General features: G+C 64.7%; 49 protein-coding genes (2 of these 49 cut by a window edge). 21 read left to right on the top strand and 28 right to left on the bottom strand.

The window, feature by feature from the left end; all coding sequences use genetic code 11:
* On the top strand, window positions 1-511 hold the 3' portion of the coding sequence (locus FR728_RS04680) for a DMT family transporter (RefSeq protein WP_149891447.1). 401 nt of this gene lie to the left of the window's left edge; 511 of the gene's 912 nt are visible here — the last part of the coding sequence; the start codon falls outside the window, past its left edge; it ends in the stop codon at window positions 509-511.
* 23 nt (window positions 512-534) lie between these two features.
* Here FR728_RS04680 and FR728_RS04675 read toward each other — a convergent pair whose 3' ends face one another.
* On the bottom strand, window positions 535-978 hold the full coding sequence (locus FR728_RS04675) for an Lrp/AsnC family transcriptional regulator (protein WP_149891446.1): 444 nt from the start codon (window positions 976-978) through the stop codon (window positions 535-537).
* Between the two features lie 136 nt (window positions 979-1114).
* Between FR728_RS04675 and FR728_RS04670 the strand changes: the two genes are divergently transcribed.
* Entirely contained in the window at window positions 1115-2056 is a 942-nt protein-coding gene (locus FR728_RS04670) for a DMT family transporter (RefSeq protein ID WP_149891445.1), read from the top strand.
* Window positions 2057-2239: 183 nt separating this feature from the next.
* Here the strand turns inward: FR728_RS04670 and FR728_RS04665 are convergent, their stop codons facing one another.
* Genes FR728_RS04665 through dgcN form a run of 3 tightly spaced genes read right to left on the bottom strand, consistent with a single transcriptional unit; the run spans window position 2240 to window position 5103 of the window.
* The gene (locus FR728_RS04665) at window positions 2240-3094 is read right to left on the bottom strand and encodes a D-amino-acid transaminase (RefSeq protein ID WP_149891444.1); all 855 of its coding nucleotides are present in this window, start codon (window positions 3092-3094) and stop codon (window positions 2240-2242) included.
* Window positions 3095-3110: 16 nt separating this feature from the next.
* The gene (gene dgcA / locus FR728_RS04660; protein ID WP_149891443.1) at window positions 3111-4097 is read right to left on the bottom strand and encodes an N-acetyl-D-Glu racemase DgcA; all 987 of its coding nucleotides are present in this window, start codon (window positions 4095-4097) and stop codon (window positions 3111-3113) included.
* 4 nt (window positions 4098-4101) lie between these two features.
* Window positions 4102-5103 (bottom strand): N-acetyltransferase DgcN, encoded by a 1002-nt coding sequence (gene dgcN, locus FR728_RS04655; protein WP_149891442.1) that lies wholly within the window; start codon window positions 5101-5103, stop codon window positions 4102-4104.
* 174 nt (window positions 5104-5277) lie between these two features.
* Here dgcN and FR728_RS04650 point away from each other — a divergent pair, with 174 nt between their 5' ends.
* Window positions 5278-6180 (top strand): LysR substrate-binding domain-containing protein, encoded by a 903-nt coding sequence (locus FR728_RS04650; RefSeq protein WP_188318793.1) that lies wholly within the window; start codon window positions 5278-5280, stop codon window positions 6178-6180.
* Between the two features lie 83 nt (window positions 6181-6263).
* On the opposite strand, the gene FR728_RS04645 is transcribed toward FR728_RS04650, so the two are convergent.
* The 6 genes from FR728_RS04645 to FR728_RS04620 form a co-directional block, all read right to left on the bottom strand.
* Entirely contained in the window at window positions 6264-7949 is a 1686-nt protein-coding gene (locus FR728_RS04645) for a methyl-accepting chemotaxis protein (RefSeq protein WP_149891440.1), read from the bottom strand.
* Between the two features lie 204 nt (window positions 7950-8153).
* Window positions 8154-8807 (bottom strand): aspartate/glutamate racemase family protein, encoded by a 654-nt coding sequence (locus tag FR728_RS04640; RefSeq protein ID WP_149891439.1) that lies wholly within the window; start codon window positions 8805-8807, stop codon window positions 8154-8156.
* Between the two features lie 26 nt (window positions 8808-8833).
* Window positions 8834-9673: an ABC transporter permease gene (locus FR728_RS04635; protein ID WP_149891438.1), complete on the bottom strand. Its 840-nt coding sequence runs from the start codon at window positions 9671-9673 to the stop codon at window positions 8834-8836.
* Complete coding sequence (locus tag FR728_RS04630; RefSeq protein WP_149891437.1) at window positions 9673-10551, bottom strand: ABC transporter permease; 879 nt, start codon at window positions 10549-10551, stop codon at window positions 9673-9675. The genes FR728_RS04635 and FR728_RS04630 overlap by 1 nt, the downstream gene beginning before the upstream one ends.
* A gap of 146 nt (window positions 10552-10697) precedes the next feature.
* Window positions 10698-11990: an ABC transporter substrate-binding protein gene (locus FR728_RS04625; protein ID WP_149891436.1), complete on the bottom strand. Its 1293-nt coding sequence runs from the start codon at window positions 11988-11990 to the stop codon at window positions 10698-10700.
* Between the two features lie 83 nt (window positions 11991-12073).
* Window positions 12074-13072 carry an ABC transporter ATP-binding protein gene (locus tag FR728_RS04620; RefSeq protein ID WP_149891435.1) on the bottom strand — a complete coding sequence of 333 codons (999 nt, stop codon included), beginning with the start codon at window positions 13070-13072 and terminating at the stop codon, window positions 12074-12076.
* A 252-nt stretch (window positions 13073-13324) separates the two neighbouring features.
* On the opposite strand from FR728_RS04620, the gene FR728_RS04615 reads away from it, so the two are divergent.
* Window positions 13325-14059 carry a GntR family transcriptional regulator gene (locus FR728_RS04615; RefSeq protein ID WP_149891434.1) on the top strand — a complete coding sequence of 245 codons (735 nt, stop codon included), beginning with the start codon at window positions 13325-13327 and terminating at the stop codon, window positions 14057-14059.
* A 227-nt stretch (window positions 14060-14286) separates the two neighbouring features.
* Here the strand turns inward: FR728_RS04615 and FR728_RS04610 are convergent, their stop codons facing one another.
* The 7 genes from FR728_RS04610 to FR728_RS04580 form a co-directional block, all read right to left on the bottom strand.
* Window positions 14287-16443, bottom strand: a complete 2157-nt coding sequence (locus tag FR728_RS04610; protein WP_149891433.1) for a TonB-dependent receptor domain-containing protein — start codon at window positions 16441-16443, stop codon at window positions 14287-14289.
* A gap of 363 nt (window positions 16444-16806) precedes the next feature.
* Window positions 16807-16923, bottom strand: a complete 117-nt coding sequence (cydX, locus tag FR728_RS04605) for a cytochrome bd-I oxidase subunit CydX (protein WP_149891432.1) — start codon at window positions 16921-16923, stop codon at window positions 16807-16809.
* A gap of 12 nt (window positions 16924-16935) precedes the next feature.
* A complete protein-coding gene (gene cydB, locus FR728_RS04600) occupies window positions 16936-18093 on the bottom strand; it encodes a cytochrome d ubiquinol oxidase subunit II (RefSeq protein WP_149891431.1) in 1158 nt (385 codons plus the stop codon).
* Between the two features lie 4 nt (window positions 18094-18097).
* Window positions 18098-19693, bottom strand: a complete 1596-nt coding sequence (locus FR728_RS04595) for a cytochrome ubiquinol oxidase subunit I (protein WP_149891430.1) — start codon at window positions 19691-19693, stop codon at window positions 18098-18100.
* 190 nt (window positions 19694-19883) lie between these two features.
* Window positions 19884-21602: a thiol reductant ABC exporter subunit CydC gene (gene cydC / locus FR728_RS04590; RefSeq protein WP_149891429.1), complete on the bottom strand. Its 1719-nt coding sequence runs from the start codon at window positions 21600-21602 to the stop codon at window positions 19884-19886.
* Entirely contained in the window at window positions 21602-23596 is a 1995-nt protein-coding gene (cydD, locus tag FR728_RS04585) for a thiol reductant ABC exporter subunit CydD (protein WP_208998653.1), read from the bottom strand. Before cydD ends, cydC begins: the two co-directional genes overlap by 1 nt.
* 698 nt (window positions 23597-24294) lie before the next feature.
* Window positions 24295-25794, bottom strand: coding sequence for a CoA-acylating methylmalonate-semialdehyde dehydrogenase (locus FR728_RS04580; RefSeq protein WP_149891428.1), 1500 nt, complete (start codon window positions 25792-25794; stop codon window positions 24295-24297).
* 222 nt (window positions 25795-26016) lie between these two features.
* On the opposite strand from FR728_RS04580, the gene FR728_RS04575 reads away from it, so the two are divergent.
* Window positions 26017-26910: a LysR family transcriptional regulator gene (locus FR728_RS04575; protein WP_149891427.1), complete on the top strand. Its 894-nt coding sequence runs from the start codon at window positions 26017-26019 to the stop codon at window positions 26908-26910.
* A gap of 4 nt (window positions 26911-26914) precedes the next feature.
* Here FR728_RS04575 and FR728_RS04570 read toward each other — a convergent pair whose 3' ends face one another.
* Window positions 26915-27742 carry a DUF6030 family protein gene (locus FR728_RS04570; RefSeq protein WP_149891426.1) on the bottom strand — a complete coding sequence of 276 codons (828 nt, stop codon included), beginning with the start codon at window positions 27740-27742 and terminating at the stop codon, window positions 26915-26917.
* A gap of 395 nt (window positions 27743-28137) precedes the next feature.
* On the opposite strand from FR728_RS04570, the gene FR728_RS04565 reads away from it, so the two are divergent.
* From FR728_RS04565 to FR728_RS04550, 4 genes are all read left to right on the top strand, one after another.
* Window positions 28138-29070 (top strand): ROK family protein, encoded by a 933-nt coding sequence (locus FR728_RS04565; RefSeq protein WP_149891425.1) that lies wholly within the window; start codon window positions 28138-28140, stop codon window positions 29068-29070.
* 97 nt (window positions 29071-29167) lie between these two features.
* On the top strand, window positions 29168-30097 hold the full coding sequence (locus tag FR728_RS04560) for a glycosyltransferase family 2 protein (protein ID WP_149891424.1): 930 nt from the start codon (window positions 29168-29170) through the stop codon (window positions 30095-30097).
* A 182-nt stretch (window positions 30098-30279) separates the two neighbouring features.
* The gene (locus FR728_RS04555) at window positions 30280-30666 is read left to right on the top strand and encodes an FKBP-type peptidyl-prolyl cis-trans isomerase (RefSeq protein WP_149891423.1); all 387 of its coding nucleotides are present in this window, start codon (window positions 30280-30282) and stop codon (window positions 30664-30666) included.
* Window positions 30667-30880: 214 nt separating this feature from the next.
* A complete protein-coding gene (locus FR728_RS04550) occupies window positions 30881-31126 on the top strand; it encodes a hypothetical protein (RefSeq protein WP_149891422.1) in 246 nt (81 codons plus the stop codon).
* Between the two features lie 37 nt (window positions 31127-31163).
* Here FR728_RS04550 and sthA read toward each other — a convergent pair whose 3' ends face one another.
* Complete coding sequence (sthA, locus tag FR728_RS04545) at window positions 31164-32567, bottom strand: Si-specific NAD(P)(+) transhydrogenase (protein ID WP_244304379.1); 1404 nt, start codon at window positions 32565-32567, stop codon at window positions 31164-31166.
* A 338-nt stretch (window positions 32568-32905) separates the two neighbouring features.
* Here sthA and FR728_RS04540 point away from each other — a divergent pair, with 338 nt between their 5' ends.
* Together FR728_RS04540 and FR728_RS04535 are read left to right on the top strand one after the other, a co-directional pair.
* Window positions 32906-33460: a putative pterin-binding protein gene (locus FR728_RS04540; RefSeq protein ID WP_188318792.1), complete on the top strand. Its 555-nt coding sequence runs from the start codon at window positions 32906-32908 to the stop codon at window positions 33458-33460.
* Between the two features lie 4 nt (window positions 33461-33464).
* Window positions 33465-35411, top strand: coding sequence for a putative bifunctional diguanylate cyclase/phosphodiesterase (locus tag FR728_RS04535; RefSeq protein ID WP_188318791.1), 1947 nt, complete (start codon window positions 33465-33467; stop codon window positions 35409-35411).
* 6 nt (window positions 35412-35417) lie between these two features.
* On the opposite strand, the gene FR728_RS04530 is transcribed toward FR728_RS04535, so the two are convergent.
* On the bottom strand, window positions 35418-36449 hold the full coding sequence (locus FR728_RS04530; protein ID WP_149891418.1) for an LLM class flavin-dependent oxidoreductase: 1032 nt from the start codon (window positions 36447-36449) through the stop codon (window positions 35418-35420).
* Window positions 36450-36680: 231 nt separating this feature from the next.
* Complete coding sequence (locus FR728_RS04525) at window positions 36681-37535, bottom strand: hypothetical protein (RefSeq protein ID WP_149891417.1); 855 nt, start codon at window positions 37533-37535, stop codon at window positions 36681-36683.
* A 376-nt stretch (window positions 37536-37911) separates the two neighbouring features.
* Here FR728_RS04525 and FR728_RS04520 point away from each other — a divergent pair, with 376 nt between their 5' ends.
* The 5 genes from FR728_RS04520 (at window position 37912) to FR728_RS04500 (ending at window position 43348) form a co-directional block, all read left to right on the top strand.
* The gene (locus tag FR728_RS04520; RefSeq protein ID WP_149891416.1) at window positions 37912-40089 is read left to right on the top strand and encodes an anthranilate synthase component I; all 2178 of its coding nucleotides are present in this window, start codon (window positions 37912-37914) and stop codon (window positions 40087-40089) included.
* Window positions 40090-40635: 546 nt separating this feature from the next.
* Window positions 40636-41226 carry a PRC-barrel domain-containing protein gene (locus tag FR728_RS04515; protein ID WP_149891415.1) on the top strand — a complete coding sequence of 197 codons (591 nt, stop codon included), beginning with the start codon at window positions 40636-40638 and terminating at the stop codon, window positions 41224-41226.
* Window positions 41227-41427: 201 nt separating this feature from the next.
* Window positions 41428-41877 carry a PRC-barrel domain-containing protein gene (locus tag FR728_RS04510; protein WP_188318790.1) on the top strand — a complete coding sequence of 150 codons (450 nt, stop codon included), beginning with the start codon at window positions 41428-41430 and terminating at the stop codon, window positions 41875-41877.
* Between the two features lie 177 nt (window positions 41878-42054).
* Window positions 42055-42957, top strand: coding sequence for a hypothetical protein (locus FR728_RS04505; RefSeq protein ID WP_149891413.1), 903 nt, complete (start codon window positions 42055-42057; stop codon window positions 42955-42957).
* 163 nt (window positions 42958-43120) lie between these two features.
* Complete coding sequence (locus tag FR728_RS04500; RefSeq protein ID WP_149891412.1) at window positions 43121-43348, top strand: hypothetical protein; 228 nt, start codon at window positions 43121-43123, stop codon at window positions 43346-43348.
* A 120-nt stretch (window positions 43349-43468) separates the two neighbouring features.
* Here the strand turns inward: FR728_RS04500 and FR728_RS04495 are convergent, their stop codons facing one another.
* Together FR728_RS04495 and FR728_RS04490 are read right to left on the bottom strand one after the other, a co-directional pair.
* On the bottom strand, window positions 43469-44110 hold the full coding sequence (locus FR728_RS04495; protein WP_280115325.1) for a 5'-methylthioadenosine/S-adenosylhomocysteine nucleosidase: 642 nt from the start codon (window positions 44108-44110) through the stop codon (window positions 43469-43471).
* 190 nt (window positions 44111-44300) lie between these two features.
* Window positions 44301-45398 carry an alpha/beta hydrolase family protein gene (locus FR728_RS04490; protein ID WP_208998652.1) on the bottom strand — a complete coding sequence of 366 codons (1098 nt, stop codon included), beginning with the start codon at window positions 45396-45398 and terminating at the stop codon, window positions 44301-44303.
* A 190-nt stretch (window positions 45399-45588) separates the two neighbouring features.
* On the opposite strand from FR728_RS04490, the gene FR728_RS04485 reads away from it, so the two are divergent.
* A complete protein-coding gene (locus tag FR728_RS04485; protein ID WP_208998651.1) occupies window positions 45589-46713 on the top strand; it encodes an AraC family transcriptional regulator in 1125 nt (374 codons plus the stop codon).
* On the opposite strand, the gene FR728_RS04480 is transcribed toward FR728_RS04485, so the two are convergent.
* Together FR728_RS04480 and ilvD are read right to left on the bottom strand one after the other, a co-directional pair.
* Window positions 46710-47780, bottom strand: coding sequence for a metal-dependent hydrolase (locus tag FR728_RS04480; protein WP_149891410.1), 1071 nt, complete (start codon window positions 47778-47780; stop codon window positions 46710-46712). The two genes, FR728_RS04485 and FR728_RS04480, sit on opposite strands and share 4 nt — an antisense overlap.
* 82 nt (window positions 47781-47862) lie before the next feature.
* Entirely contained in the window at window positions 47863-49707 is a 1845-nt protein-coding gene (ilvD, locus tag FR728_RS04475) for a dihydroxy-acid dehydratase (RefSeq protein ID WP_149891409.1), read from the bottom strand.
* Between the two features lie 347 nt (window positions 49708-50054).
* Here ilvD and FR728_RS04470 point away from each other — a divergent pair, with 347 nt between their 5' ends.
* Window positions 50055-51290, top strand: coding sequence for a GGDEF domain-containing protein (locus FR728_RS04470; RefSeq protein WP_149891408.1), 1236 nt, complete (start codon window positions 50055-50057; stop codon window positions 51288-51290).
* 98 nt (window positions 51291-51388) lie between these two features.
* Window positions 51389-52567, top strand: coding sequence for a GGDEF domain-containing protein (locus tag FR728_RS04465; RefSeq protein WP_149891407.1), 1179 nt, complete (start codon window positions 51389-51391; stop codon window positions 52565-52567).
* Window positions 52568-52703: 136 nt separating this feature from the next.
* Here FR728_RS04465 and FR728_RS04460 read toward each other — a convergent pair whose 3' ends face one another.
* Both FR728_RS04460 and FR728_RS04455 read right to left on the bottom strand, forming a co-directional pair.
* On the bottom strand, window positions 52704-53807 hold the full coding sequence (locus FR728_RS04460) for an alkene reductase (protein WP_149891406.1): 1104 nt from the start codon (window positions 53805-53807) through the stop codon (window positions 52704-52706).
* Between the two features lie 190 nt (window positions 53808-53997).
* Complete coding sequence (locus FR728_RS04455) at window positions 53998-54612, bottom strand: TetR/AcrR family transcriptional regulator (protein ID WP_149891405.1); 615 nt, start codon at window positions 54610-54612, stop codon at window positions 53998-54000.
* Window positions 54613-54757: 145 nt separating this feature from the next.
* Between FR728_RS04455 and FR728_RS04450 the strand changes: the two genes are divergently transcribed.
* Window positions 54758-55768 (top strand): LLM class flavin-dependent oxidoreductase, encoded by a 1011-nt coding sequence (locus FR728_RS04450; RefSeq protein ID WP_149891404.1) that lies wholly within the window; start codon window positions 54758-54760, stop codon window positions 55766-55768.
* A 24-nt stretch (window positions 55769-55792) separates the two neighbouring features.
* On the opposite strand, the gene FR728_RS04445 is transcribed toward FR728_RS04450, so the two are convergent.
* Complete coding sequence (locus FR728_RS04445) at window positions 55793-56278, bottom strand: hypothetical protein (protein ID WP_149891403.1); 486 nt, start codon at window positions 56276-56278, stop codon at window positions 55793-55795.
* Between the two features lie 222 nt (window positions 56279-56500).
* On the opposite strand from FR728_RS04445, the gene FR728_RS04440 reads away from it, so the two are divergent.
* A protein-coding gene (locus FR728_RS04440) for an ABC transporter substrate-binding protein (protein WP_149891402.1) crosses the window boundary here: on the top strand, window positions 56501-57671 show its 5' portion. 5 nt of this gene lie beyond the right edge of the window; the window shows 1171 of its 1176 coding nt (coding positions 1-1171); the start codon lies at window positions 56501-56503; the stop codon falls past the right edge of the window.

Here is a 57671-nt window from a genome sequence, read left to right as displayed (position 1 = left end):
GGTACTCGTCGGCTTCGGCGGGGTGCTGATCGTCGTGCAGCCGGGAACGGACGCCTTCCAGACAGCCGCGCTCTATCCGCTGGCCACCGCCTTCCTCTATGCGCTGATGATGATCAGTTCCCGCTGGCTCGATGCGCGCGAAAGCGTGTGGACGCTCACCCTCTATCTGGTGGGTTCCGGCGCGCTCATCAGCGCCGTTCTGGTCCCCTTCTTCTGGGTGCCGATCCGCGCCGAGGATCTCTGGCTCTTTGCCGGCATTGCCGCTGCCGGAACGGTGGGGGCAACGCTGATCACCCAGGCCTTCCGCATCGCGCCGGCAGCGGTGGTCGCGCCCTTCGACTACACGTCCCTGATCTGGGCGGTGCTGCTGGGCTATGTCCTCTGGGGCGAGGTGCCGGACCATGCCACCTATCTGGGGGCGAGCGTGATCGTCGCCAGCGGGCTCTACATTGTCTACCGGGAGTGGCTCCATTCGCGCAGCACCAAGGCCGTGAGCCGCCTGCAAGGGTGACCCGGCCCCGGATCAGGGCCTGATTACGGACCCACGGGCGGCAGCCTACGGCGGATCGGCTGGGCCTTGACCACGGCGGTGCTCGTCTCGGCCTTTTCCGAAACCCGGTCGAGCAGCGTGTCCAGCTCCTCCATGGAGCGCACGTGCAGGCGGGCGTAGAAACAGTCGTCGCCGGTGACCTTGTCGCATTCGACGATCTGCGGAATGTCCTGCAGCAGCTTCTGCACCACATGCAGGGTGCCCGGCATGGGCCGCACGCGGACGATGGCCTGGAAGAGATAGCCGAGCGCCGAGGGGTCCACATCCACCGTGAAGCCGCGGATGACGCCCCCCTCCTCCAGCCGGCGCAGGCGATCGGAAACGCTGGGGGCGGAAAGCCCGACGCGGGATGCCAGTTCCTTCAGGGAAAGCCGGGCATCCTCGAGCAGCGCCTCCAGCAGCTTGCAGTCAATCTCGTCTATTTTCATTTCAAAGGCCTTTTTCCAAAATCAGCCTTCACCATGAAGGAAAATTTCGGATATCGCAAATTTCCGTCGATGGAATCCGCTTGATTGACCTGTGATGCTTCCGGTCATTCGAACGCTCATCACAAGGACCATCGACATGACCACTTCCCCAAGCCTCCCTTCAACCCGATCCGGGCATCGCAGCGGCGCGCTCCAGATGACGGGCGCCATGCTCATCTCCGGCACCATCGGCTATTTCGTCCTGCTGAGCGGTCAGGGGCCGTTCCAGGTCGTCTTCTGGCGCTGCGCCTTTGGCATCGCCGCACTTCTTCCCATCGCCTGGGCCTTCGGCCTGCTGAAGCCGGGCATTCTCACCCTGCGCCAGGCAGGATGGGCGGCGGTCGGCGGTGTGGCCATCGTGCTGAACTGGGTGGCGCTGTTTTCCGCCTATGACAAGGCGGGCATCGGCATCACGACCGTGGTCTACAACACGCAGCCCTTCCTGCTGGTCGGACTGGGCATGATCTTCCTGCGGGAACGGCCGGGTGCGACGAAGCTCGGCTGGCTGGGCCTTGCCTTTCTCGGCATCGTAGCGATCATCGGCGAGGCGCCGCAGGGTGACTATCTGACGGGCGACTATACGCTCGGCGTGGCCCTGTCCCTCGTTGCCGCCGCCCTTTATGCGGTGGCAGCCCTGATCGCCAAGAAGCTGACCGGCGTTCCGCCGCAAGTGATCGCGCTGATCCAGGTCACCGTCGGGCTGGTGCTGCTGTCGCCGGCGCTCCTCGCCGCCCCCCTGCCCGCCTCCGCCCAGGGCTGGGGAAGCCTTGCCGCCCTCGGGCTGCTGCACACCGGCTTCATGTATGTGCTGCTCTACAGCGCGATCCAGAAGCTGCCGACGCCGACCACGGCCGCCCTGTCCTACATCTATCCGCTGGCCGCGCTTGCCATCGACACGCTGGTGCTGGGGATCGAGCTTCAGCCGCAGCAATTTGCCGGAGCGGCCATGGTGCTTGTCGCGGCCGCCGGATCCAGCTTCGGCTGGGGCCAGGGTCTCTTCCGGCGCAAGCAGCCGCAAACCCTGGATGCGGCGGAGTGAGAAGTATGAGGCTGACGCCAGCGCAAAAGGGATGACACGTCCGGTGTCGCGCGGTCGGGATCAGGTCCCGGCGCAAGGCCGGGACGGCACCCTGTTCCGATCCCCAAACAAGCGAAAACGCCCGGTCCGTTGCTGCGGACCGGGCGTTTCCATTCATCCTGCCATTAGGGGGGCAAGACAGGATCAGATGGCAGCGTCGCGGGAGAACTGGATGAAGATCTCGCGCAGGCGCTTGGCAACCGGGCCCGGCTTGCCGTCGCCCAGGGTCACGCCGTCGATCTCGATCACGGGCACGACCATGCCGGTGGCGGAGGTGGTGAAGGCTTCCTTGGCGGCCTTCGCCTCGTCCACGGTGAAGGGCCGTTCCTCGATCTTGATCTGGTGCTCTTCGGCGCAGCGCATCAGGGAGGCGCGGGTGATGCCGGCCAGGATGTCGTTGGAGATCGGCCGGGTCACGATGGTGCCGTCAGCGGTGACGATATAGGCGTTGTTGGAGGAGCCTTCGGTCACCTGACCGTCGAGCACCATCCAGACATCGTCCACGCCGTTGGCCTTGGCTTCGTTCTTCAGGAGCGACGCGTAGAGCAGCTGCACGGTCTTGATGTCGCAACGGCGCCAGCGGATGTCGTCGGCCGTCATGATCTTCTGGCCCTTGTCGGCCAGCGCACTCTTCACCAGGGCCTTTTCCTGGGTGAACATGACGAGCGTTGCCGGGGTGCCTTCGGCCGGGAACAGGAAGTCCCGGTCGGCTTCACCGCGCGAGACCTGCAGATAGATCAGGCCTTCGGTGATGGCGTTGAGCTTCACCAGCTCGCGGTGGGCGGCGAGAAGCTCCTCGTCGGTGACGGAGAGCGTCATCTTCAGCTCGGCGAGCGAGCGGCGCAGGCGGGCGATGTGGCCATCGAAGTCGACCAGCTTGCCATCCAGCACGCAGGTCACTTCATAGACCGCGTCGGCAAACAGGAAGCCGCGATCGAAGACGGAGATCTTCGCTTCGTTTTCCGGCACATAGGCGCCGTTTACATAAACAGTCCGCATAACATCAAATTCCCATTTAGCCCCAGAGCGCGGGGGTGGACGGCGTCACCAGGGAGCCGGAATACTCGAGCGGAACCTCCCGATCCCTGGCCAGAAGCAGCGGACCGTCGAGATCGACATATTCCGCGCCCTGGGCCAGCAGGATGGCAGGGGCCATGGCAAGCGACGTGCCGACCATGCAGCCGACCATGATCTGGTATCCTGCGGCCCTTGCGGCCTCGCGCAGGGCGAGCGCTTCAGTCAGACCGCCGGTCTTGTCCAGCTTGATATTGATCACGTCATACTTGCCGGCAAGATGATCGAGGGAGTGCCGGTCGTGGCAGCTCTCGTCGGCGCAGACGGGCAGAACCCGCTCCAGACCGCGCAGGGCCTCGTCATCGGCGGCCGGAAGCGGCTGCTCGACCATGGCCACGCCCAAACGGACGAATTCCGGCGCCAGGCGCTGGTATTCGGAGACCGACCAGCCCTCGTTGGCGTCGATGATGATCTTGGAGTTCGGCGCGCCCTTGCGGACCGCCTCGATGCGGGCCTCGTCGCCCTCGCCGCCCAGCTTGACCTTGAGCAGCGGGCGGGCGGCATTCTTGGCCGCCTGTTCACCCATGGCCTCGGGAGTGCCGAGAGACAGGGTATAGGCCGTTGTCACCGGATCGAGGGACGGGAAGCCTGCCAGCTCGAAGGCGCGCTTGCCGGCCTGCCGGGCCTCCAGCGACCACAGGGCACAGTCCACGGCATTGCGGGCCGCACCCGGCTTCAGCAGGGACTGAAGCTCGGTGCGACCGGCGCCGTTGGCCAGATCCTGACGAATGGAGAGGATGGTTTCCACCACCCCCTCCAGGGTTTCCCCATAACGGGCGTAGGGCACGCATTCGCCCAGCGCCACATGGGTGCCGTCCGAGACCTCGACCGTCACCACATGGGCTTCCGTCCGGGAGCCGCGCGAGATGGTGAAGGTCCCCGCGATGGGGAAGGTCTCGGCATAGGCCTTGATGGTCAGTCCGGCCATCAGATCACAGCGCTGCCAGTGCGTCGGCCAGACGGCCGGCGCCGTGGCGGAACGGATCGACGCAGGGCAGACCCATGCGCTTTTCCACTTCGGCGCAATAGGCCAGCGATTCCTCATCCGACATGGCGGAGGTGTTCAGGGACACGCCGACGACCTTGCACTCCGGGTTGACCACCTGGGCAATGCGCAGGGACAGGTCACGCACGTCTTCCAGGGACGGAAGCTGGTATTCGGGCAGACCGCGCATGTGCGGGCGGTTCGGCTCGTGGCAGACGATCAGCGCATCGGGCTGGCCGCCGTGAACGAGGGCCATGGTCACGCCGGAGTAGGAGGCGTGGAACAGGGAGCCCTGGCCTTCGATCAGATCCCAGTGATCGGCATCATTGTCCGGGGTCAGGTATTCGACCGAGCCGGCCATGAAGTCGGCGATGACCGCGTCAAGCGGCACACCGTCGCCGGTGATCAGGATGCCGGTCTGGCCGGTGGCGCGGAAGGTGGCCTTCATGCCCTTTTCGCGCATGGCCTTTTCCACGCAGAGCGCGGTGTACATCTTGCCGACGGAGCAATCGGTGCCGACGGCGAGCATGCGCTTGCCGGCGCGCTTCTTGCCATTGGCGATCGGGTACTTGACGGAAGGCACGCGCACGTCGTGCAGGGTGCGGCCCAGTTCCTTGGCCTTGGCGGCCAGATCGGCTTCGTCGCGCAGCAGGTTGTGCAGGCCGGAGGCCAGGTCCAGACCGGCTTCGAGAGCCTCGATCAGAACGGACTTCCACGCCGGGGAGATCACGCCGCCACGGTTGGCGACACCGATCACCAGGGTCTTCACACCCTTTGCCACGGCTTCGGCAATGGTCAGGTCCGGCAGCTTCATGTCGGCATTGCAGCCTTCGAGGCGCAGCTGACCGACGGCGAATTCCGGACGCCAGTCCTTGATGCCCTGGGCCACCTTGGCGGCCAGCTTGTCCGGGGCGTCACCGAGGAAGAGAAGATAAGGAGTCTCGATCATGGGTCGATCCTGCAACTGGAAGGTTTGTGAGATGGGCCCGGCCTGCGGCGGCTTGGGATGCCGCTTTTTCAGGCATGCCGGTTCCCTGGTCCCCTTCGCTATCGCATCTGGCAAATCTTGTCGCAAATGCCGATTTTGGATAGGTTATGCAAAATTTGCATAAGGGCAGATCCCATGGAACTCAGCTGGCTCGAGGACTTCGCCGAACTGGCGGCCGCGCGCAATTTCTCCACCGCGGCTTCCGCCCGTCACATCACCCAGCCGGCGTTTTCCCGGCGCATCAAGGCGCTGGAGAACTGGGTCGGGGCGGAACTGATCGACCGGTCCTCCTATCCGGTGGCCCTCACCCAGGCGGGGGAAACCTTTCTGGAAACGAGTCGCGAGCTGATGCGCTCGATCTACCGGCTGCGGGACGATTGCCGCCAGCAGGCGAAGACGGCGGCCGAGACGGTGCATATCAGCGCCCTGCACACCATCGCGCTCGCCAATTTCCCCGGACTGCTGCAGCAGGTCGAGAAGCGGGCGGGTCCCTTCAACACGCGGATGAATGCGACGGAGTTCTACGACTGCATCGAAAGCCTGTCGCTGGGGCGCTGCGACCTGTCCATGGCCTATGTGCATCCGCTGGGACCGCCGGTCCTGCAGACGGGACAATTCGTGTCGCGCAAGATCGCCAGCGATCCCTTCGTGCTCGTCACCGGGACCGGCGCGGACGGGGAGCCGCTCTTCCGGCTGGAACCGCGGGACGACGCCTACCCGCTGATCTCCTATTCCGCCGACACGTTTCTGGGCAAGGTGCAGACCGATCTCACGACCCAGCTCGCCCGGCGCGGCATCCGCTTCCAGACGGTGTTCGAAAACACCATGTCGGAAGCGGTGAAGCGCATGGTCCTCACCGGCAAGGGCCTCGGCTTCCTGCCGCGTGCTGCGGCCGAACGGGAAATCGCCGCCGGCGACATCCAGGTCCTAGGCCCCCTGCCCTCGGAGGTGGAACTGGAAATCCGCGTCTTCCGCAAGATCGGCCCGGGCTCGAAGGTCATGGAGCGCTTCTGGAACGAGATGCACGAAGTGGCGTGAAATGTTTCGAGCGTGGGCCAAATACGAAAAACCCCGACCTTCTGGCCGGGGTCTTCTCGTTCCCATGACTGGACCATCAGGCGTTACGCAACGCCGCGATGGAGAGCTGCAAGGAAAGCGTTCACATGAGCGCGCAGGCTTTGAGCCTCCGCCTGCATGTTTTTCGAGGCCGTCTGCACCATGTCCGCAGCCGAGTTCGTGACCCGAGCAGAATCTGACACGCCTGCGATGTTGTCCGACACCTGCTGCGTGCCGCGTGCGGCCTGCTGGATATTGCTCGCGATATCTTGGGTGGCGGCTCCCTGCTGCTCGACAGCCACCGCGATTTGCGACGTGATATCGTTGATCCGGGTGACAGTTTCCGTGATCACACCAATCGCGTTGACTGCGAGTTCCGTCTCGCCCTGAATATTGGCGATCTGTGCGGAAATCTCTTCCGTGGCCTTGGACGTCTGCGTGGCCAAATCCTTCACTTCGGCGGCGACCACGGCAAAACCGCGTCCAGCCTCACCGGCTCGTGCCGCCTCGATGGTCGCATTCAGCGCAAGCAGATTGGTCTGCTCGGCAATGGCCTGGATGAGGGAGACCACTTCACCGATCTTGCCGGCGGCGCTCGACAGGCCCTGGATCCGGTGATTGGTGGCGGAAGCCTGCGAAACTGCCTCTGATGCTACCTGGCTGGAACTCGAAACCTGCCGGGAGATCTCCGAGACCGAGGCGGCCAGCTCCTCTGCGGCAGCGGCAACAGTTTCCGTGTTGCGCGAGGCATTGCCTGCGGCATCGCGCACGGCAGCGCTTTGCTCGGTTGTCTGAACCGCGCCGCTCTTCAGTTCGGAGGCAGCCTTCTGCAAGCCATCGACGGACCCGGCGATCGTCTCCAGAAGGGCGCCAACCGTCAGCTCGAACTCGCCGGACAGGTGCTCCACCTCTTCGGCACGTGCCATGTTCCGTTCGCTGCTTTCTCGTTGTTTGCGCTCCAGCTCCCGGCGCTCGGTTTCATTGATGACGAAGACCTGCATGGCAGACGCCATGGCCCCAATCTCATCGCCTCGCCCGGAGCTGTCGATGACGATTTGCGTGTTGCCCTTGGCAAGCTCCTGCATGTCCTTCGTCAAGGCAGTGAGTGGTCTGGCCAGACTGCGCACCACGGCGATAGCGAAGACTGCAACCAGGAGCCCACCCCCTGCGAGCACTGCTCCAAGTCGCGCAACATTGGACCAGAAGACGGACATGACGTCGTCCACGTAGCTGCCTGTCGCCACGTACCAACCCCAGGGCTCGAACTTCTGCGCCCACGCGATCTTTGAGACTGGATCGGTGCCGCCATTGCGCGGCCACGCATATTCGTAGGTGCGTCCGCCAGCATCCGCCGACGCCACCGCTTCGCGCGTGAAATAGACACCGTCCTGATCCTTCAGGTCCCAGCCGTTGGTGCCCTCATATTTCGGACTTCCCGCGACCAACTGAGTGCCGTCCTTGAGCATGACGAAGGCATAGTTGCCTCCCTCATATCGCATGGAGCGGATCACAGCCTTGGCCTGTTCTTCCGCCATCTCCCGCGTGAGCTTTCCCTCGGTCTCGAGTGCATGGAAATGCCGGGCGACAGATTCCGACAGATCCACGACGGCCTGGAGCTTCTCTGCGCGCTCCTGAAACAGGAGGTCCCGCATGACGGTGAGTTCATAGGTGAGCGCTGCGATGGCGAAAATCGCCAAGCTGATGACCGGCAACCAGATCTTGTAGCCGATGCGAAGGTTCTCGAATTTCATGTAAGGCGCTTCTCAACTGAGGGACGATGCCGCTAGGAGGCACCTGCAACCTTAAGCTGAGGTAAATTTACCTAAGGTAAGAAATTCAATAACTTGGTCGATCTCTTGATCTGCCAGACAACTGCAAACAATGTCATTCCGCACTCTCCGGAACCGGTATGCATTGCGCCGAGAAACTAGCATCAGCTCCGCACTCGCAGCCTTCTACGCCAAGGCCTCGGCGAGCTTCACCGCGCTGGCGACGCCGTCGATGACGGGGACGCCGAAACTCTCCGAGAGGTCGGCGGCGAGGTCTGCCATGCCGGCGCAGCCGAGCACGATGGCGCCGCTGCCGTCCTCGGCCAGCGCCCGGGCGATTTCCGCCTCGATGCGCGCCCTTGCATCGCTTGCCGGGTTTTCCAGCTCGAGCACCGGAACCTCGGAGGCGCGGACCTTGGCGCAACGTCCGGCCAGACCGATGTCGATGAGGTTCTCCAGCAGCACGGGCACGGAGACGCTCAGCGTGGTGACCACCGAGAAGCGGCGGCTCCAGAGGCTGGCGACGTGATAGGCCGCCTCGCCAATGCCGATGACGGGCACGCTCAAGGTCTCGCGCAGGTGCCACAGGCCCGTGTCGTCGAAACAGGCGATGATGACGGCGCCGATGCCGGGGTCAGCGGCAAGTCTCTCGTCAATCAGCCGGAAGAGCCCGGGAAGGGCGGCCGCCCCGTCTTCCGGGCCCTGGATGGCGGGAGGCGTGTCGTGCGGATTGACGGCGGTGATGCGCGTGCCCGGGCCGGCGGCGGCGCTCGCGGCGCGGCCGATCTTCTCCGTCATGGAGGCGGTGGAGTTCGGATTGACGACCAGAATATGCCGCATGGCTTGCGCCTCCTGCCCTTCCCCGCTCAGACGAGCCCCTGCCCCGCATCCGAGCCCCGTTTCGCCTGGGCGCGACGCAGCAGGGCGACGATGGTGAGGAAGGACCCGATGATGACGAAGGAGAAAAGGGTCGTGAGCGTGCCCAGCGCATAGAGCACCGGCGAGGTCACGTTGGTCGTCATGCCGAAGATTTCCAGCGGCAGGGTGTTGTAGGAGCCGGCCGTCAGGAGGGTGCGGGCGAATTCGTCATAGGAGAGCGTGAAGCCGAAGAGGGCGACGCCGATCAGCATGGGGGCGATGATCGGCAGCACCACGTGGCGCACGGTCTGCCAGGGGGAGGCACCGAGGTCGCGGGCCGCTTCCTCATAAGACTTGTCGAAGCGGTTGAAGACCGCGAACATGATCAGCAGGCCGAAGGGCAGCGTCCAGGTGAGCTGGGCGCCGAAGCCGGAGGTGGCCCAGTGCACGTCCAGATCGAGGATGTTGAAGATCAGGCCCACGCCGAGGGAGACCAGGATCGAGGGAATGATCAGGCTGGCGATGATCAGGTAGAAGAGCGCGCTCGAGCCCCGGAACCTGCGGCGGAAGGCCATGCCGCCCATGACGGAGAAGACCACGGTCACCACCATGACCATGAGCCCGAGGGCGAAGGAGCGCCGGAAGGAGCCCCAGATGTCGCCCACGGCCTGCTGTTCGAAGAGATCCCTGAACCAGTGGAGCGAGACCCCGTTCATGGGGAAGGTCAGCCCGCCCTGCGGCCCCTGGAAGGACAGGATGCCGATGGTGATCACCGGGCCATAGAGGAACAGCACGAAGAGCGCGAAGAAGGCGGCGAGACCGTAGAAAGAGCGAGACCGGGGTTCCATCACAGTTCCTTCCGGATGTTCACGAAGCGCATCATGATGCCGATCATCAGCAGCACGGTGACGAGCAGCACCACGGAGGATGCGGCGGCTGCCGGGTATTGCAGCAGGGAAATCTCGTTGGAGATGATGCGGCCCACGGAGGCGCTCTGGCCGCCGGACATGTGGCGCACGGTGATGACATCCCCCATCACCAGGGTCACGACGAAGATCGAGCCGATCATGATCCCCGGCTTGGTCAGGGGAATGATCACGTTCATCAGGATCTGGAAGCCGGTCGCGCCCGCATCCCGGGCAGCTTCGACCAGCGACTTGTCGATGCGCATCATGGTGTTGAAGATCGGCACCACCATGAAGAGCGCGTAAAGGTGGACGAAGGCCAGGACCACCGCGAAATCCGAATAGAGCAGCCACTCCAGCGGTTCGTCGGTCACGCCGAGCGAGATCAGCGCCGAATTGGCAAGGCCGTTGCGCCCGAGGAACGGGATCCAGGAGATCATCCGGATGATGTTGGAGGTCCAGAAGGGAATGGTGCAGACGAGAAACAGCGCGATCTGCACCGGCAGGGACTGGACGTGGAAGGCCAGGAAATAGGCCACTGTGAAGCCGATGACCGCGCAGAAGACCCAGGTGAGCACCACGAATTTCAGGGTCTTCAGATAGGTCGCCCAGGTGACCGCCGAGGTCAGATGGAAGAGGTAATTGTCGAAGGTGAAGTCCGGATAGAAGGACCACTCGTTGTAGCCCCAGAAGCTGACCGTGACGATGGTGGCGATCGGCGCCAGCAGGAAGAAGCCGAGCACGAGGGTCAGCGGGGTCACCAGCGCCCAGCTGACGCGCTCAGAGCGCTTGTCCGGGTCGAGAGCCTTGCGAGTCTTCATTCTCGGGTCCTGCAGTTCGGGGGCCTGAGATCGGCCCGGTGTGCGGAAGAGCGGCCCGCCCGGCCCGAAGGCCGGACGGACGTTGGCGGATCACAGGGCGGTCAGGCGCCCGACGGATCGGGTGCCCTGTCCTCGTTCTGTCAGCCTCAAGCGGCGATGAACTCGTTCCACTTGCGGACCATGTACTGGTTCTCGTCCATGACGGCGTTCCAGCAGGCCACGGCGCCCATGCGGTCGTAGAAGGAGCCGCCATCGCGGGTTTCGCCGGCCTGGGCCATGGCGTCGCCGAAGGGGTTCTTGATGACATCCGTTGCCGGCTTGCCTTCGAACCAGTAGCCCCACTCGTTGGCGTCCATGAACTCCTTGGAGGTTTCCGGCACGGCCGAGTAGTAGCCCTGGCGCATGAGGAAGCCGCCGACCCAGCCGGACAGATACCAGTTGATGTATTCGTAAGCGGCTTCCAGCTCGAGGCCGGTGAGGGCTGCGGAGAGACCCAGACCACCACCCCAGGAGCGGTAGCCTTCCTTCAGCGGCTGGTAGACGCAGGGGATGCCCTTGGACTTCACGGCGGTGATGGCCGGGGACCACATGGACTGGATGACGACTTCGCCCGACGCCATCAGGTTGACGCTCTCGTCGAAGGACTTCCAGAAGGCACGGAACTGGCCGTTCTTCTTGGCCTCGGTGAAGATCTTCATGGTGAGGTCGATCTCGTCCCGGGTCATGTTGCCCTTGTCCGGATACTTGTATTCACCCATGGCTTCCACAACCATGGCCATGTCCATGATGCCGATGGAGGAGATGTCGAGGATCGAGGCCTTGCCCTTGAATTCCGGGTTCAGCAGCTCGGCCCAGGTGTCGATCGGACGGCCGATGAGGTCCGGGCGGATGCCCAGGGTGTCGGCGTTGTAGATGGTCGGGATGAGGGTCATCCAGCCGGTTTCGGTTTCGGCAAAGGTCTTGCCGTCCGGGCCTTCCACGAAGCCGACGGAGTGGGGCGCGGTGCCCTGGGCGATCACGCTTTCCGGCGTCAGCTTGCCCGACTTGAAGATGCCGACGATCTTGTCGTAGTTCTTGATCTTGGAGGTGTCCATGGCCTGCAGGTTGCCGGCACCCCAGACCTTCTTGCAGATCCAGTATTCGATATCGGCAATGTCGAAGGACTTGGGCTGGGTGGCGGCGCGCTGGGTCACGCTGTCACTGTCCAGCGCGGTCATTTCCAGCGTGAAGCCAAGGTCTTCCTTCACCTTCTGGCCAACTTCGTTGAGGTTGGACACGCCGGTGCCGAACTGGCGCAGGGTGATGTTCTTGATGTTCTGGGCCCAGATGGTCGGGAAGCCGGTGATGGCGCCCGAGCCCAGTGCGGCACCGGCGACGGCGGCCCCGCCCTTGAGCATGCTGCGGCGGCTAAGGCCCTTCTTTTCGGTCGTCTCAGTCATATTCCTGCTCTCCTGTTCCCCGTTGGAGGTTTCGGCCCCGGTCTGGATTTGTCTCTGTCGGGCCGGTGACGGCGGGCCTTGTGTCAGGCCGCCAAGGAATGGGCGTCTTCCGGCTTCCAGGTCAGGAAGACGGTGGCGCCGATCTCGATCGGATCCGCGAAATAGGCGGCATCGGTGAGGGCTGCGGTGAGATCCCCTGCCCCGTCGGCGGTGAGACCGACATTGACGGTGGAGCCGAGATATTCGACCTCGCGGACGGTGGCGGAGATCGCCCCGGACTGGCGCGACAGGGCCAGCCGGTCGGCACGCAGGGCGACCGGACCGGCGGGGGTGGCCAGCACGTTGTGGCCGCCGATGAACCTGGCCACGAATTCGGTCTTGGGTGCGTTGAAGACCTCGCGCGGACCACCCGCTTGCTCGATCAGGCCGTTGTTCATGACGATGATGTCATCGGCGAGCGCGAGCGCTTCGTCCTGGGAGTGGGTGACGTGGATGAAGGAAATGCCGAGCTCCCGCTGCAGGCGCTTGAGCTCCGAGCGCATGCGGATCCGCAGGAAGGGATCGAGCGCGGAGAGCGGCTCGTCGAGCAGCAGGACGGAGGGTTCGGTGATGAGGGCGCGGGCCAGCGCGACGCGCTGCTGCTGACCGCCGGAAAGCTGCGCCGGAAGGCGCTCGGCATAGGCGCTCATGTCGACGAGTTCCAGCAGCTCCATGGCCTTCTTCCGCCGCACGTCCTTCGCCACGCCCTTCATCTTCTGGGAGAAGGCGACATTGTCGACGACACTGATGTGCGGGAAGAGCGCGTAGGACTGGAACATCATCGCCGTGCCCCGGGCCGCCGGCGGCAGATCGGTGATGTTGGCGTGGCCCAGCAGGATGTCGCCGTCGCTCACGTGCTCGTGGCCGGCGATCATGCGCAGGGTGGAGGACTTGCCGCAGCCGGAAGGACCGAGCAGACAGGAATAGGTACCCGCCCGGAACGTGTGGTTGATGGCCTTGACCGCGACCGTGTCGCCATAGCGCTTTGTGGTGGCAACCAGTTCCAGATCCTGGATCTTGCCGGCAGGGGCGGTCTTGTTCATGAGCGGCTGTCCTTGCAGGTAACGTCGACACACCCTGATTTGCAACCGCTGTGCCAAACGGAAAAAACCGCACAAACCTGGCGTTCCTGTGCGCTTCACCCGAGAAGCGTCACCCCGACGCCGGATCTTGAAGCACAATTTTTTGGCAATTCGCATACGACATGCTCAAAAATTGTATACGATCTTAAATTGCTTCGTATCCAGCGCTCGGGTATCCTGCGGCCATGACCCGCCCCTGCAAGGCCTGCTGACATGGCCCGACCCACGCCGCCTGCCGGAGACGCCTCCGGCCCCGCGCCGCATCCCCTCTTTCCGCTGCCTGCGGGAAGAACCCTCGACATCTGCACAGAGCTTCATACGGCCATTCTGGAGCACCGGCTGGCGCCGGGCATGAAGCTGTCGGAAGATGAAGTGGGCGAGATCTATGGCGCCAGCCGCACCGTGGTGCGCGCCGCGCTTCAGGCCCTCGCCCACTCGGGCCTGGTGACCATCGAGAAGAACCGGGGCGCCTTCGTCGCCAAGCCGACCATCCGCGAAGCCCATGAGGTCTTTCAGGCGCGGGCGCTGATTGAGCCGCCCGTGGCGCGCATGGCCGCCCAGGCCATGACGGAGAGCCATCTTGCCGGACTGAAGGCGCATCTCGATGCGGAACATGCCGCCCTTCACGCGGGCGACATGGGAAGGGCGCTGGCCCTGTCGGGCACCTTTCACACGGCCATCGCGGAGATCGCCGACCAGCAGGTGCTGACGGCCATGGTGCGCTCGCTGATCTCGCGCTCGTCGCTGATCATCGCGCTCTACTGGAAGCGGGCGGACACCGCCTGCGAGAGCCACTCCCACCACGCGCTGATGAAGGCCTTCCAGGCCCGCGACGGCAAGGCGGCGGAAGAGGTGCAGAAGAGCCACATCGTCGATCTTCACTCCGGCTTGAACCTGCGCGCGCAGGAAGAGGCCCCGACGTCGCTGGCCACCGCCCTGAAGCGGTGAGGCGTTCGGGCTCCTTCGCCCTCCCCTCTGGCGGTCCTCTCGTCAGAACGCAGAACGAGCTCACAGACCCCTGAAACGCAGAAAACCCGCCGGCTGCCTGCAGCCGGCGGGTTTTCCGTCCCGGAGGTTAGCCCCCCTCTGGTATTCTGGGTGTTCGTATTCTGAGTGTTCGTATTCCGGCTGTTCGTATTCTGGGTGACCGGCCGCGAGGGCCGGTCCACGCCGCCTCAGAACGAGCGGGCGAAGCTCAGCTTGAAGCTGCGGCCGGCGCCATTGTCGTAGTCGAGGTGATTGCGGTATTCCCGGTCGAAGACGTTGTCGACATTCACGCGCACTTCGGACCCTGCCATCATCCCGTCTTCCGGCTTCCAGGCAGCAAAGAGATTGTGCAGGGCATAGCCACCGGTGGCGTTCTCGGACCCGGACACCAGATCCTGACCGGCAAAGAACTCGCCCTTGTAGCCGACCGTCAGGTCGTAATCGGCGAAGACATAGCCCAGCCGGACGAAGGCATTGTCGGCGGGGATCGCCTTCAGATAGTCGCCGGAGACCTCGTTCTCGCCCCGGATCAGGGAAGCCCCGGCAGAAGCGAACCAGGTCGCGGAGGAGTAGCCTGCCTCCAGTTCGAGGCCATGATAGATTGCGTTTTCGAGCACGTCGGTCACGACCGAGCTGGTGGTGCTGTCCCAGTAGCTGGCGTAGAAGTTGGTGATGGAGTTGCGGAAGGCGGTCGCCTTGAAGCGCACGCCGTCACCGGCGGTGATCACATCGTCGAAGGACAGCGAGAAGCCGCCTTCCACGTTGTTAGACAGTTCCTTCTTCACGTCATTGACCCGGTAACCCGCATAGACCTCGTCGAGGCTGGGCAGCCGTTCGGTATGGGCGACCGACCCGAAGACACCGAGCCAGTCGGTCACCTTCACGTGGGCGGCAAGCTTCGGCGAATAGCCGACGTCAGACGAGCTGTCGAGATTGTCCACCAGCACCCCGCCGGAGCGGTAGGAGGTCGGGTCCAGGTTGGTGTAGTCGATGCGCATGCCCGGGATGACGGTCACCCGATCGGCCCAGAGGAACTCGGCCTGGGCAAAGCCGCCGGCAATCGTCGTGTAGCCTTCCGCGTGGGAGCTGGAGCCGGGCTGTGTGTAGGTGGCGAAATAGCGCGGGTTGCGACGTTCCTGATACTGGGCATCCACACCGGTCGTCACGAAGGCTTCCAGGCTGTCTCCCAGATCCAGACGCGCGGTGTTCTGGGCCTTGGCCTGCCAGGTCTCGTAGGAATAATCGGAGGCCAGACCGAAGGGATAGGTGCAATAGACCGGCGAATAGCAGATCTCGTCCTGATTGGTCTGTTCGATGAGGGTCTTGGACCAGCTGACCTGTGCCTTCACATCCAGCAGGTCGTTGCCGGTGAAGGCGTTGTCATAACCGATGATTGCCGTCTGGTCAGTGACGGTGCGGTCCACATCCCCGAAGCTGCTGCCCCATTCCAGCTGATCGTAATTCTGGTTGTCCTCGTCGGAGGTCCACTGGGAATAGCTGCCCCAGACTGACTGGTCCTTGTCCGCCCCGAAGGTGTAGCGGGCCTTGGCCAGACCGTTCAGCGAAGTGAAGTCGCTGTCGTCGATCTTGTCCCCTGCCCCGTCGACCACATCGTTGGCCTGCCGGTAGTTGAAGGCGCCCAGAAGCTCCAGATCCTCCACCGGGCGTCCGGCGAAGATGGCGCTGCCAAGCCAGCCGTTTGCGTTGCTGTCCCAGGTCGTCTTGAGACGTCCGCCGAAGACGTCACCCGGGTCCAGGAAATCGGAGGCATCGCGGGTGGTGAAGCTGATCACACCGCCCATTGCGCCGGAGCCGTAGAGGGTGGAGGATGCCGGGCCCTTCAGCACCTCGACCCGCTTGTAGAGTTCGGGATCGGCGAAGAAGGACCCCATGCGGTACTGTTCGAAGAACTTGTTGACCCCGTCCACCTGCATGATGATGCGGGTCTCGTCGGAGGACAGCGTTTCGCCGATGCCGCGGATGTTGAAGCTCTCGCCCAGAACGGAGGACGAGCCAATCACGGTCGCGCCCGGAACTTCGGAGAAGAGCTCGCCGACGGAACGCGCCTGGATACGCTCCAGATCCTCTGCGTCCAGCACCGTGACGGCCTGGGGCGTGTCGATTGCCACCTTCTCCTGACCGGCCCCGACGACCACCACATCAAGCAGGGTGCCGCTGGTCGCGGTCGCGGCCGCCTCGGCCTCTGCCGCAGCTGTCTGACCAGCAGTATTCTGGGTGGCGGCTTCCTGGGCGCGGATGGCGCCAGAGAACAGAGCGGGAGACAGGGCAAGAGTAGCAAGGACGGTGCCGGCACGCAGCATCGCCTTGCGCGCATGAACGGTCATGGCGCAATTCCTTCGAGAGACTGGTCTTTAGGGGGGATGAGGCTGGCGGGCCGGTCGCGAAGGGATCCGGGTGGCTGGCAACTTTAGGAGATCGACCTTCGCGGAGTGGCCCTGGGGCCGCCCGGGGAAGGCATCCTGTAAATATGACTATATAACTCAAGAAATACAAAGTTGACTACAAAATTCCTGTTTTATGCCATTTTTCGAAGGAGGAGCACTTTCGTGACATTTCCGTCACACAGATCCTCGCGATTTTTCGCCTTTCCCCCGCCCCTTGCGCGCAAGACGACAAAAGGCCCGGCGGGTCGCGCCGGGCCTTGTCGCATCATGTCAGATCGTTCGTGACGATGAGGACCTGCGCCGTCAGCGCGGATCGCGCTCGTCTGCCAGATCCCGCTCGCGCATCTCCAGCCACATGGCGTTGAGGATGGCGAGGCAGCAGGCCAGAGGCATGCCGAGCAACCAGGCGAAATACCACATGTGTCGAACTCCTCAGTAAGCGGTGTCGCTGTTTTCGGTGATCGTGCGCTCATCCACCCGGCCCCACAGGACCTTGTAGACCCAGGCGGTGTAGGTGAGGATCAACGGCAGGAAGATCACCGTGGCCACCAGCATGTTGAACAGGGTCGAGTGGCTCGACGCGCTGTCCCAGACCGTCAGGCTCGCTTCCGGCTGGGCGGAAGACGGCAGCATGAAGGGGAACATGGACAGGCCCACGGTGGAAATGATGCCGAGGATCGACAGTTTCGAGCAAAGGAAGGTCAGCGCCTCGAAGCGGGTCTGAAGACCGATCAGGGCACCCAGTGCGCCCAGGAAGCCGAGCGCCGGGGCAATCATCATCCAGGGACGGGCCGCATAATTGGCCATCCAGGCGCCACCGTCGCGGGCAACCTCCTTCAGGGTGATGTTGGAGGGCATTTCCGGATCGATGACCGAGGTGATGCGATAGCCTTCCACCGCGCCCGAGGTGATCAGATAGCCGCCAAGCGCAAAGAGCACGAGGGACACGACACCGGCCAGCGAGCCGTAGCGGCGGCCGCGTGCGGCGACAGGCCCGGCAGAGCGCATGGCAAGCCAGGCTCCGCCGTGAAGCACGAGCATCGCCACGGACAGGACCCCGCAGAGCAGCGAGAAGGGCGAGAACAGATCGAGGAACGTCCCCTCATAGGTCATGCGCAGGCGGTCATCGAGGGTGAAGGGCACACCCTGAAGCACATTGCCGATGGCCACGCCGAAGACGAGGGCCGGAACGAAGGAGCCGACGAAGAGCGCCCAGTCCCAGCTGCTGCGCCAGGTCGGATCCGGCCGCTTGGACCGGTACTTGAAGGCCACCGGCCGCAGGATCATCGCGCCCAGCACCAGGAACATGGCGAAGTAGAAGCCGGAGAAGGAGATGGCATAGAGCGGCGGCCAGGCGGCGAAGATCGCCCCACCGCCCAAGATGAACCACACCTGATTGCCTTCCCAGGTCGGCGCGATGGAGTTGATCGCAACGCGGCGTTCGATGTCGGTGCGGCCGACGAAGGGCAGCAGGGTGCCGACGCCCATGTCGAAACCGTCGGTGGCGGCAAAGCCGATCAGCAGGATCCCGAGCAGCGCCCACCAGATCACCTTCAGGACCGAATAGTCGATGAATTCATAGAGGATCATGGGTTTACTCCGCAGCAACGGGAACGAAGGCGGCACGGGCCACGGCAGGATCGGGACGTTCGCGATGCTCTTCCGGTCCCTTGCGGATCGCCTTGACCATGAGGGCCATCTCGATGACCAGCAGGGTGGAATAGAGCCCGACGAAGCCGGCGATGGTCACTAGCAGTTCCCAGACCGCCAGGTTCGAGGCGGCCTGCGCGGTGGGCAGAACCCCTTCGATGATCCAGGGCTGACGACCGTATTCGGCGACGAACCATCCCATCTCGCAGGCGAGCCAGGGCAGCGGCAGGGACCAGAGCGCCACATGCAGCACCCAGCGGTGCTTCGTGCGCAGGATGTCCAGCTTGCCCAGCGACGAGATCACCGCCAGCGCGCCGGTCAGCACGATGAAGAACATGCCGCAGGCCACCATGATGCGGAAGGCATAGAACATGGGCCAGACATTGGGCACCGCCGACCATGCGGCCGCATCGATTTCCGCGTCAGTCGCGTTGAGGCGGTCGGAGGTATAGGGGTCGAGCAGGTAGCCGTAACCCATGAAGGGCTTGTTGACCTCGAAGATCTGGCGGACCATCGGATCCACCTCACCGCCCTTGGCGGCGCGGATGGTCGCCAGGGCATCAAGGGCGCGGGCGCCTCGCTTGATATAGTCCTTGGACTGTTCCACCAGTTCCTTGATGCCGGGGATTTCCTCGGTCAGTGAGCGGGTGGCGATCAGGCCCATGACATAGGGCACATGGATGGCGAAGACGTTGTCGCGGGCGTCCATGTCCGGAATAGCGATGATGTTGAAGGAGGCCGGCGCCTCTTCCGTCTCCCACATGGCTTCCATGGTGGCCAGCTTCATCTGCTGGTTCAAGTTGGCCTCGTAGCCGCTTTCATCGCCGAGGACGACCACGGAGACCGCCGAGGCGATGCCGAAGGCCGAGGCCACGGTGATGGAGCGCCGCGCGATGTCCAGGTGACGGCCCTTGAGCATGTACCAGGAGGACACGCCGATGACGAAGAGGGCCGCAGTGACGTAACCGGCCGAAACCGTGTGCACGAACTTCGCCTGAGCCACCGGATTGAACATCACCTCGAAGAAGGAGACGATTTCCATGCGCATGGTGTCGGGGTTGAAGTCGGCGCCGACCGGATGCTGCATCCAGCCATTGGCGATCAGGATCCACAGCGCGGAGAAGTTGGTGCCGAGCGCTACGGCCCAGGTCGCCGCCAGATGCTGGCGCGCCGAAAGCCGGTCCCAGCCGAAGAAGAACAGGCCGACGAAGGTCGCCTCGAGGAAGAAGGCCATCAGCCCCTCGATGGCGAGCGGCGCCCCGAAGATGTCCCCCACATATTGGGAGAAGTAGGCCCAGTTCATGCCGAACTGGAACTCCATCGTCAGGCCGGTCGCGACCCCGAGCACGAAGTTGATGCCGAAGAGCGTGCCCCAGAACTTGACCATGCGTTTCCAGATCTCGCGACCCGTCATGACGTAGACGGTTTCCATGGTCGCCAGAAGGATCGAAAGGCCGATGGTCAGGGGAACGAAGAGAAAGTGGTAGAGGGCCGTCATGGCGAATTGCAGCCGTGACAGACCGACGACGTCGAGTTCCATGTGTCCAACCTCGCACTGGCCGTGCGCCACCTGCCCCTCAGGCCTGCGCAAGAGCCGATTGTCTGTGACCTTAGTATAGGACACAGACCGCAAAACCCATTGTGACAAAATCACCCACGACAGAAATTTCAGGGTAAATTCTGCAAAATCAACGGGTTAGAAGTGAACCTTCGAGTGTACACAACCCGGATCAGACACGTCCCTGTAGGGCACCGACGGACACCACCCGGTCGGCGCGGGCCATCTCCTCGCGCTTGTGGGCGATCATCAGAACGGCAGCCTTGCCCCGGAAGGCCGTGAAGCGATCCAGTACCAGTGCCGCGGTCGGGGCATCAAGCCCCTCTGTCATCTCGTCGAGGATGAAGAGATCGGGTGTCGTCAGATAGGCGCGCGCCAGTCCGAGGCGGCGCTGTTCGCCCCCCGACAGACCCAGCCCGCCCTCGCCCAGCACCGTTTCCAGCCCCTCCGGCTGGCGGGCGATGCGGTCCTTGAGGGCCGCTGCCTCGAGCGCCTGCCAGAGCCGGTCATCGGAGGCAGTCTGGTCGGCGATGCGCAGGTTGGCGGAAATCGTATCGTTGAAGAGCGCCGGACGCTGGCCGATGACGGTGATGCGGCGGCGCAGTTCCGCCTCGCCAAGGGCCGCCAGATCCGTGCCCCCCAGGCGCACGGCGCCGGATAGGGGGCCGAGAAGGCCACTGGCAAGGCTTGCCAGCGTGGACTTGCCGCTGCCGCTCGGGCCGACGATGCAGACCCATTCGCCGGCGGAGATCTGAAGCGACGCATTCTCCAGCACGGGCCGGGCGGCGCGCGGCCAGGCGAAGGTCACGCCGTCGAGGGTCAGGACGTCATGGCCGCCTGCCGGCTCGCCGGACGCGGACATGACGGCTTTAAGTGTGAAGGGCTCTTGCGGAGCCGTCTCGACAGATCCGGCGCGGGCCGTGGCACGATCGGCCGCCCGGGCCATGAGGCCGATACGGCTGTAGCCGGCGATGAGGCCCGCCAGAACTTCGGGCAGGCCGAGCACCAGAAGCACGGCGGCAACGGCGCGGGGGAGATCAAGATCGCCGGAGGCAACCAGCCAGAGAGCGAGCGCCAGGGTCAGGGTCACGGCGGCCTGAGCCGCAAAGCCCGCCCAGACGTTGGCACGCACGATCCGCGCCTGAAGGGCCGCTTCCGCGTCGCCCATGCGGGCATCGGCCGCCAGAATGGCTGCGCGCCGGGCGTCCAGTCCGCCATAGACCGCAAGTTCCCGCCGCCCGGCCACCAGATCGACCGTGCGCACCCGCAGCGCCTCCTGGGCGGCTTCGAGGCGGCGTCCGTCGGCAGACTTGCGATGGCGCACGAGGCCGCTGGCAACAGTCGCTGTCGCCACGAGGGCGAAAAGCGGCCCGAGCGCCAGGGACGGCGAAAGAAGGGCGCAAGCGAGGATCACCACGGCACCCACGCCCGCAGCCACAACGGTGGGCACGGCAAGGCGGAGATAGACCCCGTCGAGGGCCGCGACATCGGCGGTCAGGCGGCCGAGCAATCCGGCAGAGCGCCAGACCCGGCCGCTTCCGGCTTCCCGGGCCTGACCCGAGAAGATCCGGCAGCGCAGGTCTGCCAGGAAGCGGAAGGTCGCATCATGGGTGACGAGCCTTTCGCCGTAGCGCCCGAAGGTCCGCGCCAGGGCAAGGCCGCGGATCAGGGCGCTGGGGATCATCACATTGAGGAAGACGCCCGTCAGCCCGGCCAGAGCCGCGGCCGTGATGAACCAGCCCGAGAGACCGAGCAGGGTGATACCGGCAATCGCCGGCACGAAGGACATGGCAAGCCCGGCGGCAAAGGCGAGCGGATGGAAGCGCCATTGCCACGAGAGGATGCGGCGCAGGCCGTCGGCGTGCCGGGAGCGGGTCGAACGTGCGGTCATCAGGCATCCCTCCCCTGCGTGTCATCATCCACCGGCGGCACGGACGCCTCCAGCCGGCCGAATTCGAGAACCGGGAGACCGCGATCCAGCAAGGCCTCGTCGTGGGTGGCGATCAGCAGGGTGCGGTCGCGCCCAAGGGTCATGAGACCCTCGATCACTGCATCGGCGGTGTCCCGGTCGAGGCCTGCGGTCGGCTCGTCAGCCAGGATCAGTCTTGCATCCTTGCGCAGGGCGGCCCGGGCCAGAGCAACGCGGCGTTGTTCGCCGATGGAGAGACCGAAGCCGTTTTCGCCGATCGGCGTGTCGAGACCGCGCGGCAGACGGGCAAGGAGTTCGCCGCAACCCGCCAGCGCCAGGGCGTCGAGACAGTCGCGATCCCCTGCCCGTGCATCGGCGATGCGCAGATTGGCCCGCAGGGATCCGTGGAAAAGCACGGGAGCCTGGCCGAGCCAGGCCACATGATCGCGCCACCAGTCGAGGTCCAGGCTTTCCAGATCGAACCCACTGACCAGAATCCGGCCGCGATCCGGCCGGTGGAACCCGAGCAGCAGGTCGAGGAGCGTGGTCTTTCCGGACCCGCTCGGACCGCTGAGCAGCAGATGGTCGCCCGCGTTCACGCGCAGGCTTAGGTCATTCAGCACCCTGTGCCCCCCCAGCGACAGGGTGACGCCTTCCAGCGCCAGGGACACGCCCGCCCCCGGCAGGCTCAGGTTGCGCCCGCCCAGGGCCCGGTCACCAGGGCCGCCACCGATGGGGCTTGCGGCCGCGCTGTCCGCCCGTGCGGAGGCCGTCGCAGCTTCGCACGACTGCGCCGAGGCAAGGCGCTCGTTCAGCTCTGCCAGGGTTTCCAGGGCGGCAAGGCCGGCAGCGCGTTCGTGATAGGCGGCGGAATAGGCGCGCAAGGGCGCGAAGAAGTCTGGAGCCAGAAGCAGGATGAAGAGCCCCGCCCCGAAGCTCAGCGGCGCGCCCCAGGTGCCGGTGGTCACGTCGCCCAGCAGGGAAAAGCCGACGAAGACCGCCATGAAGGCGATGCCGAGCGCGCTGAAAAGCTCCAGCACGGTGGAGGACAGGAACGCAATGCGCAGCACCTTCATGGTGCCGATGCGGAAGCGGGTTCCGGCCTCTTCGATCTCGTCGCGGGTCCGCTCGACGGCACCGAAGAGACGCAGGGTCTCCAGGCCGCGCAGCCGGTCCATGAGCATGCCGCTCATGCGGGTCAGTTCCTTCTGCTGACCGAGGCTCGCGGCCTTGGCCCGCAGCCCGATGAGAGCCATGAACACGGGAATGAGCGGACCGGCCACCAGCAGAATCAGGGCCGCCAGCCAGCTCACGCAGGCGGTGGCGAAGAGAATGCCGAGAGGCACGATCGACAGGCGCACCTTCTGGGGCATGAAATTGGACAGATAGGGGCCGACCGCTTCCACCTGCTCGCCCATGTGGGCGGCCATCTCACCGCTCCCCGGCAGAGGGGCGGAGGGCGATGCGGCGGCAAAGGCGGCCAGAAGATCACGCCGCAGGCGGGTGCGCGCGCCACGCCCGGTCTCCAACGCCAGGGTCTGGGCGGAAAGGTTCAGGCGCAGACGGGCAAAGGCCAGAAGAAGAAATACTGCCGCAGCGGCGAGGATCACGGGCAAGCTGTTCGCGGCGGACTGCCCGGCCTCGCCATCGGCGCCGGAAAGCAGGGCCGCGACCAGCCAGGCGATGACCCCGGCCTGGGGTATCCAGAGAAGATCGGACAGGGACATCATGTTGCCGGCACGGCGCATGGCGCGCATTTCGGCCGGAGCCAGAAGCGCCTGACCGGAGGGCCGGGAACCTGCATCGGCTGCACCGCCGGACAGGTCCGCGCCTGACGGAGACGTACCGGTCACGGCCACGGTCACGTTCGGGGCGCGGTTCGCGTCGTGGTCTGCGGTGGTCGCCTGCGGGGCCTGATTCATGTCGTTCTTGTCGTTCTCGTTATCCGGCACGTTCTCTGGCTCGTTGTCGGGCACCCCACCCGTTCCGTGACCCGACCGAAGCCGCGGCACATGATGGCAGTCTGCATTACAGACCCTCTAATAGGTCAGAATTCGGAAATCCAGAACCCCGGACTTGGCAAAACAGCCCGTCCGGAGAGGGCGCTACGCATTTCTGCGTGTTTCGGCCCCACCGCCCCCCTTGCGCCACCCCACAACCAAAAGGCGAATCCCACAAGGTTGCCTCGCATTGTGGATATCTCCGCTAGGGAAGCCCAAAGACCAGACCATCCGGTCAAAAAATGAGACACATTGAAAAATGCATTATCGCATTTTATTTCAGTAAGTTGCGCATTGTTTCGGAGGTTCTGGCTTTACAGGTAAAATTACCAATCTCGATAGGTGTCTCGAAATTGAGGTGCAATCGGGAAAAACATGTGATTGAAAGATGGCGTTTCAGACATGCCTTTCAGTGTCGATTTCAAAACCGATTTCCAGACGTGCCCGCTCCGCAGGATTTTCGCGGGGGACCCGGCATGTGACCTTGTTTCAAGGTACTCGCAAACAAACTCCAAAGCCGGCGCATGCCGGCTTTTTTTTGCCCGGCGCTTCGTCACATGGCCGTTTCAGGAGATGTCCCGAACCTCCCGCCATGATTGAACATGACAAACGGGCGGAAGTTTCCTTCCGCCCGTCGCTGTATTCCTTGTCCCAGATACTTCCGAGACCGGAAATTACTTCATGGTCGGAATGGAGAACTCTGCGCCTTCCTTGATGCCGGACGGCCAGCGGGCGGTCACGGTCTTGGTGCGCGTGTAGAACTTGAACGCATCCGGGCCGTGCTGATTGAGATCGCCGAAGCCGGACTTCTTCCAGCCGCCGAAGGTGTGATAGGCGAGCGGCACGGGAATCGGCACGTTGATGCCGACCATGCCGATGTTGATGCGGCTTGCGAAATCGCGGGCAGTATCGCCATCACGGGTGAAGATCGCGGTGCCATTGCCATATTCGTGATCCATGGCCAGGCCGATGGCTTCCTCATAGGTCTTGGCGCGGATCGTCGAGAGCACCGGACCGAAGATCTCGGTCTTGTAGATGTCCATATCCTTGGTGACATGGTCGAACAGGTGCGGACCGACGAAGAAGCCGTCTTCATAGCCCTGAAGGGAGAAGTTGCGGTTGTCGACAACCAGCTTCGCACCCTGCTCCACGCCGGAATTGATCAGGCGCAGGATGTTTTCCTTGGCCGCTTTGGTGACAACCGGGCCGAAGTCCACGTCGTCGCCGGCGGTGTAGGGACCGACCTTGAGGGCCTCCACGCGCGGGACCAGCTTCTCGATCAGACGATCGGCGGTCTCGTCGCCCACCGGAACGGCCACGGAGATGGCCATGCAGCGTTCGCCGGCCGCGCCGAAGCCTGCACCGACGAGAGCGTCGGCAGCCTGATCCATGTCCGCGTCGGGCATGATGATCATGTGGTTCTTGGCACCGCCGAAGCACTGGGCGCGCTTCCCCGTCTCCGCCGCACGGTGGTAGATGTAATGGGCGATCGGGGTGGAGCCGACGAAGCCGACAGCCTGGATGGTCGGGTTGTCGAGGATGGCGTCGACCGCTTCCTTGTCGCCGTTGACGACGTTCAGAACGCCATCGGGCAAACCGGCTTCCTGCAGCAGCTCTGCCAGCATCAGCGGAACGGACGGGTCGCGCTCGGACGGCTTCAGGATCATGGCATTGCCGGCCACCAGCGCCGGGCCGAGCTTCCACAGCGGAATCATGGCCGGGAAGTTGAACGGGGTGATGCCGGCGACGACGCCGAGCGGCTGGCGCATGGAATACATGTCGATGCCCGGGCCGGCGCCATCGGTGAACTCGCCCTTGAGCAGATGCGGCGCGCCGATGCAGAACTCGATCACCTCGAGGCCGCGCTGAACGTCGCCCTTGGCGTCAACGAAGGTCTTGCCGTGTTCGGACGACAGCTTGTCGGCCAGCTTGTCCATGTCGCGGTTGAGAAGGTCGACGAACTTCATCATCACGCGGGCGCGCTTCTGCGGGTTCTGCGCGGCCCAGACGGGCTGGGCGGCGGCGGCATTGGCGACAGCGGCGGCGAGTTCCGCCTGGCTGGCGAGCGCCACCTTGGCCTGCACTTCACCCGTTGCCGGGTTGTAGACGTCGGCGAAGCGGCCGGAGGTGCCCTCCACATGCTTGCCGCCGATGAAATGTCCGATGGTCTTCATCGCTTGTTCTCCCTGGAAATTCGGCAGGACGGGACGAGCCCGATCCTGGATCACGCCCTTGGTGCCTTCTATTTTTGTCAATAACAATGCCCTTGCGGGCGTATCCGTTGTGCAATTATCGTAGCAACAGGCTCTGGGCGCGGGTCTTCTGCCGTGGCCGCACGGAGAGCTTGGCCGCAACCCTCGACGAAACCACAGGCTGACGCAAGCCGCGAGAGACCGATGAACTGGGACGATATCCGCATCTTCCTCAGCGTGGCCCGCTCCGGCCAGATCCTCGGCGCGGCCAGGCGGCTGGGGCTGAACCACGCCACGGTCGCCCGCCGCCTGACGGCGCTTGAAGAGGCACTGGACACAAGGCTCTTTGAGCGCTCCACAAATGGCTGCGACCTGACCGAGGCCGGCCACAGCTTCCTGCCCCATGCGGAGCGCATGGAAAGCGAGATGCTGAGCGCCCAGGCCAGTCTTGGCGCGCAATCGGCGGACGTGACGGGAACCGTGCGCATCGGCGCGCCTGACGGATTCGGCGTGGCCTATCTGGCGCCCCGTCTTGCGGAACTTGCGCGCCAGCATCCGGGGCTCACCCTGCAGCTGGTGCCCGTGCCCCGCTCCTTCTCCCTATCGCGACGCGAGGCGGATCTGGTGATCACCATCGAGCGGCCGGAACACGGGCGTCTGGTGGCTGCCAAGCTGACGGATTATGCGCTCGGTCTCTATGCCTCGCCGGACTATCTGGCGCAGAGGGGTACGCCCACAGGGCTCTCCGACCTGCCGGCGCATGATCTTGTCGGCTCGGTGGAGGATCTGGCCTATACGCCGGCCCTCAACTATTTCGCGGATTTCACCCGCACCTGGCCGGCCCGGTTCGAGGTGGCCTCCGCCCTTGGGCAGGTGGAAGCGGTGGCGGCCGGCGCCGGCATCGGCGTGCTCCACGGGTTCCTTGCCAAGAACCGGAGCGATCTGCGCCGGGTGCTGCCGGAAATCGCCGTGCACCGGGCCTACTGGATCGTACAGCACGAAAGCACCCGCGCCCTGCGGCCCATCGCCCTCGTTCTGCAGTTCCTGCGCGAGATCCTGGCGCGCGACCGGGCGATGTTTGCCGACAGGGAAGCGTGAGCGTTCAGCGCAGCGGCGCGTAGCGGTCACCGCGGGTCCAGAGCGGCGACGGCGGGAAGTGCAGCAGGATGTTGAGCCGACGGGCCGCCGTCGCATCGCCAGCGAGTTCCGGATCTTCCGGATGCAGCTGCACCCGCAGACCGTCGCGCGTGCCTTCAAAGGCAGCAAACCCCGCCAGCGCCGGGCGGAAGCCGTCCGGCCAGTCCAGCTGATACCGCTCGGCGACGGCCGCCAGCACCAGTTCCACCCCTTCCAGGCCGTGGGCCGACAGGCTCGGATCCGGCGCCACCAGCTTGAGGCGCAGACCGTCCACCCGCTCAGGTGCGGAGCCGCGCACGATGGCAAAGAGGGTCGTCCGGTCGAAATCGACGCTTTCGGTCACCAGAGGCATGACCTCGCTGGCGCATTGCCAGACGCCGGACTGAAACGGCGCCGGACCCCACTCGCTCATCGGCAGCCCCAGGGTGCCGAGCAACGCGCAGAGCTCCTCCGGCGCGACCTGGCGGATGCGGATGAAGCCTGCCACGCCGTCGCTTTCCTGCGGGGCGAGCAGGCCGGAAACAAGCGACTTGGGCAGCCTGTCGAGCGGGTCGCGGGAGGCCGGGACGGGCACCGGCGGCGGCACCGGGATCGCTTGCGCCTGATCGCGCGAAGCCCCGCCACCGGGCACAAAGCCGACCGCCTGAAGCCCCCACCAGAGCCCCAGGGAGACCCCGGCTGTGAAGACAACGATCGCAGCAGCCAGCAAGGGAATGCGCAGCAGGGCCCACAGGTCATGGGCCTGCGCGCGCGCCCGGCCCGCTGTCCTGCGGGAGGAGGCTTTCTCCTGCACCCCAGAGGCGGATCGGAGCGCCCCTTGCGCAGACGGATCCTGCCAGCGCACTTGTGAGGGCTGCGGTACGGGGCGGCGCAGACGGGCAAACTGGTGGGCAAGCTGGTGGGCGAGCTGGCTGGCCCACCCCTTCGGGTGCCCTGCGCCTGATCCTGCAGATGATCTGCTGGGCCTCGCGGCGGGGCGCTTCTGCGTTTTCCCCCGGCCCAGCCCGTCCTTCGCCTTCATGGCCTGTCCCGCATGGGCAGGGACGCCGCGCGAGCATCTGTTGCTCCCGCTGGCCCTGCCTTCGTGAATATGCGATCAGCTTTGTCTGATGTGCCGGTGCAATTCAACCGTCACATCAGCTGCTCGTCCTCTCGATGTCACCTCCCGCCCCCGACCCGGAGTTGCCCATGACCCTCACGTCTCCCCCGCCCGTCCGTCTCGGTTTTGACTGGGGCGGCACGAAGATGGAGGTGATCGCCCTGAATACCGCCGGAGACACCCTGTTCCGGGAGCGCTGCGCGACGCCCAGGGGCGACTATGAAGGGTGCCTGACGCGTGCGGTGGAGCTGGTGAGCCGGGCCGAAACCGCGCTCGGCCTGGATGGCCCCGGCGCCAGCACCCTCGGCTTTGGCATTCCCGGCTCGATCTCGCCGCGCACGGGTCTGGTGAAAAATGCGAATTCCGTGTGGCTCAACGGACAGCCTCTCAAAACCGACCTGGAGGCCCGTCTGGACCGCCCGGTTCGGATCGAGAATGATGCGAACTGCCTTGCCGTCTCCGAGGCGACGGACGGAGCGGCGGCCGGCGCTCCTGTGGTGCTGGCGGTGATCGCGGGAACCGGATGCGGCACGGGCATCGCCATCGACGGCAAGGCCCATCGCGGTGCCAATGGCATCGCAGGCGAATGGGGTGCCATCGCCCTGCCCTGGCGCCGGATCGACGAATTCCCCGGCCCCGAAAGCTGGACCGGCCATTCGGGCGCGATCGACCAATGGTGTTCCGGCTCCGGTTTCGAGTGGGACCACGCCCAGCGCACGGGCGAGCACCTGAGCGCGCGCGACATCATGGCCCGCCGGGCTGCGGGCGACCACGCGGCGGAGCTGTCCTACAGGCGCCATGCGGACCGTCTGGCCAGGGCGCTCGCCATGGCCACCAACATCCTCGACCCGGACGTGATCGTGCTGGGCGGCGGCCTGTCGAATATCGATGATCTCTACAAGGATCTTCCGGGACTCATGGCACCCTATGTGATGTCGGATCATTTCGAAACCCCGATCCGCAAGGCCCGCCACGGCGACAGCTCCGGCGTCCGCGGCGCGGCCTGGCTATGGGGGCAGTGAGCGGGGGAATTTGAGCGAGGCGTAGACCTTTCGGGGTTGCGTGATCTGCCAAGCCCGTGCAACTTCGTCGAAAATTCAGATAGTCGAAATATTGCAAATGATTAAGCCCAAGATTGGCGTCCTGGTCTGCACTGCGCGACGACCGGAAATGCTGAAACGCTGCCTATCCTCCCTTCTCCCCCAGACCCGATCCGAGCATTTTGACGTCGAGCTCGTCGTTATCGAAAACGAGACACCGACCCGTCTCGATGCTGAATTCTGGACTGACTTGCAAGGCGTGCGGACACATCATGTGGTTGAGCCTGTTCCAGGCATCTGCCCGGCGCGCAATGCAGCCCTTGCCTTCGCTCGACAGGCAGGTTTCGACTGCATCGCCCTGATCGACGATGACGAGATCGCTCAACCCGGCTGGCTCGAGGCCCACTACAAGACCCTCACGCACCATGAGGCGATGGCGACCCACGGTCCTGTCTATTTCGACTACGAGGTGCCACCACCGGCCTGGTGGACAATTTCGGATCCCGAGCCAGGCATTGACGGCGCTGCGACCAGCTGGGCGGCGACCAATAATAACCTGCTCTCATGCCGTATCTTCGACCTTCCCGGGTTCGACGCGAGCTTTGATCCTGAGCTCGTCCACTCGGGCGGGGACATCGACTTCTTCCAGCGTCTCAACGCAGCGGGCGGGAAGATCGTCTGGTCGAGCAATGCGAGGGTCACCGAATGGACCCCACTGGCGCGCCTGCAGATGGACAGGTTCCTCGAGCGGGAGGAAGGTTTTGCCAAGGACCTCGTCAAGACGATCCGCAAGCGAAAGGGTGATTTCCGTGTAGCCTGGCGTTTCGGACTTAGGCTCCTTCGGGAATTGCCGCTGATCAGCCGGGACCGACTGCGCGATCTCCTCCGCCAGGTCGATGACGGAGGGATCGCCCGGCTCAGGTGGCGCCGGCGCATCGCCCATTGCAGGGGCTACTGGAAGGGCTTGTGGTCGCCGGCCCGGGATATCCGCAAGATCGATGGTGCCTGAGGCGTCCGGAAGAGAGCAAGGCTGCTTTGTTTGGACCAACCTGCGCCAGTTCGCCAACATTCTGAAACCTCGTCGCTGAGCGTTATCAAGCGTGCCCCGACCCGCCCGCTCTTTACGCGCTTCTCCGGATGGGGCAGAAACAGGCGTCGGCCCCTTCGGGCCCTATCAGTCAGGGAACGATCATGTTCAGGAAGATTGCGCTTGCCCTCGGGCTCTTCGCCTCGACCGCGACCTTTGCCGCCGCCGAAGACCTTCAGATCACCGATCTGGTGGTGGGAACCGGCGCCGAGGCGAAGGCCGGAGACACGGTGACCGTGCATTACACGGGCTGGCTCACCGACGGCAAGAAGTTCGATTCCTCCGTCGACCGGGGCGATCCCTTCGTGTTTCCGCTGGGCGCGGGGCGGGTCATCCGCGGCTGGGACGAGGGTGTTGCCGGCATGAAGGTGGGCGGCAAGCGTGAGCTCGTCATTCCGCCGCACATGGGCTACGGCTCCCGCGGCGCCGGTGGGGTGATCCCGCCGAATGCCACGCTGAAGTTCGAGGTCGAACTGCTCGGCGTGAACTGAGCAGCGGAGGGGAATGGGCCGCACTGGCGCGCCGGTATTTCCCCTGCCCTTGGAAGGACAGTAAAGTTGGCGCGGGCCCGGTCAGGGTTCGCGCCTTTTCTCGTTTGGGGCTCTGAGGTCAATCTGTCGTTCGAAAACGCTCACGCGTCGCTCGTCTCGGCGTCCAGAGAACGAACCCGGCCGTGACCGGGGTCATCACTCGACGGAGGTCCCAATGCCCTATGATCTGAAATCCTATGAGACCGGAGTCCTGATCACCAGCTCGAACACCGCACCCCAGGCCCAGCCGGGGCTGGATACCTTTGCCCAGGCCGGATGGAACCCTGTTGCCCAGGGCAATGTGGTGACCAATGGGGTCTATCGCCTTGACGGGCCGGACAACGTCAAGCGCAAGATCAAGGTTCTGGCGGTGGGCGCCGGCCTCAATGCCATCACCTATCAGTGGGAAGGCCTCGCCTGAAACCTCCCGCACGTCCAGACGCCTGCCCCGTTCTCCCTCAGCGGGAGAGCGGCGGCATGCGGTTCCAGGCGTCGAGGGCGGCGATCTTGTAGGCCTCGGCGAGCGTCGGGTAGTTGAAGGTGTTCTCGACGAAATACTCCAGCGTTCCCCGCAGGTTCAGAACCGCCTGACCGATGTGCACGAGTTCGGTCGCCCCTTCGCCAACAATATGGCAACCGAGAAGACGACGGGTCTTCAGGGAGAAGATCATCTTCAGCATGCCGTTGTTCAGGCCCATGATGTGGCCTCGGGAGGTTTCGCGGAACCGCGCAATGCCGCATTCATAGGGAATGCCGCGCTTCTGCACCTCTTCCTCGGTCATGCCGACGGTGGAGATTTCCGGCACGGCATAGATGCCATAGGGGAAATATTCCGGCGGATCATAGGCCTGCTCGCCCAGAGCCTGACATGCGGCAATGCGCCCCTGCTCCATGGAGGTGGAGGCGAGCGAGGGGAAGCCGATCACGTCGCCGGCGGCATAGATGTGCGGCACCTCGGACTGGAAGGTCTGGCCATCCACCTTGATGCGACCGCGATGGTCGACGGACAGCCCGCAGGCTTCCAGATTGAGGGAAGCGGTGGCGCCCATGCGCCCGGCGGCAAAGAGCACCACATTGGAGCGCACCAGACGACCATCTTCTAGGGAGATTTCGCAGTCGCCCGGGCCGTGCTTGACGATCTTTTCCACCTTGGAGCCAAAGCGCAGGGCAATGCCCCGGTCCCGCAGCTCGTGGGTGAAGTCCTCCACCAGCTCGTGATCGAGGAAGTCGAGCATCGAATTGCGCGGTTCGACCAGGGTCACTTTCACGTCGAGCGCGGAGAAGATGGTGGCATATTCCACCCCGATGACGCCCGCGCCGATCACGGCGATGGTGCGCGGCAGTTCCTTCAGATCCAGGATCTCGTCGCTGTCGAGCACATATTCCCCGTCGAAGGGCACGTAGTCGGGACGGAACGGCCGGGTGCCGACGGCGATGATGAAGCGATCGGCGGTGTAATGCTGGATCTCGCCCGCGTCTCCCACGACTTCCAGGGTCTTGGGGTCGATGAACTTCGCTTCGCCACGCAGGGTCTGAACCCGGTTGCGGGCAAACTGGTGCTCCAGAACCTCGACCTCATGATCGAGGGTGATGTGCAGCCGGGCGCGAAGATCTTCCGCCGAAATGTCCTTCTTCACCCGATAGGATCGCCCGTAGAAGCCGCGCTCACGCCAGCCGGTGAGGTTCAGGGCCGTTTCGCGCAGGGTCTTGGAGGGGATGGTGCCGGTGTGCACGGAGACGCCGCCCACCCGCCGGCCCTTTTCGAGCACAAGGACTTCGCGACCAAACTTGGCAGCCTGAATGGCAGCCCGCCGGCCCGCCGGGCCGCTCCCGATCACGATGAGATCGTAATGCTGCGTCACGTCCATCTTCCTGTTGTTGCAATGCAAACTGAAGATGTGTGTAGGACACAAAAATGAAGGTCCGGTCAATGGTCGCCGGGGGAGAATCCAAGACAAACCCGGTCAGATGGGTCGAAAGCGGCCACTCGGCTCGCCAGAACCCCTCTTAACGGCGCCGAACCTGCGTCTGCGGGCGTCGATCCGGGACCGATCCACCAACACGCCAGACGTGCAGAGCACTGAGAAATCGCGTCGTTAACGCAAATCCTTAAGCCTTTTTTCAAGGTCAAAGCGAACAGTGCGAATGTCGACAAGCAGGGATTGTACGTATGCGGTTTACAGACAGGATCTCGACAGGCATGGCGGTGACGCGCATTGCACGGTTGAAGCCGATCCGGATCATGCCCTTCCTCAAGCGTGTCCTTCCCCTTGTCACAGCCCTGCTGCTTCCGGCGCTGAGCGCAAGTGCCTTCGAGCCCCTGCCCCGGTTCGAGGCCGAACCCGGGTCGGCCGGCCCGGGAGGTCTGGTGATCACCCATGCGGGAACGGCCCGCACGGTGACACTGGCGGAGTTCGAGACGCTTCCGCTTTTCGAACTGACCGGACGCACCAGCCCGGACGAAGAGCCGACCCGCTTCCAGGGGGTTCTGCTGCGCGACGCGCTGCGGCTGGCCGGAGCAGAGAGCGCTCGACAGATCACCCTGCGCGCCAGTGATGGCTATGCGATCGAGATCCCGCGCGAGGACTGGGAGACCTGGCCCGTTCTGCTGGCGACACGGGCCGAGGGCCAGCCGATCACCGTCCGCCAGCGCGGACCTGCCCGCATTCTCTACCCACAGGGCCTTTATCCGGACCTTCAGAAACGGGTCTACACCGACCGCAGCATCTGGCTGCTCACGGAACTGGACTGGTAAGCCCATGACACGCAAGACCCCGGGATCCGGGTTGAACAGGCGACTGTCTGCCACCGTGGCCATTGCGGTCGCGTTGGCCATGGCAGCCGTGGCCTTCCTCGCCCTGCCCGGCGTGACGTACCTCAACCAGCCCCGGACCGACTATGGCCAGCACCTGATCCGACACATGCGCTTCACCTACAGCGAGCTGACCGGGCTGGATGTGCTGTTGCGCAGCCTCGACAACCGGAAGTCGGATGCGGCGGCGATGGAGCAGGTGGCCCAGATGGCGGATCATCTTTACATCCGCATGCAGGTTCTCTCCGGCCTGAAGACCGGCCCGATCTCCCAGCCGGACTCGACACTCTCCCAGCATGCCCGCGAGCTGATGGAGCAGCTGGACGACCTGGTCGCCGACGGCGCTCCCATCAACGGACAGGCCCTGTCGCGCCTTCAGATCCTGAGCAGCACGCTTCTACGGCAAACAGGCGACTATACGCGAAAGATCGAGGAGCAGATCGATGCCCTGGTCACCCAGCAGAAGCGCCAGGCGGGCAATGCCCTCAAGCAGGTGGTCATCTCGATCATCGTGCTGGTGTTCTGCGTGTCCATCACCTCCGCCCTTCTCGTCTACAACCGATCGATCGTCCGCCAGCTCAAGGCCAGCAATGGCCGGGACAATCTCACCGGTCTGCTCAACCGCCGTGGTCTGGACGAGCGGCTGCGCCGGAACATGGTGCCTGCCTCCGTCGCGCCTCAGGCTGTGCTTGTGTTCGATCTGGATCGCTTCAAGGTGATCAACGACCAGTTCGGTCATGACGCCGGCGACGCCATGCTGCGGGCGGCCGGGCAATCCCTTTCCAGGATGTTCGGCCGCAACGGATATGTGGCCCGCTGGGGTGGGGACGAATTCGTCTGCGTGGTGGAAGCGGCCGACGCGGATGACCTGCAGCACCAGCTGGAAGAGCTGATCAGCGAGCCCCCGAGCGTGAGGGTCAAGGGGCAGGACATGCCCGTGCGCTTCAGCTGCGGCATCTGCATGATGCCCACGGACGCCCGCACCCTGGAAGAAGCCATGTCGCGGGCGGATGCTGCCCTGCTCGAGGTCAAGCGCACCGGGCGTGGCCGCCATGCCTTCTACAGCGAGGCCATGACCGAGCGGCACAAGGTGCAGGACCGGATCCGCAGCCATCTCGGCGCCGCCATCCGGGACGGCGAGCTTTTCCTCGAGTTCCAGCCCCAGTTCGACATCGCCCGGCGCAAGATGGTCTCCGCGGAGGCTCTGTTGCGGTGGCAATGTTCCCGAACCGGCCGTCTGGTGCCGCCGAGCGAATTCATTCCGATTGCCGAGGAGAGCGATCTGATCTGGGCCATCGACACCCTGGTTCTCGATCAGGCCTGCCAGACGGCATCCCATTGGCTGAGGGGCCCCAACCGGCTGGAACGGATTGCCGTCAACCTGTCGCCCCACAGCTTCCAGCGGCTGGACCTGATCCATCGGGTCGCGAGCGCCCTGAAGGTCTGGTCGATTCCGGCCGACTGCCTGGAAGTCGAGATCACCGAAGGTGTTCTTCTCTCGGACAGCCCGCAGGTTCTGGCCAATCTGGATGCACTGGCCGACCTGGGCGTGCGCATCGCGCTGGACGACTTCGGCACGGGCTATTCGAACATCGCCTATCTGGCGCGCCTGAAGCCGGACCTGCTGAAGATCGACCGGTCCTTCCTGCGCGAGGCCGACGACCTGCGCAAGACGCGCATCGTCGAGGGCATCAGCCAGCTTGCCGACACGCTGGGGGCCGAAACCCTGATCGAAGGGGTGGAGACGGAGGCCGATCTCCTCTTCTCCCGCAATGCGGGCTGCCAGTATGCGCAGGGGTTCCATCTGGCGCGGCCAATGAGCGCCGACGCCCTGACCGCCTTCCTGCAAGGCACACCCGCGGAGGGCCGACCGATGCCGGCCGCCGTTCGCTGAGCCGGATCAGGCCAGCATGTCGCGCACCAGCGGAATGACCTTGCGGCCATAGAGCTCGATGCTCTTCATGAGCTGGGCATGGGGCATGGGGCCCGTCGCATATTTCAGGTCGAAGCGGCTGAGGCCGAGGGTCTTGATGGTCTTGGCAATGCGCCTTGCGACCGTCTCGGGGCTGCCCGCATAGACCGACCCGTGCCGGACCTCGTTCAGGAACATGTCCTTGCCCATCTGGGACCAGCCACGTTCCCGGCCCAGCCTGTCGTGGAAGGACTTGTAATGGGGCCAGAGCTGCTCGATGGCCTGTTCGTCGGTCTCGGCCACATGACCCGGAGAGTGAACGCCGAGCGGCTTGACCGGGTGCTCCATCTGGTCGCAGGCGCGATGATAGAGGTCGACGTAGGGCTTGAAGCGGGCCGGATCGCCGCCGATGATCGCCAGCATCATCTGGACGTTGTAGGTCACCGCGCGCACGACGCTTTCCGGGCTGCCGCCGACGCCGACCCAGATGGTCGGTCCGGTGCCCTCGAAGCGCGGGAAGACCTTCTGGTTCTTCAGCGGCGGGCGCAGCTCGCCCTTCCAGTTCACCACCTCATCCGCCCAGAGGGTCGTCAGCAGGTCCAGCTTCTGCTCGAAGAGGACCTCGTACTGGTTGAGGTCATAGCCGAAGAGCGGGAAGCTCTCGGTGAAGGACCCGCGGCCGAGGGTAATCTCGGCGCGGCCGTCGGACAGGGCGTCGAGGGTCGAAAACCGCTGGAACACGCGGATGGGATCATCGGAGGAGAGCACGGTCACGGAGGTGCCGAGCTTCAGCCGCTTCGTCCGGGCCGCGAGGAAGGACATGAGGATCTCCGGCGAGGAGATGGCGAATTCACCGCGGTGATGTTCGCCGAGGCCGAGGAAATCGACGCCGGCCTGATCGGCGAGTTCCCCCTCCTCCACCAGATCGCGCAGAACGTCCGCCTCGTGCTTCAGCTTGCCGTTCTCGCCCAGCGTGATGTCGCCGAAGGTGTCGAGGCCGAGTTCGATGGATCTGGTCATGGGTCCTGGTGCTCTCAAGGAATGTCGATTGCCGCCCGAGGCTCGGGCGTCGCGTGTCTGGAGCGAAGGTAATGGCAAGAAACGTCGAACAAAAGGCGGGATTGATCATCCCGGCTGAACACTGTGTTCGGCTCCGCCCAGGTCGGCGAGATGTCAAGGCAAACGGGGCGGGCCGCCCCTGGCAGCCCGCCCCGTTGAATGCTGAAGTCTGAACGCCGACCCTTGCCCGGATCAGAAGACGTGGCCGACGGGCACGTCCTTGCGGGCATTGGTGATGCCGAAGAGGTTGTCCGGCTCGAAGGAGACCGGATCGTCCTCACGGGCCCGGCGCATCAGCGACTTGTCCGACTGACCGAAGTGGAGCTTCACGCCGGCCCAGGCTGCCTGATTGCCGCCCTCGGCGATGCGTCCCTCGGCGAAGGCCGAGACGGCCGTGCTGCGGCCGCTGGTGACCATCATCTCGCCGCCAAGACCCAGCGCATGAACGCCGCTGGTGTAGCGGTGGCCGATGAAGAGCTCGACATTCTCGGTCGGGTAATAGGCCAGATCCGCCTGATCGAAGAAGCGCGCGCCTTCCTCGTAAGAGGTCTGGACGCCGCCCTTGGTGATGGTCTCGCCGTCCGCGAACTCGACACCGGCGATGCCGCGGGCCGTCAGCTGGCCCACATAGGCTTCCGCCTCCGCGCCGACCCGGCCCACGTCCACCGTGCCCCGGCCATAATCGTGGGAATAGCCGACATAACCGCCGACCAGACCCTTGGAGGGATCGCGCCAGAAGACGTGACCGCCGAGGCCGAGATAGGCCGCGCCGTCATTGTTGTAGATCGCGCCGTCGCCCTGGACGCCGTAGCTTCCGCCGATGGGTGCCGCAATCTTGCCCGAGCCGCCGTAGATCTCGCCGTCATCGGACACGCCGCCCATGATGTCGAGGGTTCCGTTGACCCCGTCGACCGCAGGACGGGACGGAGGCGTGGCGTAACCGGCATAGCCGGACGCCAGGTCGGCAGCCTGAGCGGCACCGCCAAACGCGAGGAGAGCCAGGGCAACCAGACCGCCGCCCGCTCTCGTGAAGCACTGAATACTCATGACACACCTCAATGCTGGGAATCATTTCTCCGAAGAGGTATCGGAGCTGCCCGAGACATAGCAAATGAGTGGTTAACGACGGGTGATCCCCGCCATGCGGCCGACGCGGGTCTGACGCCCAGCCCTTGCGCAAAACCCGTTGCGTGGGCTTGCCCGATCCGCTATGCCAGTTCCCATGAACATGCTCAAGGCACAGAACTGGTGGTGGCGGGACGCTTGATTGGCGGCCAGCGAGCACTTGTGTCCGAAGACACTTGAGATCCGATGAGAGGCCGCCGCGAACCCCGCAGGCGGCTTTTTTAATGTTCAGGGACTGACTGAGACAAGCCGGGCCGCCGTCCAACCGCGGTTCCAGGGCACGAGAGGGAAGACAGACATGCCGGCTTTCGCCGACCAGACGTTCGAAACCAAGGGGGGGATCACGATCCACCGTACCTCCCGTCCTTCCGATTATGAGACCGGCACCGAAGCCTGGATCGACCGGCTGGATCAGGAGCGCGGCGCCGTGCTTGCCTCCTCCTATGAATATCCCGGCCGCTACACCCGCTGGGACATGGCCCTCGTCAACCCGCCGCTGGTGATGGAAGCCGCAGACCGGAACGTCGAGATCCGCGCCCTGAACGATCGCGGCCGCATTCTGGTGCCCGCCGTGGCGGCCGCCCTGCGCAACCATCCCGATGTGGCGCGTTTCGAGGCCGACGGGGAGCGCATTGCCCTCACCGTCAGAAAGCCGGACCGGGAGTTCCGGGAAGAGGAACGCTCGCGCCAGCCCTCCACCTTCTCCATCGTGCGGGCGCTCAAGGACCTGTTTGCCTGCGATGACGACCAGCTCGGGCTTTACGGCGCCTTCGGCTATGACGTGGCCTTTCAGTTCGAGCCCATCGACCTGAAGCTGGCCCGCCCGGACGATCAGCGCGACGTGGTGCTCTTCCTGCCCGACGAGATCCTCATCGTCGACCATCACGGCAAGCGCGCCCACGTGCTGGAATATGACTTCGAGGTCGATGGCAAGTCGACCCGCGGTCTGCCGCGCGACGGCGAGAAGACCCCCTATCATCCGGCCAACGAGGACCCGGGCCGGGGCGACCATGAGCCCGGCGAATATGCGAAGCTGGTAGACCAGGCCAAGGACTATTTCCGCCGGGGTGACCTGTTCGAGACCGTGCCGGGCCAGACCTTCTATGAAGCCTGCCCGAACCCGCCGTCCGCTGTCTCCCGCCGCCTCTCCCAGATCAATCCCTCGCCCTATTCCTTCTTCTTCAATCTGGGGAACAAGGAATATCTGGTGGGGGCCTCGCCGGAAATGTATGTGCGCGTCACCGGTGGGCGCCGGGTCGAGACCTGCCCGATCTCCGGCACCATCCGGCGCGGCAAGAACGCCATCGAGGACGAGGCGCAGATCCGCAAGCTCCTGAACTCGGCCAAGGACGAGGCGGAGCTGACCATGTGCTCCGACGTGGACCGCAACGACAAGAGCCGGGTCTGCGAACCGGGCTCGGTCAAGGTCATCGGCCGCCGTCAGATCGAGATGTATTCCCGCCTGATCCACACGGTGGACCATATCGAGGGCACGCTGCGCGCCGACATGGATGCGCTGGACGCCTTCCTCTCCCACACCTGGGCGGTGACCGTGACCGGCGCCCCGAAGCGGTGGGCGATGGAGTTCATCGAGAACCACGAGAAGTCCCCCCGCGCCTGGTATGGCGGGGCGATCGGCGCCGTGCTCTTCAACGGCGACATGAACACCGGCCTGACCCTGCGCACCGTGCGCATCAAGGACGGGGTCGCGCAGATCCGTGCCGGGGCCACCCTGCTCTATGACAGCGTGCCCGAGGACGAGGAAGCCGAGACCGAGCTGAAGGCCGAAGCCATGCGCGCCGCCGTGCGCGAGGCCGGGCTCGCCCGCACCAAGGTGGCGGACGCGGCCAAGGCGAAGCCGGGCGAAGGGGTCAAGATCCTGCTTGTCGACCACGAGGACAGCTTCGTGCACACGCTGGCCAACTACTTCCGCCAGACCGGCGCCGAGGTGGTGACCTATCGTTCGCCGGTGGCCGATCATGTCTTCTATGACGTCAACCCGGATCTGGTGGTTCTCTCGCCCGGACCCGGCAACCCGAAGGACTTCGACTGCGCGGCCACCATTGGCCGGGCTCGCGCCCGCGCGCTGCCGATCTTCGGCGTGTGCCTCGGCCTGCAGGCGCTGGCCGAGGGGCTGGGCGGGGAGCTGGGGCAGCTGGAGACGCCGATGCACGGCAAGCCCTCCCCCATCACGGTGGCCGGCAACTCCCTCATCTTCGACGGGCTGCAGAACCCGGTGACCGTTGGCCGCTATCATTCGCTCTACGCGAAGAAGGACAAGCTGCCGGCCGGCTTCCGCATCACCGCGGAAACGGAAGACGGGGTGATCATGGCCATCGAGCACGAGGCGGAGCCCATCGCCGCCGTGCAGTTCCACCCGGAGAGCATCATGTCCCTGGACCAGGATGCCGGATACCGGATGATCGAGAACGTCATCACCCGGCTGGTCCGCACCAGGGTCACCGAAGGCGCCTGATCGCGCCAGCACCTGCGAACCGACACGACTTAGGCGGGCTTCCTGACACGGGAGCCCGCCTTTTTCATGCCCGCAGGGCTTTGCGCGGCACACTGGATCCTCGGGACAGGCCCGATGATGATCGAGGAGAGGGCGCTGCCCAAGCGCCCCATCCCCTCACGCCCTCCCCTCGAAGGTCATCCTCGGCCCCCGTGCCGAGGATCCAGCCTTTGGGCTGCAGGACTGGATGCTCGGGACAGGCCCGAGCACGACGGAGAAGAAGAGCAGCGTGATTTCCCGCCGCTTCGCGCATGCATTCTGACGAGAATGAGGCGAGAGGAGTGAAGTGTGACGAGAGCTTGCAGATGTCATGCCCATTTCATGGAAACGCGTTGGTTCCCAATGGCTTGCATTAAATTATCGTCATCTCGGAAGTGAATTTTTCGCGGAACGATTGTCCCTCCGACGGTGTTTGCCTGTCGATTGCCAAGGCTGACACCCCATCGACAATCCTGTTCAGACCCGTCAGCCCGAGGCGTCCAACGTCAAAGTCAAAGGAGACATCCAATGCGAAACGTTACCAAGCCGCTGAAGACTGCTCTTGCCGGTCTCGTTGCCACCACCGCCCTGATTGGCGCCGCCCAGGCTGCCGGTTCCTATACGGGTGATGCGAATGGCGACGTCCTCATCAAACCCTCCGCAGCCACCCAGGCCGAAGTGAAGGCCGATGGCGATGCCAATGGCACCACCACGCCGGAAACCATCACCGGTGACGCCAATGGCGAAGTGAAGGTCCAGCCGGGTGCTGCCGTGAATGCGGAAGCCAAGATGGAAGCTCCGGTTTCCACCCCGAAGGACATGATTGGCGACGCCAATGGCGACCAGCTGAACAGCGTTCGTGAAGAGCTTGCAGCCAATGCAGACATGTCGGTCGACGGCATGACCATCATGACCATCGATGGCGAGTCCATCGGTCAGGTCAGCGCCGTGAACCGTGATGCCGATGGCCGCATCCTCTCCATCGAAGCCGAAGTTGGCGGTTTCCTGGGTCTGGGTGCCGACACCATCACCATTCCGTCCGAGCGCTTCACCGTGACCGACAATATGGTCAAGCTCAACATGAGCGAAGCTGAAGTGAAGGTCCTGGCCGACAGCTAAGTCTCGGCGAGGTCTGAACCTCTCTCTCAAGGGGTCGCGCACGCGGTGCGCGGCCCCTTTCTCATATGGGCCGCTGCCTGCCTCGCACGGTTTTCCGAAGCGAAAATGTGGTCCCTGGCGAACCTTCCTGCGTGCCGCACGTTATCTCCCTGTCCGGCACCGGTCCGGATCCCCAACAGGTTCAAGGCTGAGGAACTTCCCATGAGCGACACCACTGCCCACGATTGTGATGCCGGTCTTCTGGCGGCCCGCGTCCTGCTCTTTGCCGGATGCGTGGTCTTCGCCCTTCTGGCGGCCTTCCCCAATCTTCACGCCTTCGGGGCGGAAGTGCAGACGATTGCCCCCGCGACAAAAAGCGTGACCCGCGAACCGATGGAACCGACGGGGAATGGCCAGACCACCGCGGCCGTCGCCGTGCCGGAGGAGCTCATTGGTGAACCGGTGCTCTCGCTTGAAGGCGAAACGCTGGGCGATGTGGCGGCCGTGCAGGTGGATGACAACGGACTGCTCGTCAGCCTCGACGCGGAGCTCGGCGGGTTCTTCGGCATCGGCGCGAAAATGCTGCGTTTTCCGGTGAAGGATTTCGCCGTGAATGCCCATGGCGTGATCCTGGGCCTGTCCTCCGACGAAGTGGAGACCCTGCTGGACTGACCTTCGGCACGGGTGATATCCGAATTTAAACGAGGCCAATTTTACGCAAGGTAAGAGTTGACAAAAACTCTCCAGCAAAAGGAAAAGTTTCCCAGGACTATTATACGTAGTTTCACGCGCACCTGATACGACTTTGCCTTGCACGAACAAGACGTGCCGTATTCAGGATGAAGCGCCTTGCGATTTCTTACTATACTTATTCCCACGCTTCTGAGCGCAGCCTTTTCCGGACCTGCCGCTCTTGCCGCCTCGCAGGACGCGCCCTCCAATCCGGCGCGTGCCGCAAGCGCGACCATCCAGTCGACCCATTTTCTCGGCATCGGGATCTGCCCGCCCTGGAAGCCGATGCCCACATCGGCCTGCGAGACCGCCGTGCACCAGATCGCCGATGCGCTGGGACACCGTCTTTCCATCGACCCGTCCGACCAGACCCTGCTGATCAACGCCTCGGCCACCACCGAGGGGCTGGTGCGGGTCATGGCACAGCTGAGGGCCACCCTGACGCCTGCCGACCGGCTGGTGATCTATGCCACGCTTCATGCGGGCGCCCTCGATCCGTCACGCCCTGCGGGACCGGACAATGACGTGATGGTGCTGTGGAGCGTCGAGAAGCCGGCGGTCATGGCCTTTGCCATCGCAGAGGACCTGTGGATCCGTGCCAGCGACTTTGCCGCAATGGTTCATGACCTGCCCGCCGGCGAGGTGGTCCTCATCCTTGATGCCTGCGAATCCGCTGCTCTGACCCCGCTCTTCCTGGCCAGCCACCCGGCCGATGATCCGGAGCGGCCGGACGCGGTCGTGACCTCGGCCAAGGCAACGCAATTTGCCAACACCACCGCCGACAGGAGCCTTCCGCTCTTCAGCAAGGAACTTGTCGAGGCGCTCGGCACAAAAGCCGACAAGGGCACCCTTCGCGATGCGGTGACGCTTGCCGCAGAGCGCACGGTCGCGGAGGCCCGGCCCCTTTGCGATGCCCTGCGCGCCACGAGCCGGAAGGACGGGCTGGATCCGACCGGATGCTATCAGGAGCCGGTGCTTGCGGATCCGGACAAGCTGCTTTCCGCGATGGTGCTCCGATGAGCGCCACGCCCCCACCATCAGGCCGGGTTCGCCCGCGCCTCACCCCCATTGGCGACGCAGGCCCCTGCCAGCCTGCCCCACGCCAAGACCCCGGACCGGCGACCGGCATATCGCCTGAGGACATCCCGCATTTGAAACCCTGAGCTTACTGGAAGGACATGAGATGAAGACGATTTTGAAGACCGCTTCCCTGACCGCCTGCGCCGCCCTGATCGCGACCGCAGCGACCGCCTTTCCGCTCACGCCCCTGTTCATGGGCACCGATGACATGGAGGCCGGCGTGCTCTGCAAGGTGCAGGATGTGACCGTGCTGGCCGCCTCTGCCGAAGACTGCGGCAAGATCGGTGGCATGGCCACCCATTCCGTCACCACGGTCAAGAAGCCGATGTGACCCGGACTGCCTCACTGCCAATCAACTGATGTCGGATTGCCCCCTCCGCCCAGGCGCGAGGGGGCCTTTTTTCGCTCAGGCTCAGGCCCAGAGTCAGGCTCCGGCGCGGGCCGTCCCGGCCTACAGACCGATCAGGAGCCGGTCGGCGGCGGCCGCCTCCAGCAGGCGCACGGCCTCTGCCAGGTTCTCGTCCACCACGTGGAGATATTCGGTCCAGTTGCCCACGTGCTTCAACTCTTCCTTGCCATCGGAAATGCCGCGCAGGCCGATAAGTGGCACCCCGTGCAGCATGCAGGCCCGCAGGACGGCAAAGCTCTCCATGTCCACCATGTCCGCGTCGATCGCGTCATAGGCAGCCCCAGAGACGATGTTGGCCCCGGTCGACAGACGCGCTTCCGCGATGCCGGGCACACGGAGGGGCATGGGCACAACGATGGGAAGGTCGATCAGGGGCGTCTGACCCTTGGCAAAGCCGAGCGGTGAGGCATCCATGTCGCGGTAGCTCAGGGAGCTTGCCTGATAGACATGGGTCTGTTCCAGGGTGGCGGAGCCGGCGGAGCCGAGCGAGACCACCAGATCCGGCTTGCGGCCGGCATGTTCCAGACGGGTCAGGGCGGAGGAGAGCACGACGCCGGCTTCAACCGGGCCGATCCCGGTCATGAGCGGCGAGATCAGCGCCCGCAGATGCTCCTGATATTCCGCGTCCACCGCCATCACATAGAGGATCGACAGGTCACCGACGGTCTTGGTCTCGATGTGCAAGGGGATCTTCCTTGTGTCTGGATCGGCTGCGGCACTGTGCACCTTCATGCCAAGAAGCACCGCGGGAGACAAGCGTTCTAGGCGATCGCGGCGCGCAGCGTGAAGCCGGCGCACGGACACTGGACACGGAAAGAGCCCCGGGAGAGTGTCCCGGAGCTCCTGCCTGCGTTGGTCCTTGAACCCTGCCGGGTCAGCTCTTCGGGCGCACGCCCAGCTTCACGAAATCCGAGACAGCTTCGATGACCCGGCGGTGAATGTCGGCCCGGTCCGCCCCTTGCGGATCGTCGCAGATCGGATCCTCGCCCTCTTCCTCAAGAATGGCGCGGGCCTTGTCCTTGCACAGGGCGAGGAAGGAAAAGTGCTCGGCCGGGGCAATTTCCACGTGGGTGGCCTCCGGCAGACGGGTGGCGAGCGCACTGCCCCTCACGCCCACGTTGACCATCTCTGGCAGGGTGTCCTGGGTGCCAAGATTGATCAGAAGCACCGGCTTGCGCGTGCGGGCGATGCTTTCGGACGTGAAAGCAAAGGGCCAAGCCGGATCCACCGCGATGGTGCCCGCGAAGCGCTCGTCGCCATAGTTGTCGTCGCTGAGCGTCTTGTCGACCTTCGAGAAGTCCACGCCTCCCTTGCCATAGAAGTCACAGCCCGGCGAGCCGGGCCTTGCCTTGCAGAAGCTGCCGATCTCACTGGCGGAAACCTGAAGGCCGATGCTCTGGAGCGCGGTGCCACCGCCCAGCGAGAACCCGAGCGAATAGATCCGCGAGCGATCGATCCTCGGCCCGAACTCCCGGTCTGCCAGGACCAGGTCAAGGGCGGCGGAAAGGTCTCTCACCCGGTCGGCAAGCCGGGCTGAGCGGCGCGGCGAGCTGTCGCCCGACGTGCTGCCCGGATGGTTCACCGCCAGCACGATCGCGCCTTTCAGGGCAAGGGCGGAGGAGAGCCAGCCGAGGCCATCCATGTTTCCGCCCGACCCGTGGGAGAGGACAATGAGCGGAAAGGTGCCTTCGGCAACACTCGGCCCCATGAGGGCCCGGGTTCCCTCAAACAGCGGATTGTCGCCGACCGGAACCGCATAGGTCCGCGATCCGGCGGGATACCAGAGCGAGCTCGACAAGAGCTGGCTGCGGTGGGGGCTGGCAATGTCGAAGCGGTCATAGCCCGGCAACTCGCCGCCCTCGCTTCGGGTCATGGAGTGGGCAAGGGTCAGGGCAGCAAGCCCTGCACACAGGATCAGGGGCTTCATCTTGTCCCAGGAGCCGGTAAGGGAGGAAAGTCTGAGGAATGTCATGTCAGTGCCTCTTGTGGTCAGTCACGGCCTGAACAATGGTGGGACGGGAGGCCCTGGCGCGTCCTCGAACCGGTTTCAGGACGTCCTCGATCCGGTTCCGACACGTCCTGCGTGGCAATACCGCCCCTGCCCGTCCTCACCTGACAGTGCCCCCCGCCCCTGACCCTGGCTCCGACAATGGGAAGGCTAGATGCTCGCTTTACCGATCCCGCTCATCTCCGCCCTGATCCTGACCTTTCTGGGCCTGCGGGCAGCGCTGGAAGGCGAAACGCCGAAAATGGTGCTGGGGCTCATTGCGCTCTGCGCCGGCCAGTCCCTGCTGATCTCGCTCAACCAGTATTACGGTCTCTCGGTGGTGGCGCCGCTCCAGCCTGTCACCGCGATGGTCATTCCCGTCCTGACCTACCTGACCTTCCTGAGCACGGCGGTACGCCCGCTGAAGGTCCTGCCCGACGCGCTCCATGCGCTGGCACCGCTTGCGGCCGCGATCTGCACCCTTCTCGAGAGCGAGCTGCTCGACGTGGTTCTGGTCGTCGGCTTTGCAGGTTACGGATTGCTGCTCCTGAGCCGGCTGCAGGCGGGCGCCGACGGGTTGCCGCTCGTCCGGCTCGACAATGACAACCGGGCGCTCCTCCTCTGGCGGTGGATGGCCATCGCCCTGATCTCGTCGGCGGCGAGCGATCTGATGATCACGGTCCTGTTCCTGACCGGTCAAGGCTGGTTGCGCCCGTGGCTCGTCTCCCTCTACGCCAGCCTGTTCCTGCTGCTGATCGGATTGCTGAACCTGTCGGAGGTGCTGAAGGGCCGGCCCACGGATCCTGAGGACCGGATGGAAGAGCGTTCAGATGAGCATTCAAAAGACCCACCGGGAGACCGGCCCCTCGGTGCCGCTCCTCCGGCTCGCCACGACCAGATGTCCGGATCAGAGGCTCCGCAGACCATTCCAGCGGATGTGGCCGGGAACGACGCGCCTATCATGGCAAGGGTGCGGACCCTGATGGAGCAGGCAGCACCCTATCTCGATCCGAACCTGTCCCTGAGGCAGATGGCGCGGCGGCTGTCCTTGCCGGAGAAGCAGCTCTCGGCGGCCATCAACCGCGCGACGGGTGAGAACGTCTCCCGCTTCATCAACGCCCACCGGATCGAACATGCCTGCGGGTTGATGCGCGCTGGAATGCCCATCACGTCCGCGATTTACGCCAGCGGCTTCAACACCAAGTCGAACTTCAACCGGGAGTTCCTGCGGGTGAAGGGCTGCGCGCCCTCGCAGTGGCTGGAGACGTCAGACGAAACCGGGGCGCCCGCGGAGGCCTAGCTCGGGCAGCGCAAGGGTGCCTTCTCGGTGGGGACCTCTGGCCCGGGCTCGGCAGGCCGGGCGACCGCGCGGCCGAGCAGGCGGGAGACGAGCCAGTCGCCGTCTCCCTCGGCCATGACCCGGGTGCCAGCTGCGCGGCGGGGCTCGACAGGGTTCACCCGGCCATCCTCGATCTCGGCCAGGGCGAAGCGGAACACATAGTCCGGGGTCATGCCCATCCGCAGGTCGGAGACGACCACGGCGCCGTCGCGCTCCTCCGCCTTCAGGAAGCCGTGACTGAACCAGACCAGCTTTTCGTAAGGCTCCGTCCCCTCAAGGCAGGCGGCCAGGTCGGAACGGCGCGGATGGCTGTAGAGCTGCGGCGGGGTCTTCGTGTCCAGCAGGGACAGGTAGAGATTGTGATAGGTGTCGCTCTCCAGGGCGATCACCTTCCACAGTACCGTGTTGAAGGGACCGGCAATGGCCAGGACCTTTTCCGGCTCCACCCCGGCCTCGCGGAACAGGACGCGTGCCCGCGCCTCGATGTGGGCCTGCAGCCCGAGCCCGAGGGCAAGATAGCCGGTGGAGAAGATCAGAGCTGTGGAAACCGCGCGGCCCAGGGCCTTCGACCAGTGCCTTCGGCTCAGGCTCCAGAGCACCACGCCCAGAAGCGGCAGCGTATAGAGCGGATCGATGATGAAGACCGATCCCGCGCCGACCGGATCGGGATAAAGCGGCCAGAACAGGCGCGTGCCGTAGATGGTCATGGCGTCGAGCAGGGCGTGGGTCGACAGACAGAGGAACACCGCGAGCCAGGTTCGCACCCGCTCGGTCCGCAAGGGCCGGACAAGACGGACCAGGGCCTCCCCGATCACCGGGGCTGCAAGGGCGTGGATCACGAGCGAGTGTGTCCAGCCGCGATGGTAGACGAAGCTGTCGACCGGATCATCGAAGGGCAGGAAGACGTCGAGATCCGGCAGGGTTCCGAGCACGCCACCGAGAATCGCAGCCTTGCGCGGCCCCATCTTCGGGCCCAGCACAACTGTGGAGACGGCCGCGCCGAGCACGAATTGGGTCAGGGAATCCATTGCCTGTCGGCCCTCCTGCCAGGGGTCAGAAAAAAGGCGGGCCTCTCGACCCGCCTTTCATCAGATAGGTTGCAAGACCGGATCAGTCCAGCTTGCGGACCGCGCCCATGGAGGCGGAGGTCGTGAGGGCGGCGTAGGCGCGCAGGGCGGTCGAGATCTTGCGGCTGCGCTTTTCGGTCGGCTTCCAGGCCTCCGTACCGCGGGCTTCCATGGCGGCGCGACGCTCGGCGAGCACCGCATCCGGCAGGTCCACCTTCATCACCCGGTTCGGGATGTCGATGACGATCATGTCGCCTTCCTCGACCAGGGCAATCGCCCCGCCTTCGGCGGCTTCCGGCGAAATGTGGCCGATGGACAGGCCCGAGGAGCCACCGGAGAAGCGGCCGTCAGTGATGAGCGCGCAGGCCTTGCCCAGGCCCTTGGATTTCAGATAGCTCGTCGGATAGAGCATTTCCTGCATGCCGGGGCCGCCACGCGGGCCCTCGTAGCGGATCAGGACCACATCGCCTTCCTTGATCTTGCCGGTCAGGATGGCGGAGACCGCGCTGTCCTGGCTTTCGAAGATGCGGGCCGGGCCGTTGAACTTGAGGATGCTGTCGTCCACGCCGGCCGTCTTCACGATGCAGCCGTCGAGCGCAATGTTGCCGAAGAGCACGGCAAGGCCGCCATCCTTGGAATAGGCGTGGTCCTTCTCACGGATGACGCCCTTGGCCCGGTCGAGGTCCAGATCGTCATAGCGGCGGGACTGGGAGAAGGCGACCTGGGTCGGCACGCCGCCGGGAGCTGCCCGGAAGAAGGTGTGAACGCTCTCCGAGTTGGTCTGGGTCACATCCCAGCGGGAAAGCCCTTCCTTCAGGGAGGCGGAATGGATGGTCGGCACGGTGCTGTCGATCAGACCGGCGCGGTCCAGCTCGCCCAGGATGCCGAAGATGCCACCCGCCCGGTGCACATCTTCCATGTGGATGTTCTCAACCGCAGGCGCGACCTTGCACAGCACGGGCACCTTGCGGGACAGGCGGTCGATGTCTTCCATGGTGAAGCCGACTTCGCCCTCGTAGGAGGCCGCCAGCAGGTGCAGCACCGTGTTGGTGGAGCCGCCCATGGAGATATCCAGGGTCATGGCGTTTTCGAAGGCGGCGAAGGTCGCGATGTTGCGCGGCAGGACGCTCTCGTCATCCTGCTCGTAATAGCGCTTGCAGAGATCGACGATCAGGTGGCCGGCTTCCACGAAGAGGCGCTCGCGGTCGGCGTGGGTGGCGAGCGTCGAGCCATTGCCCGGCAGCGCCAGGCCCAGTGCCTCGGTGAGGCAGTTCATGGAGTTGGCGGTGAACATGCCCGAGCAGGAGCCGCAGGTCGGGCAGGCGTTCTGTTCCAGCGCCATGACGTCGGCATCGGAGACCCGGTCGTCGGCGGCGGCAACCATGGCGTCCACCAGGTCGACGGACTTGGTCACGCCGTTCTCGAAGACAACCTTGCCGGCTTCCATCGGGCCGCCGGAGACGAAGACGACGGGAATGTTCAGGCGCATGGCCGCATTGAGCATGCCGGGCGTGATCTTGTCGCAGTTGGAAATGCAGACCAGCGCATCGGCGCAATGGCCATTGACCATGTATTCGACCGCATCGGCGATGACCTCGCGCGAGGGCAGCGAATAGAGCATGCCGTCGTGGCCCATGGCGATGCCGTCATCCACGGCGATGGTGTTGAATTCCTTGGCGACGCCGCCGGCCTTTTCCACTTCGCGGGCGACCAGCTGGCCGAGGTCCTTGAGGTGCACGTGCCCCGGCACGAACTGGGTGAAGGAGTTGGCAATGGCGATGATCGGCTTGCCGAAATCACCGTCCTTCATGCCGGTGGCGCGCCAGAGGCCGCGCGCACCCGCCATGTTGCGTCCGTGGGTGGAGGTTCTTGACCGATACGGGGGCATGGTCTTCTTCCCTTTGACTTCGCCGGTTTTCCGGCGTTCTGGCCTTGCTTTGTCATCCCCTCCGAACATGACCGGCAAACAGTTATGCCCGCACACGCCGGAGGTCGGGGACCGGCCTCTCCTGCGCGATCCCCTGCTTCGGCCCTGTTGTGTCAGGTTTTGACGAGGAACGGAAGGCCGCTTCCCGCGAAAACAGTACGCCGCGGTACGGTTGAGGCGCGGGCGCGACACCGCCACGCCTGATGAGCCTCGACTTGCAGACCTGCAAATAATGACAGGGCGTAAGACTCGGTTTACGTGCAACCCCTTAGGCTGATCTGCCGCTGTTCCCGCTGGACCCTGACCCGATGCCTCTTGACCCCGCAACGCTGTTTGCAAGCGTGACGATCTCGAACCTCGTCGGTGCGCTGATCATCACCTCCTTCGCGGCGGGAATGCGCCGTCTGTCGGCCGCCACGCGCGGCAGCTGCATGATGTGGGCCGCGGCCCTCGCGCTGGTGGGGTGCGGATGCCTGCTCGTGGGGCTGCGCGGGCAGATCTCGCACGGCCTGAGCATTGTCGCGGCGAATGCGATGATCCTCGCCGGACACTTCCTGCGGCCGAATGCACTGATGCTCTTCTTCCGGCGCGACCTTCGCCTGCTCGGTCTGCCGCTGGTAGCCATGCTCGGCTGGATTGGCCTGTGTCAGTTGCCTGCGTTCATGGACAATCTGCTGCTGCGGATGATCTATCTGCAGGGAGCGCTGGGCCTCGGGCTGGTGCTCGCGATTGCCATCATCTGGTACCACAACAGGGAGCGGCTGCTCACCGGTTCCCTGCTGATCGCCACCATGGCGCTCGAGATCGCCGCCTACGGGCTCTTCCTGCATCATCATCTGGGCAACAGCTATGCTTCCATCCAGGAGTTCGTGCGGGCACCCGCGATCAATCTCTACATGATCACCATCATGGTCTGCATGGTGCTGACGACGATCCTGATCCCCGCCATGGCCATCGAGCGCCAGCAGCTGCTGTCGCGGGCGGACGCCTGGCGCGACGGGCTGACCGGCCTTCTCAACCGCCGCGCCTTCGAACGCGAAGCACGCTCGATCCTGGCCCGCCTTGCCGCCTGCAAGCAGCCTCATGCCCTGCTTCTCTTCAGCCTGCGCGGGCTGGACGAGGCCGAGCAGCGCTTCGGCCCGCCGCTCACCCAGGCGTTGCTGCGATTGATCGGCGAGGTCTGCCGCAGGGAGAGCCCGGACAGCGCGCTCGCCGCCCGGGTGTCGCAGCGCGAATTTGCGATTTTCGTGCCCGAATTGTCGAAGTCCCGGGCGGAGGAGCTGGGCCGCTCCGTCTGCCGGCGGTTCAGCACAGAGATCGAAGGTGCCACGGCGCGCCAGATCGAGGTACAGGCCGGTTGCGGCGTCTACTGGAGCTGGTCCTCCGCCTCCCCTGCGGTGGCTCTGGACGGCGCGCATGGCTGCCTGCGACAGGCGCACAGGGACCGGACCGACGTGGTGACGAATGTGGATCTCACCGTGGCGCGCTCGCGCCGCAAGCCGCGCCTTGCGCTGCTGAGCGGCGGAAAGGCGGATGCGGCCTGAAAACTGGCGCTTTCGACACAGCTTTCCCGCCACCCGGCCTTGCGGGGCCGCAATGGCTGTGGTCTGACAGGAGACCCTTCACCAACCAGAGATGCTCCGTGCTGCTCGACACCCGAACCCTGTTCGTTGCGATCACCATCGCCTATGGCTCCGGTGCGATGCTCTTGCTGCTGATGGCGGTGCTGACCCGCACCCTGCCCTGGCGCATTCGCGGAAGCTGGATCATGTGGGGCACGGCCCTGGCGCTCTCGGCCATCGGCTCGGCGCTTCTCGGACGGCGCGGGATCCTGCCGGACTTTCTGACCCTGCATCTGGCCAACAGCCTGATCCTCATCGGCTACGGCCTGCGCGCCAACAGCCTGACGCTGCTGAAACGCGGACGGCTGGCCTATGTCTGGCTGCCCCTGGCGCCGGTGCTGGGCTGGGTCGTGCTCTACCAGTTCGAGGCGTTCAGCGGATCGGTCGCGGCCCGCACCTTCTATATCCAGAGCTTCTGCATTCTGTCGGCGCTGCTGTCCCTGCGCGAGTGCCCCGGCCTGCACCGTTCGATGCCGGTCACAGCCTTTCTGCTCGTGGCGGCGCTCGTGATCGATGTCGTCGCACGGATCACCTTCATCACGACGCAGGTGGTGCTGGATCCGGATGACTTCCTGATCTCCTTCGGCACAGTCTCCCTGCAACTGTGCATCCTCGCCCTGCTCATCGCGATCATGCTCAAGGTCGCCGGCCTTGGACTGGCCAATTTCGAATATCTGCAACATGCCTTCGCGACCGAGGCCGAGACGGATCCGATCTCCGGGCTGCCGTCTCGCACGCGCCTGCTGCACCAGATAAAGGCCCTCGCCGAGACGTCGCGCAAGGCGCCCGCATGGACCCTGACGGTCATCCGGTTCGACCAGCTGGAGAGCTATCGCGAGCGGTTCGGCGTGCCCCTGACGGAGGCACTGGTGCGGCTGATCGGCAAGCGCCTGCGCGGCTATCTTCCCGGCGAGGCGGAGGCCTTCGATTGCGGCGACGGCGACTTTGCCGTGCTGATTGCCGATGACGGCACGGATCTGGCCTCCGTCATCCACCAGATCTCGCTGGTGGTCCGCCTCGATGCCCGTCAGGCCTCGGACGGAAAGATCGACCTGCACCTGCTCTACGGCAGCACCGAGCTTGCCCGGGGTGACACCGCCGAGGCCGCGCTCTCGCGAGCCATCTCGCGCATACCGCTGCGGCCGCAGCGCAAGCCGGCCGAGCCCCTGGCGGAGACGCAGGTCTTCCTCAACTGCTGAGTGAAACGAAAAACCGGCGCCAGGCTCTTGTCCTGGCGCCGGCTTTCACGCTCCGGTCCGGGTGGGATGAGGGAGCCCCCGTCGGGACGGACGCTCGAACCGGAAGCGAACCTGTCAGCACGCTGCCTAGAGATCCTCAGGCGGCGGCGGTCTGTTCCTTCAGGGTCGGATAGTCGGTGTAGCCCTTCTCCGTCCCGCCATAGAAGGTGGACTGATCCCAGTCGTTCAGCGGCGCGTTCTCCTTGAGGCGCTCCACCAGATCCGGGTTGGAGATGAAGGGACGGCCGAAGGCCACCAGATCCACTGCACCCGTCTCCACGGCCTGGATGGCCATTTCGCGGCTGTAGCCGTTGTTGCCCATCACCGGACCGTAGAACCGGTCATAGAGCGCCTTCAGATCGGCACCGGCCGGAAGGTCACGCGGACCACCGGTCTGGCCTTCGATCAGATGCAGATAGGCGAGCTTGTAGCTGCTGATCAGATCGACGACGTGTTCGAACAGCGCCTGCGGGTTGCTGTCGGAAACATCATTGGCGTTGGAGAAGGGGCTGAGGCGGATGCCGACCCGGTCCGCGCCGATCTCGGCGGTCACCGCATCCAGCACTTCCTTCAGCAGACGGGAGCGGTTCTCGATGGAGCCGCCATAGGCGTCGTCGCGCTTGTTGGAGCTGTCACGCAGGAACTGGTCGAGCAGGTAGCCGTTGGCGGCATGGACTTCGATGCCGTCAAAGCCTGCCTTGATCGCGTTCGCGGCGGCCTTGCGGTAGTCCTCGACGATGCCGGGAAGCTCGGCAAGCTCCAGGGCGCGCGGCTTCGGCGTGTCGACAAACTGGGTGCCGTCGAAGGTCTTGGACTTGGCGGCAATGGCAGAGGGCGCCACCGGATCCGCACCGTTTGGCTGCAGCACCGGATGGGAGATGCGGCCCACGTGCCAGAGCTGGATCACGATCTTGCCGCCCTTGGCGTGAACCGCGTCGGTCACCTTCTTCCAGCCCTCGACCTGTGCGTCGGAATAGATGCCCGGCGTCCAAGCATAGCCCTTGCCCTGGGGCGAGATCTGGGAGGCTTCGGTGATCAGCAGGCCGGCAGAGGCTCGCTGGGCGTAATATTCCGCGTGGATCTCGTAGGGCGCGTCATCCTCGGCCCGGGCGCGATTGCGGGTCAGCGGGGCCATCACGATGCGGTTGGCCACCTCGATGGCACCTACCTTGAGGGGGGAGAACAGCTTTTCATCACTCATGTCGGTCTCCTTGGGGGGACTGTTGGCAGTTATCTGGACCGCTTGGTCCATAATTGGCCGCAAGGATTGACGGAACATCCTGCGGCAAACGGGAAAGCTACAAAGGAGTTCCAGGGGCCCGAAAAGAAGCCCATGGAACGTCGAGGTCAGGTGCGAAGCCTCAAGGGGGAGGCCTCAGGATGAAGTGCGATCAGGGGGCGACGATCCCCCGTGCTGCGGCCAGCGCATGGGCGATCTGGTCCGGCGGCAGGCCGGACTTGCGCAGGGTCAGGGTGCCAATCGCCAGAGCCGAGAGGGCGCGCGCCTTGTCGCGGGCGCGTTCAGGGTCCTGCGGATCCAGCGCCTTGGCAAAGAGATCCTCGATGCGCTGGAGATGGGTTCGGCCGATCTCGGCTACCTCCGCATGATGGGGGGCCAGTTCGGCGATGCAGTTGACGAGCATGCAGCCGCGCGGACCTTCCTTGGGCAGGGAAATGGCCTCGAGCATGGCCATCGGCGCCTCCTCGCGGGGCAGCCGGGTGAGCTCGTCGAGCTGGCGCAGCGCGGAGGCGGAATAATTCCGCAGCACCGCCATCAGCACCCCCTGCTTGGACCCGAAGGCCGCATAGAAGGAGGACCGCGACAGGCCCATGGCCGAGGTCAGGTCATCGAGGGAGGTGGCTTCGAACCCGTTGGTCCAGAAGACCTGCAGCGCCGCATCCAGCACCTGGTCCTCGTCGAAGGCGCGCGGGCGTCCGGGACCGGGTCGCGGGGTGCGGTCACGGGTCTCTGAGGAGCAAGAGGATGCGGTCGTGTGTTTCGTCATGAAGCGCATATCGGACCACGCGGTTCAGATTTCAAGGGGGCCCCTCTTTCATTCTGGACCGTACGTTCCTATTTCCACTCTCACACGTCAGGCGACGGGACATCAGGCCCGCTCGCCGTGCTCTTCCTCTTCGACAGGCCTCGCCATGATCCCCTATTCGCTTCTCGACCTCTCCCCCGTTCCGGAAGGCCAGACGGTTGCCCAGGCCTTGCGCAATACGCTCGATCTGGCCGCCCATGCCGACGGGCTGGGCTACACCCGCTACTGGCTGGCCGAACACCACAACATGCGCGGCATTGCCAGCGCGGCAACCGCCGTGCTCATCGGTCAGGTCGCGGCCGTGACCAGGCGGATCCGCGTCGGGTCGGGCGGCATCATGCTGCCGAACCATGCGCCGCTCATGGTGGCCGAGCAGTTCGGCACGCTGGCCGAACTCTATCCGGACCGGATCGACCTCGGCCTCGGGCGCGCGCCCGGCACGGACATGCTGACGGCCCGCGCCCTGCGCCGGGACATGAATGCCGCCGACAGCTTCCCCGAAGACGTGGTGGAGCTGATTGCCTATCTGGATGACCGGGACGACAGCCGGAAGATCCAGGCGGTTCCCGGAACGGGCACAAAAGTGCCGGTCTGGATCCTCGGTTCCTCCACCTATGGGGCGCAGATGGCCGCCTATTACGGCCTGCCCTATGCTTTTGCCTCGCATTTCGCCCCGGCGGAGCTGAAGAATGCCGCCCAGATCTACCGCCGGTCCTTCCGGCCCTCGCGCCATCTGGACAAGCCGCATTTCATGCTGGCGGTGAACCTGTTTGCCGCCGCCACCGATGCGGAGGGAGCCTATCTGAAGACCTCCATGCAGCAGGCCTTCATCAACCTGCGCACGGGAACGCCGGGTCTTCTGCCGCGTCCCGTTGCCGATCTGGAGGCCCTTGTCGGGCCGGTTGCGGTCGAGATGGTGGAAGATGCGCTGAGTGTCTCGGCGGTCGGGTCCCCGGAGAGCGTGCGCCGCAAGGTGGAACAGCTGATCGCGACATATCGCCCGGACGAGATCATCTTCACCGGGCACATCCACGATCATGTGTCGCGCAAGGCGTCCTTCGAGATCGGCGCCAAGGTGATGGAGCAGATCAATGCCGACGCGCGCGCGCTGGCCTGACATCACGTCATGGGGCAAGCCCGCTCAGCGACAGCCCGAGCGGGCGGAGAGCCCCTGCCCGCTTGCCGCGCCGGACCCGACCATTCCGGCCTGCGAGCGGCAGTCGGGATCCGGTTCCTGAATGCAGATCTGGTAGGCCATGTCATAGAGCGCCTGCCAGCCGCCCGGATAGGACGAGAGGGTGTCGAGAACGGTCTTGCCGCCCTCCACCCGGGCACCCCGGCGCGCGCCGCGCGGACCGGCCCAGAGATAGCCTTCCACCGCCCCGTCCATGGCCCGGTCGATCAGCTCGCCGGTCGGATCCCCCGATCCCAGATGCGCATCCGCATAGGCAGTGGCGCGGGCATCGCACTCCCCGTCGCGGGGACGCACGCGTTCCGGCGCGCGCGGCAGGATTTCGGACGTTTCGCCAAGGGGAGAGGCGGCCGGATCATCGTTGGGGCCGGGATCGCCGGCCAGCGTCTGCGGGACACCTGCCAGCCCCAGGCAGATCAGCAATCCGGGCAGCAAGACGAACGATTTCCGTGCCCCGCCATTTCGATCTGACCCGAAGAGCATTGTCGATTTTCCCGATAATTCTTGAGAAGCCTCCAGAAGAATGCGAGTTAAGGACTTAACAAGAGGTCGTTTTTTGACTTTAAATGCGACCTATACGCAATTTTCGCAGTCGTCGCCCGGATCCACCCGGTGCGCCGGCCCAAGCGAAGCGAGGGGAAAGTTAGAGGGATCACCATGTCACGCATTCTGTCCGCCCTTGCGGCAACGGCACTTATCGGCACCACGGCACTTGTCTCCGGCGCGCTTCCTGCCGCCGCCGAAGGCCTGAAGATCGGCTTCCTGGCGACCCTTTCCGGCCCTCCGGCCGTGCTGGGCGAACACATGCGCGACGGCTTCCTGCTGGCGGTGAAGGAAGGCGGCGGCAAGCTCGGCGGCATCGAGACGGACGTGATCGTCGTCGATGACGAGCTGAAGCCGGATGCGGCCCTGACCAAGGTGCAGGGCCTGATCGAGCGCGACAAGGTGGACATGCTGGCCGGCGTGGTCTTCTCCAACGTGATGATGGCGGTCTACAAGCCGATCATCGAGAGCGAGACCATCTTCGTCGGCGCCAACGCCGGTCCCTCGCCCATCGCCGGCAAGGGCTGCAGCAAGTATTTCTTCTCCGCCGCCTATCAGAACGACCAGAACCACGAGGTCATGGGCCGCTATGCCGCCCAGAAGGGCTATGAGAAGGTCGTGGTGATGGCGCCGAACTATCAGGCGGGCAAGGACGCGATCGCCGGCTTCAAGCGCCACTACACCGGCAAGATCGTGGAAGAGATCTACACCAAGCTCGGCCAGCTCGATTTCTCCGCCGAACTCGCCAAGATCTCGGAAGAAAAGCCGGATGCGCTCTTCACCTTCATGCCGGGCGGCATGGGCGTGAACCTGGTGAAGCAGTATGATCAGGCCGGCCTGAAGGAATCCGTTCCGTTCCTGTCCACCTTCACCGTGGACGAGACCACCCTGCCCGCCACCAAGGACATGGGCGTCGGCCTTTATTCCGGTGCGGAATGGGCGGCCGATCTGGACACCCCGGCCAACAAGAAATTCGTCGCCAGCTTCGAGGCGACCTATGGCTATGCCCCCTCGCTCTATGCGGCCCAGGGCTATGACGCGGCCCAGCTGATTGCCGGTGCGGTGGCCATGGTCGGCAACGCATCCGACAAGGCGGCCCTGATCCAGGCGCTGGAATCGGCGCCCTTCGACAGCGTGCGCGGCGACTTCTCCTTCAACACCAACCACTTCCCCGTTCAGGACTTCTACCTGGTGCAAGCGGTCAAGTCCGGGGACAAGTACACGACCTCCATCGTGGAGAAGGTCTTCGACGACTTCGGCGACGCCTACGCCGGCTCCTGCAAGA

It is taken from the genome of Roseibium aestuarii (genome assembly GCF_008477545.1).
Taxonomy (GTDB): domain Bacteria; phylum Pseudomonadota; class Alphaproteobacteria; order Rhizobiales; family Stappiaceae; genus Roseibium; species Roseibium aestuarii.
Note: the sequence above shows the minus strand (reverse complement) of the source record. Positions and strands in the feature narration are given on the sequence as shown.

Bases quoted from the DNA above. Each gene is read 5' to 3' on its own strand.
- FR728_RS04510 (WP_188318790.1), top strand. From the start codon at position 41,428: ATGAGCGACACCACTGCCCACGATTGTGATGCCGGTCTTCTGGCGGCC.
- FR728_RS04625 (WP_149891436.1), bottom strand. From the start codon at position 11,990: ATGACTGAGACGACCGAAAAGAAGGGCCTTAGCCGCCGCAGCATGCTC.
- cydB (WP_149891431.1), bottom strand. From the start codon at position 18,093: ATGATCCTCTATGAATTCATCGACTATTCGGTCCTGAAGGTGATCTGG.
- cydX (WP_149891432.1), bottom strand. From the start codon at position 16,923: ATGTGGTATTTCGCCTGGTTGCTCGGCATGCCTCTGGCCTGCTGCCTC.
- FR728_RS04450 (WP_149891404.1), top strand. From the start codon at position 54,758: ATGATCCCCTATTCGCTTCTCGACCTCTCCCCCGTTCCGGAAGGCCAG.
- FR728_RS04635 (WP_149891438.1), bottom strand. From the start codon at position 9,673: ATGGAACCCCGGTCTCGCTCTTTCTACGGTCTCGCCGCCTTCTTCGCG.
- FR728_RS04620 (WP_149891435.1), bottom strand. From the start codon at position 13,072: ATGAACAAGACCGCCCCTGCCGGCAAGATCCAGGATCTGGAACTGGTT.
- FR728_RS04455 (WP_149891405.1), bottom strand. From the start codon at position 54,612: ATGACGAAACACACGACCGCATCCTCTTGCTCCTCAGAGACCCGTGAC.
- FR728_RS04575 (WP_149891427.1), top strand. From the start codon at position 26,017: ATGAACTGGGACGATATCCGCATCTTCCTCAGCGTGGCCCGCTCCGGC.
- FR728_RS04565 (WP_149891425.1), top strand. From the start codon at position 28,138: ATGACCCTCACGTCTCCCCCGCCCGTCCGTCTCGGTTTTGACTGGGGC.
- FR728_RS04640 (WP_149891439.1), bottom strand. From the start codon at position 8,807: ATGCGGCATATTCTGGTCGTCAATCCGAACTCCACCGCCTCCATGACG.
- FR728_RS04630 (WP_149891437.1), bottom strand. From the start codon at position 10,551: ATGAAGACTCGCAAGGCTCTCGACCCGGACAAGCGCTCTGAGCGCGTC.
- FR728_RS04515 (WP_149891415.1), top strand. From the start codon at position 40,636: ATGCGAAACGTTACCAAGCCGCTGAAGACTGCTCTTGCCGGTCTCGTT.
- FR728_RS04485 (WP_208998651.1), top strand. From the start codon at position 45,589: ATGCTCGCTTTACCGATCCCGCTCATCTCCGCCCTGATCCTGACCTTT.
- FR728_RS04595 (WP_149891430.1), bottom strand. From the start codon at position 19,693: ATGGAACTCGACGTCGTCGGTCTGTCACGGCTGCAATTCGCCATGACG.
- FR728_RS04480 (WP_149891410.1), bottom strand. From the start codon at position 47,780: ATGGATTCCCTGACCCAATTCGTGCTCGGCGCGGCCGTCTCCACAGTT.
- FR728_RS04500 (WP_149891412.1), top strand. From the start codon at position 43,121: ATGAAGACGATTTTGAAGACCGCTTCCCTGACCGCCTGCGCCGCCCTG.
- FR728_RS04650 (WP_188318793.1), top strand. From the start codon at position 5,278: ATGGAACTCAGCTGGCTCGAGGACTTCGCCGAACTGGCGGCCGCGCGC.
- FR728_RS04550 (WP_149891422.1), top strand. From the start codon at position 30,881: ATGCCCTATGATCTGAAATCCTATGAGACCGGAGTCCTGATCACCAGC.
- FR728_RS04490 (WP_208998652.1), bottom strand. From the start codon at position 45,398: ATGACATTCCTCAGACTTTCCTCCCTTACCGGCTCCTGGGACAAGATG.
- FR728_RS04555 (WP_149891423.1), top strand. From the start codon at position 30,280: ATGTTCAGGAAGATTGCGCTTGCCCTCGGGCTCTTCGCCTCGACCGCG.
- FR728_RS04615 (WP_149891434.1), top strand. From the start codon at position 13,325: ATGGCCCGACCCACGCCGCCTGCCGGAGACGCCTCCGGCCCCGCGCCG.
- FR728_RS04530 (WP_149891418.1), bottom strand. From the start codon at position 36,449: ATGACCAGATCCATCGAACTCGGCCTCGACACCTTCGGCGACATCACG.
- FR728_RS04535 (WP_188318791.1), top strand. From the start codon at position 33,465: ATGACACGCAAGACCCCGGGATCCGGGTTGAACAGGCGACTGTCTGCC.
- dgcA (WP_149891443.1), bottom strand. From the start codon at position 4,097: ATGGCCGGACTGACCATCAAGGCCTATGCCGAGACCTTCCCCATCGCG.
- FR728_RS04580 (WP_149891428.1), bottom strand. From the start codon at position 25,794: ATGAAGACCATCGGACATTTCATCGGCGGCAAGCATGTGGAGGGCACC.
- dgcN (WP_149891442.1), bottom strand. From the start codon at position 5,103: ATGATCGAGACTCCTTATCTTCTCTTCCTCGGTGACGCCCCGGACAAG.
- FR728_RS04540 (WP_188318792.1), top strand. From the start codon at position 32,906: ATGGCGGTGACGCGCATTGCACGGTTGAAGCCGATCCGGATCATGCCC.
- FR728_RS04645 (WP_149891440.1), bottom strand. From the start codon at position 7,949: ATGAAATTCGAGAACCTTCGCATCGGCTACAAGATCTGGTTGCCGGTC.
- FR728_RS04525 (WP_149891417.1), bottom strand. From the start codon at position 37,535: ATGAGTATTCAGTGCTTCACGAGAGCGGGCGGCGGTCTGGTTGCCCTG.
- FR728_RS04670 (WP_149891445.1), top strand. From the start codon at position 1,115: ATGACCACTTCCCCAAGCCTCCCTTCAACCCGATCCGGGCATCGCAGC.
- cydC (WP_149891429.1), bottom strand. From the start codon at position 21,602: ATGACCGCACGTTCGACCCGCTCCCGGCACGCCGACGGCCTGCGCCGC.
- FR728_RS04460 (WP_149891406.1), bottom strand. From the start codon at position 53,807: ATGAGTGATGAAAAGCTGTTCTCCCCCCTCAAGGTAGGTGCCATCGAG.
- FR728_RS04470 (WP_149891408.1), top strand. From the start codon at position 50,055: ATGCCTCTTGACCCCGCAACGCTGTTTGCAAGCGTGACGATCTCGAAC.
- FR728_RS04520 (WP_149891416.1), top strand. From the start codon at position 37,912: ATGCCGGCTTTCGCCGACCAGACGTTCGAAACCAAGGGGGGGATCACG.
- ilvD (WP_149891409.1), bottom strand. From the start codon at position 49,707: ATGCCCCCGTATCGGTCAAGAACCTCCACCCACGGACGCAACATGGCG.
- FR728_RS04675 (WP_149891446.1), bottom strand. From the start codon at position 978: ATGAAAATAGACGAGATTGACTGCAAGCTGCTGGAGGCGCTGCTCGAG.
- FR728_RS04665 (WP_149891444.1), bottom strand. From the start codon at position 3,094: ATGCGGACTGTTTATGTAAACGGCGCCTATGTGCCGGAAAACGAAGCG.
- FR728_RS04560 (WP_149891424.1), top strand. From the start codon at position 29,168: ATGATTAAGCCCAAGATTGGCGTCCTGGTCTGCACTGCGCGACGACCG.
- FR728_RS04610 (WP_149891433.1), bottom strand. From the start codon at position 16,443: ATGACCGTTCATGCGCGCAAGGCGATGCTGCGTGCCGGCACCGTCCTT.